The organism is Xenorhabdus eapokensis (assembly GCF_001908105.1).
Map to the genome: position 1 here is coordinate 230,130 of NZ_MKGQ01000001.1, position 54,760 is coordinate 284,889.

The window sequence follows — 54,760 nt, forward strand, 5'->3', positions numbered from 1 at the left end:
ATGATAAAATCTTGCTGTGACATAGCCTTTTGTTCCTTTATTTCTCTATTTTTGACGACTTAAAGTTATAAAGGAGCGGCTATGTCATTTCAACTCACCCTAAAAGTCGAGCATCGCGTTAAGTTATCATCTTTTCCATGCCAGAATGCATGTTGCCTGGATTAAAAAATAATCAAGCATTGTTCTGTTGGGGATGACAGGAAATAAAAACTCATGAGTCACATTGATCCTACTTTGTTTATTTTGCTCGTGCTTGCTGGGCTTGGCATCATCAGCCATAACATGACCGTAACGCTTGCCATGTTATTTCTATTGGTAGTTCGTATCACACCATTGAATCAGTTTTTCCCTTGGGTGGAAAAGTACGGCTTGACGATAGGTGTCCTGATCCTGACTGTGGGCGTCATGGCACCTATCGCAAGCGGGAAAATCTCCGCCCAGGAAATTTTTAGCTCGTTCTTAAATTGGAAATCACTGTTGGCTATTGTTGTTGGTGTCCTGGTGTCATGGCTGGGAAGCCGTGGTGTGACTTTAATGTCTGGCCAGCCTTCTACCGTGGCTGGATTATTGGTCGGCACTGTGTTGGGCGTGGCGCTATTTAAGGGCGTTCCGGTAGGCCCTCTGATTGCTGCTGGTATTTTATCGCTCATGATTGGTAAGTCGTGATGGTGCCTATCTCATGGGCAATGTTGCAGGCACAGATGCAACAGCAGGGACAACGCCGTTTAGTTGTTTTGAGTGGTGATCCGCAATGGAGTGAACTGATTGTTAATCAGCTAACAAAACAGTTTCAAGGGGATTGGTTAACGATTTCAGCCCATATATCCGGTGCTATTGATCCAACAAAAGCCGTCAGGTTGCTTGGTCGTGAATTCTTACATGGTGTTTTTGATGCCACACAAGGGCTTAATGCTGAGGCATTGGCGATACTGGTTGGTACATTAAAAGCGGGGAGCTGGCTGGTGATGCGTGTACCAGCCTGGTCACAATGGCCAGAACAGCCTGACGAAGATAGTTTGCGCTGGAATGAATCGGCAGGCATTATTGCAACGCCTAATTTTATTCGCCATATTCAGCAGCACATCCTTGCGTTTCCTGAAGTATTATTATGGCGTCAGGAAATACCTTTTCAGATATCTCAGATACCACCATTGCCTGCAACCGGAGCATGGCAGATGCCTGATGGTAACCCAACGGTAAGTCAGCAATCTATTCTTGAAGAATTGCTACAGGTTACGCGGGGCGTTTGGGTGATCACCGCACCACGGGGACGAGGAAAATCGGCTTTGGCAGGGATGTTGGTGCGATATTGGCGGGGAAAATGCTGGTTATGTGCCCCTGCAAAAATAACCACAGAAGTTATTCGGCGTTACTCCGGTATCTCAGATCCTGTTGAGCAGAAGCCTTTGGAACAAGAAACGCCTTTTTGGTCAGTAGACCATTTGTTGAAATATTGTCGAGCGAAAAAAGATAAGCAGGAAAATAAAAGCGATGCTGATTGGTTACTGATTGATGAAGCAGCCGCGATCCCAACACCACAATTAGCGGAATTGATCGGCTATTTTCCACGAGTATTGTTGACCTCAACAGTCCAGGGTTATGAGGGAACGGGACGCGGTTTTTTGTTGAAACTCTGTGCTGAATTGCCTGATTGCCATATTCGTGAGCTGAAAACTCCCATGCGCTGGGCTGAAAATGATCCATTGGAAACATGGCTGGATGGTGCCCTGTTATTCGACGATAAACCGCTCGTTGATGACACACGATTAAACACAGCAGAATTGCATTTTCATCCGATCTATCAGCCTGAATGGTTACAACACTCCTCATTATTGCGCCAATTTTATGGCTTATTAACCAGCGCGCATTACCGTACATCTCCCCTTGATCTGCGGCGATTAATGGATGGTAACGGAATGACATTTTTGTCTGCTATTTCCAGGTCTCCAGAGCGTAAACAACAATTAATTGGCGCGTTGTGGATGGTGAATGAAGGGGGGTTGTCACAAACATTAGCGCATGAGATCTGGGCAGGCCGTCGGCGGCCAAGAGGTAATTTGGTGGCTCAATCTCTGGCGGCACATGGCGGTTTTCCGCAAGCTGCCACTTTGCGATCACAGCGAATCAGCCGCATTGCTGTGCAAGCGCAATATCGCCGTCGGGGTATCGCACAACATTTGATCATTCAGCAATGTCGGCAGGCCAGTAAACAAAAGCTGGATTTCATCTCTGTCAGTTTTGGTTATACCGCTGAACTATGGGCTCTTTGGCAAAAATGTGGTTTTCGCCTGGTGAGAATGGGAACTCAGCGAGAAGCTAGTAGTGGTTGTTATACCGCGATGGCGATTTTGCCTTTGAGTGAGCAGGGCGAACGATTTGCCCAATCCGCACAACAGCGATTATCCAGAGATGCCAAAGGATTGGAATCGTTACTCGGCTTTGCCTTGCCCGTTGAGTATGATAGTGATGAACGGCTCAATAACAGTGATTGGCAGGAATTAGCGGGATTTGCATTTGCCCATCGTCCTCTGTCAGCATCTTATTTTGCATTACAGCGATTATTATTGAAGAGCAATCTGGCCTTGCCTGCATTGAGAAAACATCTTCAACAGCGGCTAAGTATCGAACGCTGTGTCAGTGATTTATCGCTGAATGGCCGTAAGGCTCTATTAACCTACTGGCGTGAAGAGGCTGCGGGGGCATTGGCAAGCATCGATAAAATACTTGCCAGGCACTGGAGAGATTGGGTTATTTCTTGCGATCCCGCTGTGGCCAATCATCCTCATCATCCCATTGATCATTAAGATCGCGGTGCGGGGGCAATTCGGGTTTGTTATCTAAGAAAGATTTTTTATCGACGCGACTGAGTGCTTTTACGGCATTAACAATAATGCCGATGAGCACTAACAGAACAACCCACCAATAATCTATCAACCAATTCATGGTATTTTCCTCAGAATGTTAAGAGCCTCTTCCATGAGGCTCGGAGCCTAATGTGTTATTTCCGCTGATCTGTATGTTTTTCTGATTTACCGTTTTCTTAATCCATTATCCTGATGTATTTTTCAAATATATAGGATAGATTGGTTTTTAACCAGTTTATGCCGGCAATATCACGATCTTCCCAGGCATTCAATAGCACTTGTTCATCGAATAAATTTTCAGCTTCATGGGATAATGGCCAATAGCTGATATGCCAGGGTTCATAAGCTACGCCAGCATCGTGGCGCGTGAAGGGACGGTAGAAATCATAGTGAGACATGTTTTCTGTCAGCCAGTGAGTTAATGGCTCAAAGTACCCGCCGTTTTCATACTCCCACGGCTCTAGTTGCAATTTCTTACCTGCTGGCAGCAAAAAGGGATCATAAATATCCAATTCGGTGCCCCAATGATGGCGACTTGCCCCCGGCAGAGTTGACCAGCGGAGAATAGCCTCACAAAGTTCAGCTTCACGCATTTTCGAGATGTCAAGAGGTTGGCTATGATCATCTAATACCGGACGTTGACCACGGAATTTCTCATTCCAGATAGTTTGTTGGCGTGTGAAATCGCGGAACGAACTGGCAGGTTGTAGCTTAAAACCTGCTTTGGCCGCCTCTTTCTGCATGGCAAGAAACGCTTTGGTGGCATTAAACTGCAAACGGTGACTGCCTGTAAGCGTGACCAGGTGATCCGTGGACAGGCCGCTCAGGGTTTCAGGTGTCATCATCGGATTAATTGCTCCATGGTACGTTGATAAATCAGGCTCAATGCTTGTAAATCAGACACCTTGACACATTCATTGATTTTATGGATTGTGGCATTGATTGGTCCCAATTCCACGATCTGCGCTCCCATTCTGGCAATAAAGCGTCCATCTGACGTACCACCACTGGTTGATAGCTCTGGCTTATACCCACAATAGTGCTCAATGGATTCAACCACTGCATCAACAAGCGCCCCCTTTTTGGTCAGGAAAGGTTGGCCTGATAGCCACCAGTCAATCTCATGTTTTAGATCATACTTTTTCAGCATATCTTCAACCCGTTGGCGAATTTCGGCATCAGTCAGTTCGGTACTGAAGCGGAAATTAAATTGAACCCACAGTTTACCAGGGATAACGTTATTGCTGCCGGTTCCCGCCTGAATATTGGCAATTTGCATCGTGGTGGCAGGGAAAAATTCATTACCATTATCCCATTGAGTATTAACGAGTTCTTGCAGAAAAGGGAGTGAATGATGAATAGGGTTGTCCGCTAACTGTGGGTAGGCAACATGCCCCTGGGTGCCAAAAATGGTCAAGCTGGCGGTCAGGGAACCCCGCCGTCCGTTTTTGATCATATCCCCAAGGCATTTCTGGCTGGATGGCTCTCCCACCAGGCAATAATCTAAACGTTCATGACGAGCCATTAACGTTTCAACAACCTTAACGGTGCCATTGATTGCATGAGCCTCTTCATCGGAAGTGATCAGAAAAGCCAGGCGGCCTTTGTGCTCAGGATTCTCTGCGACAAAACGTTCAGCCGCAACAACCATTGCCGCCAGAGAGCCTTTCATATCTGCGGCGCCGCGACCATATAGCATGCCATCACGAATAGCGGGTTCAAACGGAGGTGATTGCCACTGTGAGATATCACCGGCAGGAACGACATCGGTGTGTCCAGCAAGGGCAAAAGTGACGCCGGTTCCGCGATAAGCCCAAAAATTGAGGGTATCACCGAAAGGCATTCGCTCTATGGTAAAGCCAATGTTTTGCAGACGCTGGATAAGAAGTTCCTGACAACCTTGATCATCAGGGCTGACAGAAGGACGTTTGATTAATTGTTGGGCAAGATCAATGACTGGACAGGTCATAATTTTCTCTCCTTAGCGAGTTATACGAGAAAAACTGTTGATATTGTTCCGCGTTAAAACCAAGTAAATACTTCTCTGTTTCTGCCACTTTGTTGTTTGAATCTGCTGAGCGTGAGACTAACAGAGGGCGTTTTATGATTGAAGGATACTCCAGCATGAGAGCCATGGCAGTTTCTGCATTGTTAATGGTTGCTTTTTGCTCGTCGGGTAATTTGCGCCACGTTGTTCCACGGGTATTCAGGAGGGATTCCCAGCTAACATGCTCAATAAATGATTGGAGTAGCTCAGGGGATAGACCATCAACCCGATAATCATGAAATTGATAAGGTATTCCTTGATCTTCTAACCAACGACGTGCTTTTTTTATGGTATCGCAGTTTTTGATACCGTAAAGAGTGGATATTGTGTGAGAAGTCGTATCTGGGTAAAAAGTGGTATTTGACATGATGAGTGCCTTAGTTTTGTCTTATTCAACATATCCGACATAATGCGGGAAACTGGCTATTTTATCCAGATAACGCGTTCTTGCGCATATTTTCGGGCGACTTCTTCCTGACATTGATGTTGCAGGTGTTTAAATTATCAACAAAACAGATTGGCTGCATCTAAATAATTAGCTTATAAATAATATCATTATTTATTATGTGCGAAATTAATTTGTTCCTAATTAGTTTATAATTCTTGATAACTCACAATTTCCCCATCGGCAAAAATGAGGGAAATTGTGTTTCGTATTGGGGTGTTAAGCAACAATCCAATGTTAAATGAACTCTGTTTTTCTATGTTTTAGATAGATGATAGTGGCTTCGAGACGGGAACGTGATTTAAGTTTTTTCAATAAGTTACGAGTATGAACTTTCACGGTTTCTTCAGAAATAAAAAGGAAATCAGCAATTTCTTTATTTGTCATCCCTTCTGCAATTTCTTTTAAAACATCTAATTCACGTTTGGTTAATTTTGATAACGGATCAACATAAAGATGGCGAGTAGATAAATATTGGTGGACTTTTTCACTGAACACGGCATGACCATCTATGGCTTTTTTTATGTTATTTAGCAGGGAAGTGAGATCGATGTCTTTTAATAAATAACCATTTGCACCGGAGTCAACCGCATCATAAATATCACTTCTGTGATCTGAATCGGAAAGTACCAGGATGTAAGAATCAAGCCCTTTACGGCGGAGAGATTTAATCGTATCAATCCCTGAAAGGCCATGAATTTTCAAATCCATCAAAATAATGTCAGGCTTTATTTGGCAAGCGATATTAATTGCATCTTCACCATTGCCAGTTTCAGCAGTCACAATGAGTTCCCGTTCTAATTCAATCAACCCTTTTAAGCCGTGACGAATGATAGGATGATCATCAACTATCATAACTGAATGATTATGCATATTCTTTCTCCCATATAGAAATGCAGGTCTATGTTTAATAAAACATAAAAGACAGACTTCTGCTTTATGTTAAATTGCCGTGTGATTTTTATAGAATATATTGAATCATCGTTAATGAGATTCTGGAAATATATCCTGATATAAAAATAGAAATGTCGCAAACAGGTTTAACCACTCAGATTAAATTTACTTGCATAAGAAAGTGTGTTTCCTTAATTGTTAATAATTTTCCAAATAAATTTTGATGAATATTTTATAGATTAAGTTTTGTTTTTGTAAACTTATTTTAAAATTTAATTTAAAAATATATCTTTTATTAATTTATCAGGTTATTAATTAATGATGAAATACCTCCATATGGGTATCACCAGGAAATATCCATATAATATTCATTAACGTCAGTTTAATCGTCTGTTTGTTTTTTGTGCTTTTATTTTAAAGATTATGAACAAAATGCTGCTGACATCATGATTTAACCTTCCGTAACTATTATACTGAGACCATTTTTACTAAGACATGACGCGTAAAGGATCTGATGATGGATGAAAAATTAAAACAGAGTGCTCTTGATTTTCATGAGTTTCCCCAACCTGGAAAAATTACGGTTACACCAACCAAGCCACTAGCAACGCAACGTGATTTGGCGTTGGCATATTCACCGGGTGTTGCTGCGCCTTGTCTTGAAATAGCAGAAGATCCTTTGGCAGCTTACAAATATACAGCACGTGGTAACCTTGTTGCGGTTATCTCTAACGGCAGTGCTGTCTTAGGGTTGGGTAATATCGGTGCATTAGCCGGTAAACCTGTTATGGAAGGAAAGGGGGTTTTGTTCAAGAAATTCTCTGGTATTGATGTTTTTGACATCGAAGTGGAAGAATCTAATCCTGATAAATTAATCGATATTATCGCAGCTCTGGAGCCCACTTTTGGTGGTATTAACCTCGAAGATATTAAAGCGCCAGAGTGTTTCTACATTGAGCAAAAACTCCGTGAACGCATGAAAATTCCGGTATTTCACGATGATCAACATGGTACAGCAATTATTTGTACCGCAGCAGTGCTGAATGGATTGCGGGTTGTTAATAAAGACATTGGCAAGGTACGCATGGTTGTATCGGGGGCTGGTGCTGCCTCAATTGCTTGTATGAACCTGCTGGTAGCACTGGGTTTGCAACGTGAAAATATTGTCGTCTGTGACTCAAAAGGGGTTATCTATCGTGGCCGCGAAGAGAATATGGAAAAGACCAAGGCGGATTATGCCATTGAAGATAATGGCAGCCGTACATTGGCAGATGTGATCCCTGATGCTGATATTTTTCTCGGTTGTTCAGGGCCAGGGGTGCTGACCCAAGACATGGTGAAAACCATGGCAAAAAATCCGCTTATTATGGCGTTAGCCAATCCAGAGCCAGAAATTTTGCCGCCATTGGCAAAAGCAGTACGCCCTGATGCAATTATTTGTACTGGCCGTTCCGATTTCCCTAATCAGGTGAATAACGTTCTTTGCTTCCCGTTCATTTTCCGTGGCGCATTGGATGTTGGGGCGACAACCATTAATGAAGAAATGAAGCTTGCCTGTGTACACGCGATTGCTGATCTTGCATTGGCTGAACAAAGTCAGGAAGTTGCTTCCGCCTATGGCGATCAAGAGCTGTTCTTTGGCCCTGATTACATTATTCCAAAACCGTTTGATCCTCGCTTGATTGTAAAGATTGCGCCGGCGGTAGCGAAAGCCGCGATGGAATCAGGAGTGGCAACCCGTCCTATTACCGATTTCGGGGCATATATTGAGAAACTCAATGAGTTTGTCTATAAAACCAACTTATTCATGAAACCAATCTTTTCCCAAGCCAAAAAAGAGAAGAAACGGATTGTATTGGCAGAAGGGGAAGATGTTCGTGTACTGCATGCGACACAAGAGCTCGTCTCCCTTGGGCTGGCATTCCCTGTCCTGATTGGCCGCCCTAGCGTTATTGAAATGCGGATTAAAAAGCAGGGATTGCACATTGAAGCGGGTAAAGATTTTGAAGTGGTGAACAATGAAAATGATCCACGTTTCAAAGAATATTGGCAAGAATATTACCAAATGATGAAACGCCGTGGTGTCTCGCAAGAGCAAGCGCGTCGGGCAGTGATTGGTAATCCAACGCTGATAGGTGCAATCATGGTACACCGCGGTGAAGCGGATGGCCTGATTTGTGGTACTGTTGGCAGCTACAGTGAACATTATCAAGTTGTGAAAGATGTGTTTGGCTTCCGTCAGGGCGTGCATACCGCTGGTGCCATGAATGCTTTGATGTTACCGATGGGAAATACATTCATTGCCGATACTTATGTTAATGAAGATCCAAGCCCAGAAGAGTTGGCAGAAATCACACTGATGGCGGCTGAAACTGTTCGCCGCTTTGGCATTGAACCTAAAGTCGCTCTGTTATCATGCTCAAGTTTTGGCTCTTCTGATTGTGATTCTGCCCAAAAAATGCGTAAAACATTGGCATTGGTTCAGCAAATGGCACCATCACTTGAAATTGACGGTGAAATGCACGGTGATGCTGCGCTGGTGGAAAGTATCCGCCGCGATATCATGCCGGACAGCCCGTTGAAAGGTTCAGCAAATCTGTTAATTATGCCAAATATGGAAGCGGCTCGCATCAGCTATAACTTGCTGCGTGTCACCAGTTCAGAGGGGGTAACAGTTGGTCCAGTCTTGATGGGGGTTGCGAAGCCTGTTCATATCCTGACATCGATTGCTTCTGTACGTCGTATCGTGAATATGGTGGCGTTGGCGGCCGTTGAAGCACAAACAGATCCACTGTAAAAATCGAATTTATTTGTGTTCCCATTCCAACCATGAATGGGGGATAAAGGAGTGAACTACCCTGCTAGGCTTATGTTTAGCAGGGTATTTTTATTTGTAAATAATTCTCATTATCTATAGTATGCGGGCAATTTTTCTTTTTATAATTAATAATTATGCAAATATTTCCCCGTATAACATCCACTTTTCTAACCGGTTCTCTCCTGTTTGGCGGTTGTTTTCTCACCGGTTGTACCGCAACGCTGACCAGCCCCCAAAATAGCTCTCAGTCAGCGCTGCAAACTCTTCCTGGTGAGTTGATGAGAACGGGGGCAGTGCTGGATATGAAAACAGGCAAGGCGATCACACCAAATCAATTGCTGGAACAATTGGCGAATTACCCCCGTATTATTGTTGGTGAAAAACATGACAATCCTTACCATCACCAAATTGAGTTATGGTTAGTTCAGCAGCTTGCTCAGAAGCGTCCTCATGGTTCTGTATTACTGGAAATGATTAACCCAAACCAGCAAGAGAAAGTGAATAAGGTAAAAAGTTGGTTACAGGGCAATCCGATCGTCAGGGAAGAACGGATCCAGAATTTATTGGCCTGGCAACAGGGCTGGCCGTGGAAATGGTATGGCGACTTAGTTATGGCACTGATGAGGGCGCCTTATCCTCTGTTAGCAGCAAATCTGGATCGCAGTGAAATTGAACAATATAAGAATCAAAAAGTGGAAGATGAAAATTCACTTGTTTCTGAAGATGTCAAACAGCTTATTGAGATCACTATTAAAAACTCCCATGACGGAAATATAGAGCCACAACTTCTTTCTTATATGACCAGGATCCAGCAAATGCGGGATCAACGGATGGCAGAGCAGCTAATTAAGGCTCCACCGCCTGCTTTGCTATTTGCCGGAGGATATCACGCGGTAAAAACGATGGGGGTTCCTCAACATGTCAAAAAAATAGTGCCAAATGAAAAAGTAGTCGTCTTTGTTATTGCGGAAGAGGGGGTTTCGTTAAATAGCGAATATGCTGATTTTGTCTGGTTTACACCCAAGGTTAGCGAAGATATAACCAAATGATGGTAAGTATCACAAGGAAGTGATTAATTAACAAATAAAAATAGTTTTCATTTATATATTGAATTGATTATCATTCATCTCAATTTATCATTGACATAATGTGCTATAAGAGATGTTGACGTACACCACATATCAAAATGCTCACTCTGGTCATGTGACAAAATCCTTTCTCGCTGCGATCACACTTCATGCCTTGTTCGTAGGATGGCTGGTCTACAAACCAAAGGATGTGGATATTGAGGAGCTTCTTCCTCCACCAGCGGTGATGGTGGAACTGTCAACGCAGACAGAAGCGCTACAAAAAATACAAAAACAGCCAATTGGCATTGAGCAGCAACTATCTGTTGCCAGTCAGCAGCAGGAGAGCAAAGTTAACGAAATTAACATGCCAAAATTGGATGTAAATGAGAATGCCCTGCTTTTGGTGGATAAGCAGAAGAAAAAAAAGAAAGAACAAGATGCTCCGAAGAAAACTCAGCCTGTTAAGCGCGTGAAAGCAAAAGAGCAAGAAAGTGAAATATCCCAAAGTAGCGCCGCACCAACAACCAGTAATGCGATGGCCGATAATGTGACCGTTCGCACCGCTGCATCCTATGAAAGCAATTCTGATGTTATTGCCGATGCCAAAGCCGTTTGGCAGGCAGAGGTGGCCGGACATTTGAACCGCTATAAAAAATATCCAGAAGATGCCCAAAGAAGAAGGCGAACAGGGCGCCCGATGGTGAAATTTACGGTTAACCCATTGGGTGTCGTGATTAGCAGTGAACTAACTCGACGCTCAGGAACTCACTCACTAGACAGAGAAGCAAAAATGGTGTTGGAAAGGGCACAGCCTTTGCCTAAGCCACCTGAAGTTGTTTTAACTCATGGCAGTGTTACGGTTGAACTGCCGATAGATTTTTATTTATCACAATAAAAATACAGGATTGATGGCATGTCACAGCATAAGACAGCATTTTCATCAGAAACGAACAGGTTGAATAAACACAAGATCACTTGCAGTAAGGCCGTGTGCAGCAAAAGAGTAATGCTGGGTTTGTTGCTCAATGGTAGTTTATTGAGTCACAGTTTTGCTACTACTGCAATGGAGGAAAATATGATCCCACCTATGGCCGTAAAACAGCCGCATAAAATGGAACTCCACGGAGATGTGCGAGTTGATAATTATTATTGGCTGCGTGATGACAACCGTCAGGATAAAAACGTTCTTGATTACTTAAAGACTGAAAATCAATATACCGAGCAGATGCTGCAATCAGGTCAAGAATTGCGCGAAACCCTCTACCAAGAAATGGCTGATAGAATGAGCAAAGACGATCAGTCGGTTCCTTATACTTATAATGGGTATATTTATCGTACTGTTTATGAGGCAGGAAAAGATTTCCCGATCTATCAGCGCAAGCCAGTCGATAATTCAACCGATTGGCAGGTCATGGTTGATGGTAATGAGCGGGCAAAAGACCATAAGTTTTATCAACTTGGTGGCTTGGCAGTTTCATTGGATAATAAGCGCATCGCGGTGGCAGAGGATACCCAAGGGCGCCGGAACTACAAAATTTCATTTAAAAATTTCAGTGATGCCGATTGGCAGAATCATGCCATAGAAAATACTTCTGGTAACATTGTGTGGGCAAATGATGGCGAGACACTGTTTTATGTACGCAGGGATCCACAAACGCTGTTGCCTTATCAGTTATTCCGTCACCAATATGGTACTGATAGCCAGCAAGATCGAAAAATTTATCAAGAAGAAGATGAGCGCTTTTACCTGTCTATTTCGGAAAGTACTTCACTTGATTATATTTTGATTTCGAGTACCAGTTACACGAGTTCAGAATATCGACTGATTGATGCTAACAATCCACAATCAGAGCCGCAGGTTTTTTCTGCACGTCAAGCAGAGCGCGAATATGATCTAGACCATTTCCGTGGGCAATTTTATATCCGCTCTAATCATGAACACCCTCTGTTTGGCTTATACCGGACAGATGCTATCGATAAACCCTGGAAAACCGTCCTTGCTCCACAGGAAAATACCGATCTGGAAAATTTCGCCCTGTTTAACAATTGGTTGGTTGTACAGGAACGTACTAAAGGATTATCGTCGATCCGTCAGATTGATTGGCAAACTCAGCAGGAAAAACGAGTTCAATTCGATGATCCGGCATATATGGCATCGTTGGGTTATAACCCAGAACCCGATACGCATTTCTTGCGTTATAGCTATTCATCTATGACAACACCAAGTTCAGTATTCCAGTGGAATATGCAAACAGGTGAGAGTGAATTGTTGAAGCAACAGGCAGTTAAAGGGTTCAACAAAGAAAATTATGAAAGCCAGCGCATCTGGGTAAAAGCCCGTGATGGTGCGGAAGTGCCAGTTTCTCTGGTATATAACAAATCCTTGTTTAAAAAAGGTGAGAACCCGATCCTGATTTACGGTTATGGTTCTTACGGTATTAGCATGGATCCTTATTTTAGTTCTGCCTTGCTGAGTTTGCTGGATCGTGGCTTTGTCTATGCTTTGGTGCATGTCCGTGGTGGTGGCGATTTGGGCAAAAATTGGTACTTGCAAGGTAAACTCAAAAATAAGATAAACAGTTTCCACGATTTTATTGATGCGACCAAAATCTTGATTGCCGATGGATATGGTAATAGCAAGCGTGTTTATGCTGAAGGTGGCAGCGCGGGCGGTTTATTAATGGGCACGGTTATTAACCAAGCGCCGGAATTATATCGTGGTGTGATTGCTAAAGTGCCTTTTGTAGATGTTTTGACAACTATGCTTGATTCATCCATTCCGCTGACAACCGGTGAATATGAAGAGTGGGGTAATCCGAATAACAAAGAAGATTATTTGCGTATGAAATCTTATAGCCCTTATGACAATATTCAATATCAGCGCTATCCTCATTTGTTGGTCACGACAGGTTTACATGATTCCCAAGTGCAATATTGGGAGCCGGCAAAATGGGTAGCGAAATTAAGGGAAATGAAACAAGGTGACAGTCTGTTATTGTTAGAAACTAATATGGATACGGGGCATGGCGGAAAATCGGGGCGTTTTAATCGTCTGAATGATATTGCCTTCGATTATAGTTTTTTATTAATGTTAGATGACGCTAAAACCTATTTTCCAAAATTAGAAGATTAATAAAAAATATCTAATTTATTACTCAGGATGCTGATAATTTTATCAGTGTCTTGGGTATTTTATTGCACAAATTTGTGAAGCGATGTGAGCAGTAATAAATATACTTCAATTTAAGGTAATATATTAATGAAAACCGTGGCAAAAATAGCTGGAGCCAGCGCAATGCTGATTGGGCTTCAGGGTATCGCTTATGCTGAAAATGTCAATGAAGATAAAAAAGAGAAGATCATACGGTTCAGTAGCCTGAAAGTCTCAGGTTCTCAGGATAATCATAATTCTCCTCAGATTGAGGCCATGGAAAAACCGGGCGCTTATAGTTCTGTGGGGGAAGATCACAAATTAGAATCCGTAGATAGCGTGTTGCGTAGCTTACCAGGCACTTATACCCAGATGGATGCAAGCCAGGGGCAAGGGGTCGTCAGTGTTAATATCCGTGGCTTAAGTGGCTTCGGCCGCGTTAATATGATGGTGGATGGTATCAGCCAAACCTTCTATGGTACAGCGCCGAGTGAATTTGCACATGGAGGCCAACCTTACAATCAGTTTGGTGCCTTGGTTGATCCTAATTTCATTATTCGAGTTGACATTGCCCGAGGGCAAGCTGATGACGCTGATTCTATTAATGCCTTAGTTGGAAGTGCCAATTTCCGTACAATTGGTATTGATGATGTCATATTCGAAGGCAATAATCTGGGAGTCCGTACTAAGTGGACATATGGTAACAATGGTGTTGGTCGAAGTGGTATGATGGCTTTTGCAGGAAAGACACAGGCATTCACTCCAGAAGGCTCTTTAGGCGCCTTATTTGCTGTCAGTGGACACAGTATTGAAGCTCACTATCGAAATGCAGATGGTATGAGCAGTGAAGAATTTGGTACCAGCAACACATTTAAACAAAAGCCAAATTCTCAATTGATGAAAATCAATATTAAACCCAATGATTTTCATGATCTGGAATTAAGTGGTCGTTTCTACCATAATAAATTTAACAGTCGTCACGTTGATAATAATGATTATTATTTGAAATATCATTACACACCATTTAGTGAGTTGATTGATACCAGAATTTTTCTTAGTAAGACAAATGGAGAACAGCATTTCCAGGGTAATAACCTAAGTGGCTTGGGTAAAAGTGAATCGCATAATAAATCTAACTCTATTGATGTTAAAAATACGAGTAGGTTTAGTTATGCCGATACAGACTTTTCATTTACTCTTGGTAGTAAATTGATGCATACCAAATTTAATAAGAAAACAGGTATAGATTTATCTGAGGAATATCAATCTACAGAGGAAAGAAATCCCTTTGCTCCAAGTGGAGAGCAAGATATTTCCAGCATTTATAGTAGATTAAAAATAGAACGAGGAATTTATACCGCCAATCTGGGATTAAATTATTTGGATTATAGTGTCAAGGGACTAAAATCAGCCTGTGACGAACAAGTAAATTGTTTCCCACAGGGCGAGGCGCAACTAAACTTAGAAGAGCGTGGGTTTAATCCAAGTATCTTATTATCAGCAGAAATTATCCCTGAATTTGAACCATTTGTAAGCTATACGCATTCAATGCGAGCACCTAATACGCAGGAAATTTTTTATTCTAATGAAGGGGGAGCTTCTATTAATCCCTTCCTGAAAGGAGAAAAAGCAGATACCTATCAAATTGGATTTAATAGCTATCGTCCGAATCTCATCACGGAAGGAGATTCATTCCGCCTTAAGGCTACAATGTTTCATACTAAAATCAAAAATTATATCCTTAATGAATCTTATTTACTTTGTGCAGAAGGTAGAATTTGTAAAAATGATGGAACATTAACAGGTGAAGATTGGGCTGGAGTCAGTCCTGACTTTAATATGTATATCTATAGCAATAGCCTGACACCAGTAACTATGCGCGGTTATGAATTGTCGATGAATTATGATGCTGGCATATTCTATAGTGTACTGGCATATAGTCAGCAAAAAACACAGCAGCCAACTTCAATTTCATCAATTATTTTTGGTGCAAGCCCTGCGTCTCAATTACCGGAACGTTATGCTACGCTGGATATGGGAATACGCTTATTTGATGAAAAAATACGTATTGGCGCTATTGCAAAATATACAGGGAAATCTTATCGTCAGGAATCTTCAATGGAACTGAATGAAGACGGTGTTATGCTGGCACATATGATAAAAGATGATAAAATACCGACAATTATTGATTTGTATACCGATTATCAAATTAATAAAAATGTGTTAGTTAAATTTTCCGTTCAAAACTTAACTAACCGAAACTATTCTGATGCATTGAACCGTATGAATTCATCGGCGTTCTTAGGAGAGCAAGACACTAAAACACAAACTGCCCGTGGCAGAACCTACGTCATGGGAGCAGAAATTCGCTTCTAATTCCCTAATAGCGTTTAAATAACCATATAACAATAGCGGTGAAAATTCACCGCTATCTTATTAAATCTGTTTTAATTTTTTTCGTAGTTATTTTTTACCTGCGTTACCTGATTCTCAACCCAGCCATCCTGCAACTGTGTTTTCAGCATATCACCTGTTTTGAGTTTATTCATTGTTCAGACATTTCGTTGTGCAAATATTGGCGGAATAAGCTTAGTATTTTCGTTCCTTACCGAGCAAGGAGTGTGATTTCTTTCACGCTTTATGCTAGAACAAGGTAAAACTAGGAAATATTCTTGGTTCAACTAAGACCATAGCTCACGCCAACCTTCCTTTAGTTTTCTAAACTGACAAGATAATAATTATATCTGTGTAAATTATATTTACGAAAACTATAACTACGAAAACTTTTGCTTTCTTGTGATTTGCCTTTTTTATTTTCACCTGCTCAAAAAGGCGCTTTTTCTCGTGGTTATCTAAGGATTTCAAATGTTTAAAATTCTAGAACAAATTCGTAAGCCAACCCTGGATCTTCCAGTGGAAGTACGCCGTAGAATGTGGTTCAAACCCTTTATGCAGTCGTATTTGGTGGTTTTTATTGGCTATATGGCTATGTACTTGGTACGTAAAAACTTTAACATAGCCCAAAACGATATGATCTCGACTTATGGTCTGTCGATGACGCAGCTTGGGTTGATAGGGTTAGGTTTTTCTATTACTTATGGTATTGGTAAAACCGTTGTTGCTTATTATGCCGATGGCAAAAATACCAAACAATTCCTGCCATTTATGCTGATCCTATCTGGTATTGCCATGTTAGGGTTTAGCATGAGTATGGGGAATTCTGGCATCAGTATCTTCTTGATGGTGGCATTTTATGCGTTGAGTGGCTTTTTCCAGAGTATAGGTGGGCCTGCCAGCTATTCCACTATTACGAAATGGACTCCCCGTAACAAGCGCGGAACCTACCTGGGCTTGTGGAATATGTCACATAATGTAGGTGGTGCCGCTGCGGCTGGGGTGGCACTCTTTGGTGCCAATTATTTCTTTGATGGTCATGTAATAGGGATGTTTATTTTCCCGTCTATTATCGCCCTGATCATTGGTTTCATTGGATTGCGTTATGGTAGCGATTCCCCGGAAAGTTACGGTTTGGGTAAGGTAGAAGAGTTATTTAATGAGCCTGTCAGCGAAGAAGATATCGCAGCAGAAGAAAACCAGATGACCAAACGTGAGATCTTTGTTGAATATGTATTAAAAAACAAAGTGATCTGGCTGCTCTGTTTTGCCAACATCTTCCTTTACATCGTGCGTATTGGTATCGACCAATGGTCAACAGTGTATGCGTATCAGGAACTGGGACAATCAAAAGAAACCGCTATCACTGGTTTTACCCTATTTGAAATAGGGGCACTGGTGGGCACATTAATGTGGGGGTATTTGTCAGATTTGGCGAATGGCCGCCGTGCCCTGGTTGCCTGTGTCTCGTTAGGGTTGATTATTGTCTGCCTTGAATTTTATCAACATGCAACCAGTGAATACATGTACTTAGGCTCTCTGTTTGTGCTTGGTTTCCTGGTATTTGGCCCTCAATTGTTGATTGGTGTGGCTGCTGTTGGGTTTGTACCGAAAAAAGCGATCAGTGTGGCTGATGGTGTTAAAGGAACATTTGCTTATTTAATCGGTGATAGCTTTGCTAAGCTCGGTTTGGGAATGATTGCTGATGGTGTGCCGGTCTTTGGTTTGACGGGTTGGAAAGGGACATTTGTTGCTCTTGATGCCTCAGCATTCGTATGCCTCGGCTTACTTGCTTTAGTCGCTATTGCGGAAGAGAGAAAGATTCGAAAAGCGAAGAAAGTACATTAAGCTACACTAAAAATTTACTGATGCTGCTGTTATCCACAGTAGCATCTTTTCATCATTTTTTACCCTGATATCCCCTATTTTCTATCTATTACGTACTATTGCGAAACTATATCAATAAGAGTAGTTTAGCCCGATACTTAATTCGATAATAAATGATGATGATTAAAGTAGCATTGGTTGATGATCATGTTGTTGTGCGTTCAGGATTCGCTCAGTTGCTGAATTTAGAGTCTGATATTGAAGTTGTGGGGGAGTTCAGTTCATGTGCTGAAGCCCGACAAGGATTACCGGGATCGGGTGCAACGGTTTGTATTCTTGATATTTCAATGAAAGATGAAAGCGGGCTTTCACTACTGAAAGATCTTCCTTCAGGCATGACCTGTATTATGCTGAGTGTTCATGATTCTGCCACGATGGTGGAGAATGCCTTGAAAGCGGGTGCGCGCAGTTATCTCAGTAAACGTTGCAGTCCGGATGAGCTGATCCAGGCGGTGCGAACCACAGCCAATAATGGTTGTTATCTTACACCGGATATTGTACTTAATTTAACGTCATCAAAGAGCAATCCGTCTTCATTGGAATACCTGACTAAACGAGAACGACAAGTTGGAGAGATGTTGGCTAGTGGTATGGATGTAAAAGCTATAGCGGCTGAATTAGGATTAAGCCATAAAACCGTACATGTCCATCGAGCCAATGCGATGAGTAAATTAGGGGTAACCAATAACGTTGGTTTGGCGAATTATTTTGCCACTAGTGATCTTTAATGTGTATTGATAGGTTTGCTATTTATAAAAATCAATGGATTACAGTTTTCAGGGGGTGCTATTGGGGTGCCGTAATGCCAGCCTTCAGCTTCCGCCCTGGCTTTGTGGTACTTCTCTTGGCATATAGATACCATCTTTTGGGCGCCTGCGCTCTTCAAAATGGATAGCTAATGATAGGTAAATTATTGAGTTTCGAGCTAAGCCAATGAGTTGCATAATTCTTGATTCAAATTGGCTTATTGGTATTAAAAGAGAGTGAGAAGATAGTTTTTCTTTTTCACAGATCTTTGATTTTAGGTCTGTAAGTCTTGAGTTTAGCTTATTAATTTGTTCTTTAAGTTGCTTGGATAAATGAGAATCATTATCTTCCTTGGTTTTTTTAAGCGTTAATTCAATTTCTCTAATTTCATCTGGTATCGTATTAACCTCTTCTTGCAACTTTCTAAACTTTTCATCATTGTAAGTATTATGTGATGTTGCGAGTTCATAGCCAAAATCATCAACTATTTTTAATGAACGATGTTCCATCGCATTTCTAATTTCTGCAAATGCTACTGCATTTGGATCTAACCATTTTGATACTGAATCGGAGCTACCAACTTTGCGGATATCTTTTAATATATAGAATAAAGCATGAATAAAATGATTATCGCTATCCTTCAGTTTTTTATGGGGTTTCCATTCATTATTCTTACCTGTGAAATCACGAAATAAATTATCTATATTTATTTTCGTGTCATATTTTAGATCATTTAAATCAAAAAAATGACTAATTAAATATGCTATTTTATCAAAAAGTGAATATACTATTCTAAATGCTGATTTATACTGAGCAACCTTTAAATTATTAATTGAGTAAGTCATATCTTCAACGTGTTGATAGGTTGAATTGAACATATGAGGAGCATCATCCGGTATATCTTTTGAAGAATATATTAAATACCGAGCATAGCAGTAATCATTTTTTAATTCATCATAATTACCGTGATAGGATAGTTCTTCATGCATGGTAAGAGAACTATTAAGTGATTGAATGAATGATGGTAATGAAAAAACATCCTGATAAGTGATTTGGTACTCACAAGCATCATTCAAGTCATTAAGAAAGAGTCTGTTTTTGGCACACCATTCTAAATAGTTTTTCTGTTTTTTTGATGTGAACTTTTCAGTATGTTCTTTGAAGTAATCGAAAGCTGATGTTTCAAAATAACCCTCAAACCATTTTTTAAAATTTAATAATCGACCTCCTTCCTCAAGTGGCGTTCTTTGTTCAGGATATAGCCTCTTGATATTCTCAATTCCTTTTCTTACAAGTTCATAAGCAATAAAGTAATGATATTCTGAATGCCCGTTGTCATAAAGTGAATAACCAAGGAATAATTCATTATTAGCTTTTGATATAATAGCTACGGGATTATTATCTATAGAAATAGCTTTATCATAGTGCGGGATGCAACATAGTGCTCTTCCCTGTGATGAAAGGCGATTAGCTAAATTTGTCTCAATCATAGATCTAAGAACATTATATGCATGAATATTATTTTCGTGTTCTCTCCAATCTACTTTAGGGAGAGCATGTAAAGCTTTTCTGTAGAAGATGACAGATTTCATCAAATCATCTGAATACCACTCTGTTTTACAAGTTTCATAGAGTTCAGAATAGCAATTTCCTAAGCAGTAAAGATAATGTGCTTCGTATAAGGGGTGAGAAAAGGTGAAATCCCGTTCTGTAAAACTCTCGACTAACGTAGCTAAAGAAGCGTGATCACCCGTAATGATGTATTGATCCGCAAGTTTACTGAACTCGTCAAGTTCATCTTTTACCCTTAACAAGGGGACTCCTTAACTATTCATACTAACTGAATGACAAACTTCGATATCAGAAGTGAGTATACATTACACCATTTTATCAATTATTTGCTGCGCAAGATCTATGTTTTTTTAAACGATATTGCTAATCTAACATTTAAGTTAAGGATGATAAAAGGTGACTTATTCACATTAAATTAACATAGCATAATGCTATAATGTCCGTTTCTGGCACAGAGGTGATTGCTATATATGGACGTCCCATAATATGAGAGTTAACCCTTTGATTTCCTTAATTTCCGGCACAGTGACAGAAATAAGAAAAATCAACAAGCTACAATAAATATTTTATAACCAATTGATTTAATTGAATTCCTGTTCCATGCGGGAAATAAGTAAAAGCAACAGGTTAGATAAAGGTGAGATTTCCCGTCTTTTGGGCTTCTGCCGTTTCAAACAGAGGCATGAAATTAACTACAGGAATTCCTTTAGTTTAAGGAGTCCTGTTACAGTGGTCCTCACTTTGGTAATAGCTCTTAATGATAGGCACTATTTAATGGTATTGAATAAATGCAATATTAAAATTAAACGCAATATTTAGTGTAGAACTTTCTTACTTTGGGTTTCACATGAGGGGAAGTATTAAATCCGTTCAGTATTCTATCAAACACCTCATTACGGCAAGGTTCTGATACTCTGATATCACCAGCAATGACTTGACTTATCACTGTATCAACTCCCAGTATTTCAGCTTTTTTATACAGAATATAACTATCATGCTTTACAAAAGGATGATCGCCAACACTTAAAATACAGGTTTTGTCATATTCAATATCGGGATAAATGGTGGTTAAATTAACAGCAAGAAAACATTCTTTGGTAAGTTGAGGGTAAAGCACAGGATCGCTGCAAATAAAGAACAAATGTTCCTTCGCACCTGTAAATAACATTATGGTTCCCTTTTTAACAGGTGCAAAGTTAATTGTCATACTAATTCGCCAATAACTCGATCTAGTTCGTTTTGTTCTCGCATTCTGTTTGCAAGCTGTATCGCAACCTCATTTGATTTTCCAAGGGCAAGGAAAACGTTTTTTGGGTCGATCGGGTATGAACCACCGTGAGGATCGAACCACTCAGTGCAATGCGAATGTGTGTAGTCCCTTATCTGCCATTTTGTCATATAACCGTATTCTGAATAAACGCCATCCAGAACAGCAAGCTCAGCATCTGTTAACTCGTCATATTCATCGCGTTTAACTGATGGTAGCTTTGTCTCCAGTTCATAATCACTAGCGCCAGCAATCCACTTTCCCCAGCCCTCATCTGAACCTTGGCTAGAGCCATTCATTAAATCGAGTGAATATGAAAGTACAGGTCCGTGAGGCATAGATACCATACGGTCACCGCTGATTGACTCCCCGTATTTCCTCATATGCTCCCTGTCAGATAGATACATGAGCTTCATGAGTTTCAGGTATGCCATGCGCCCGCCACCTTTCGATAGCAGGTACGCAGCCATTTGGGCTACTTTTATTTCGCAAAACATAGAAACCTCCAATGAATCCGTGCTATCAAATTGCTAACTCTCACGGAGGAGTATATCTTAAGGCGTGAATATTCTCTATTATTTCTGTCTTTTTTTGAGACATTTCACAACTAATTTTCTTGACTAAAATGCATATAACAAATTGATTTGTAATGTAAAAATAAATATGTTGCAAATGTCATTTTTTTGTGATTTTTAGGGTGTTATTCACACCACATCCTAATCTACCCCTGCCACCCGGTATCATTTGCTCTGAGGCGATGATGCGTTCCCCAATTTCAACTCAGCCAAATTTTGACTGATTACGCTAATGGGATTTAACAGCCCATTTACGTAAGGGGCGGATTTCTCTGTAAATATATTTACCACCAGATTTAACACCAACGGTGCAACGATAGCGGGGGGGGGGCCGTCTGCGCGTGGGGGCGCTTTTCTATGCTATAGTAGGCCATCTTTGATACTTTCCTATTCAGGCTCCTATATTAGTGGGGTGCTAATAATCCAAAAATAGCCCAAAACAATCTGAAATACACGAAAATCAGCAAAAACAGAAATCCAAAAGATTCAGCATAATAGCAAGGAATGGCAGGGAGTTAGCGTGTTATCTGGTAAATCTTTCTTTATATTTAATCAATATCTGATCAATTCATTTTGCGGCGGGTTACTGTTTTCTTGTTGGTGGTTCTGCTTATGGGTCATCGCCTACTATTTCGTCAACGACTCTGAATTGGCTATCCTCTTTTTTCCTTTTGCTTTGCGCCTCGGCATTACTCTCCATACGCCCAAGCGTTATTGGGCGACTATTTACGGCGCAGAATGGGGGCTTACCATCTGTTTGACGCTCCTAATGGGGCAGTTACAATGGCTGACGGTATTAACTGCTAGCGTGACCAGTTTTCCTCTTGTTTGGTTTGCCAGTCGCTACTATTGTGGCAGCCAATGGCAGCGATTTGCCGTTATGGCGGGTGTCATTTTGGCAACTTCCATGATTAATGTGGCGGCGATCAGCAACCATAATTCTGCTCTGAGTATTGCTTTTTTGGTGAGTTTAACTGGTGGTGTCATGTTAGTTCCTTTGTGCTATTTGGTATGGCACTACCTGTTCCAAAATATTTGGTTTCCCCTGACGGCTAATCTTGTATCACATCATATTCAGTTTCACCTGAGACATATTATTTTTCATAGTTTATTGTTTATACTAAATATTTTCCTTCAAGTTGGTCTTCCGAATGAGTTGCGTTACTTTGCCCCATTTTGTCTGGCGATCCCTATTATCTTGTTGGCTTTTCGTTACGGCTGGCAAGGTGCTATAGTCGGCACTTTGCTAAACAGTATTGCTTTGATTGCCGCTCGCAATGGTGTCTCGAATAATAGTGTTTCAAATATGGAGATCACGGATCTCTTGCTATCACTGTTAACTCAAACGGTAACGGGGATCATGCTGGGAATGGCGGTGCAGCGTCAGCGTGACCTTAATGCGCAGTTAAAGCGTCAACTTCATTGTAATCACAGCTTGTCCCGTCAATTGGTGAAAGCCGAAGAGTCGGTAAGGCGAGAGATTGCACGTGAATTGCATGATGAAATTGGTCAGAACATTACCGCTATTCGTACGCAGGCTAATATTATCCAGCGGGTAGAAGTGGCACCGATTAGTGCAAATTGCGCTAAAACTATCGAATCGTTATCCCTAAATGTTTATGATACAACTAAAGCGTTACTTAGCCGACTGCGGCCTAAAATTCTTGATGATCTCGGTTTGAAAGAGGCGATTGAGCAATTATTGCGGGATATGGAGTTTGAATCTCATGGCATATTAGTAAAAATTCATTGGGCAACAGATTCAGTTATGGCAATTGAGCAATTAAGTGATACAACCAAAATCACGTTATACCGTCTTTGTCAGGAAGCGCTGAATAATGCCATGAAATATTCCCAGGCAGATCGTATTGAATTATATTTTTCCATCAACGGGATGATCCATTTATTGATCAGGGATAATGGTATTGGCTGTAAGTCTGAGGATCATATGAAAGGATTTGGCTTACGTGGTATGCGAGAGCGTGTGCAAGCTTTGGGTGGAACATTCTCAATTCACAGTGAAAAACGACAAGGTGATTCGACATATTCGGGAACGGATTTGTCTATTATCTTGCCTAAACTTTAAAATAGGTTCATGACAGCTTCTTCTCAATCTAAGCCAGTACATTACAAGCAGTTATCTGGTGAAGAAATCCGGCAACAATACCGCTACTGGCGCTTGCATATCATGCTGAGTCTCTATGTGGGATATGCGCTATTTTACTTTACCCGTAAAAGTTTTAACTATGCGATGCCCGCCATGATAATCGATCTGGGCCTTGATAAAGGAGACATTGGTCTTATTGGAACCCTGTTTTATATCACTTATGGTTGTTCCAAATTTCTTTCCGGTATTATCTCTGATCGCTCCAACCCGCGTTATTTCATGGGAATCGGATTAATTGCCACAGGCATCATCAATATCTTTTTTGGTTTGTCCAGCTCAATTGTGATGTTTACCTTTTTGTGGATATTAAACGCGTGGTTTCAGGGATGGGGGTCGCCGCCCTGTGCCAAATTGCTTACCAGTTGGTATTCTCGCTCAGAGCGTGGTTTTTGGTGGTCGCTATGGAATACGTCACACCATATAGGTAGTGCGTTGGTTGCATTGTTCGTCAGTTTTTTGACACTACATTTTAGCTGGCGAGAAGGATTTATTGTGCCGGGCTGTTTGGGTATTTTGGCCGGGATATTTTTATGTTGGCGATTACGTGATAAGCCTACCACAATGGGGTTACCGACCATTGGCCAATTTCGTAATGATCATTTAGAAAAGATACAAGAAAATCAAGGACAAGGGCTAACCACCAGAGAAATACTGAAAACCTATGTTTTTTGCAATAAATATATTTGGTTGCTTTCGTTGAGTTACGTTTTGGTTTATCTCGTTCGTACGGTGATTAACGATTGGGGAAACCTCTATCTGACAGAATATCATCATTATGATTTAGTGAGTGCGAACGCAGTATTATCACTTTTTGAAGTAGGTGGTTTTATAGGCTCGCTGGTGGCGGGCTGGGGATCGGATAGAGTATTTGGCGGTAATCGTGGGCCGATGAACTTGATATTTGCAATGGGTATTTTCTTATCTGTGGCTGCCTTATGGTTGATGCCTATGACTGGTGTCATTTTTCAGTCAATTGGTTTTTTTGTCATTGGTTTTTTTGTTTTTGGCCCACAATTATTGATTGGGATGGCGGCTGCGGAATGTTCCCATAAAGATTCTGCGGGGGCTGCAACGGGGTTTGTTGGCCTCTTTGCTTATACGGGAGCTGCACTTGCGGGTTATCCTTTTGCCATTATTTTAAAATGTTATCATTGGAAGGGATTATTTATTACCATTTCTGTCTGCGCAGTAATGATAGGCTTATTATTACTGCCATTCCTGCAAGCCCAGTTTCCCCGACAGAGAATGTAGGATTTAGCCTTTCCCCTTGAGTGTCAGGCTTAAATTTTAAAAAGATGGGGTTCAAAAACGTATACATCAAAAATATGGTATAGTACGCCCCTGATTTTTCCCTATCTGCCGGAATGTTATGTCTTATCAATGTCCTTTGTGTCACTCACCGCTACTGTTTGCTAACCACCAATGGCGTTGCGAAAGCAATCACCAGTTTGATTGTGCAAAAGAAGGGTACGTCAATTTACTGCCTGTTCAGCATAAACGCTCAAAAGAGCCTGGGGATAGCATAGAAATGATGCAAGCGAGAAGGGCGTTTTTGCATTCCGGCCATTATCAAGCTCTGCAACAAAAAACGATTGAATTGCTTGGCGAATATTTGCCAGAAGGCGCTGACACTGTGTTGGATATTGGTTGTGGTGAAGGTTATTACACAGCGGCGGTTCAGGAACAGCTTAATTTTCAGCGGAAATTAGCCGTGTATGGATTAGATGTGGCGAAAGTCGCAATTCGTTATGGTGCCAAACGTTATCCTGACGTTAATTTCTGTGTAGCCTCTAGCCATCGGTTGCCATTTGCGGACAGTTCGCTCGATGGTATTTTACGGATCTACGCCCCTTGCAAGGCAGCAGAATTGGCCAGAGTGGTGAAAACAGAGGGTATTGTCCTGACGGTAACGCCAGGGCCTCGTCACTTGTATCAATTGAAAGAGCTGATTTATCAGGAAGTACATTTACATCCTGAAAATCAGGAACAATGGGAAGGGTTTGAATTAATTTCAACTGAAACACTGGCTTATGCAATGTCATTAAATGGTGAACAAGCGCATCATTTATTGCAGATGACCCCTTTTGCCTGGCGGGCATCAGAAGAAATTAAAACGCATTTGATAGCGAGAGAGCAGTTTAATTGTGAAGCAGATTTCACATTAAAAGTATATCGACGTATTTGATATAACCCTATCCCGCATACCAAAATAATTTAAGGTGTTCGAATAATATATTGAAGCCAATGGCAATTAGGACTAATCCTCCAACTAACTCGGCTCTTTTACCCAATAGTGGACCAATATAACGACCAATTAACATGCCTAGCGTAGCCATCATCATGGTCATAAGGCCAATTGTCATGGCTGTGTGGAGGATATCAACTTGTAAGAAGGCAAGGCCGACACCAATTGCCATCGCGTCTAAACTGGTTGCAATTGCAGTGAGAACTAATGCCGCTGAACTATGGCGCTTAGGCGTGGTTTGGCAGGAAATTTCAGGTTCATGCTTGAAACTATCGACGATCATTCGGCAGCCAAGGATCAACAGCAAGAAAAAGGCAATCCAATGATCCCACTCCATAATATATTGGCTGGCATACAGACCCAATGACCAACCGATTAAAGGTGTACAGGCTTCAACCAGGCCGAAGATGATACCTGTGCGGATAGCTTCGCGAAAATGAGGTCGCTGGAGGGCGGCTCCTTTTCCTACGGCAGCGGCAAACGCATCCATGGAAAGGGCGAGGGCGAGAATAAGTGTTGCATAGAGATTCATTAAAATAGCCTCGGTTGGGTGATTCCATACACACACAACACACCCCCAACCCATGGTGTTGTTATGTGTCTATGGTCTTGCCAACCGATTGATCCCCGTAATCTTTCAAGTTACCACTTTGTTAATTGTCGCTTGAAATATAACGGAGCATAAAAACCCTGATGCTATTAGGTTCTTTAGGTATTCGTACCACGTTTTACTTTAAACGAGTATGTTGATACGAATTTTCCAGAGGTTTTCTGGAACAGGCTACTCCCCAATGACTGCGATGGACAATATCATATTAAGCATAAAAGGCAAAAAATATTTTGCCATATTTAAAATATGAAAATGATAATGCTTATCGTTATCCATTTTGGGAGGGGAATAAGATCAATATGAATTATTGATCTTATTTAATTTATCTGGAGCTAAATAAGTGGAATTATCTGTTATTGACAAGAAATTGATAAATTTTTTCTAAGTCATCCAGTTTCGTTACTGACAGGTAGATTTTATGCTGTCCCAAATCCATCATAAGAATGCCATCTTCAGATAAATTCATTGCGTTAATGCTTTCATAAGAAAAAAAACGGTTGGCATAATAAAAGCCCTGTTTTTTGAATATTAATTTTGGTGAGCGAATATAACCCAGATATAATGTCACCAGGATGATAAATAATAATAAATAGGTCGTGAACTGACTGCCATGTGATGTGACATTATTGTAAATAACAATGGCAATCAAAATGATAAATATTAGGGCATCAATTCGCTGTTTTCTTTTAAGTTTGATATTTAACAGCGTTTTTCCTTTGAGCTGATTGATAATAAATTCATCATAGATCGCAAAGGCGAGCATCAAGATAATTAAAACTATTAGAACAATATCATTCAGACTCATTGTTAATCCCTGGTTTCATATTACGTGGAAAATTTATAGTATATTTGCTGTTGAATAACGAAAGGGGGAGGTAAAACCTCCCCTAAACATTCCAATCAGGCAGGAATATCGGATCTAGCCAAGGAAACCAAAACGGAAACCGACGATCCCCAGCACGAAAAAGCCGATGATAATCCATAACGGATTGACTTTCTTCCGCAGTAGCCACATACAGCCAAATGTTAACAACAATGGCATCAGGCCGGGCATTAATTGGTCAAGGATAGTTTGAACCGTCGTCACTTTCATCTCACCTGTGACTGGATCAGGAACTTCAGAAACCACAAGCGGAATATTCACTTTGGTCCATTTATTGACCAGTGCGCCCATGACAAACAAGCCAAGAATTGACGCTCCTTCCGTCATTTTCTGCAAGAAGCCACCACCCATATCTTTAACGATATCCAATCCTTTTTTGTAGCCATAAGCCACACCCAAGTAACGGGTAAGTAATCGCACTAAATTAAACAGGAGGAAAAACAGAATAGGGCCTAACAGACTGCCACTCATGGCAATACCTGCACCCAGAGCAGCGAATACCGGACGAACAGTGCCCCAGAAAATAGGATCACCTACACCCGCCAAAGGTCCCATCAAACCCACTTTGATACCGTTGATAGCCCCGTCATCAATTTCAGCCCCATTGGCCCGTTGCTCCTCCATTGCCATGGTGACACCAAGAATAGGCGCTGCAACATAAGGATGGGTATTAAAAAATTCCATATGTCGTTTAAGCGCTTGCCTCCTTTCTTCGGTATTCTCCGGATACAGACGACGAATGGCAGGTATCATTGAGAAGCAGAAGCCGAGTGCCTGCATACGCTCAAAATTCCATGATCCTTGAAAGAGGTTAGAACGGAGGAATACACCACGAATATCGCTTTGTGTCAGCTTTTTCTGACCCATATTTGTTGCCTCTGACATGTTGTTTATCCTCTTAATCTAATTCGTTATCAAGGTCGTTTGGGGTATTACCAGCATGGGCGGCGGCCTGTGATTGATTGTATTTTGGACTAAGCTGGATATACAGGATTGCCATGACAATACCAATCACACCTAATGCAACAAGGTTGAAGTTAGTAAAGGCCGCCGTTACGAAACCAAGGTAGAAGAATGGCATCAGATAGCCTGCGCGCATCATGTTAATCACCATTGCATAACCGACAACCACGATCATACCGCCGGCGATATTCAGGCCACTGGTGACCACTTGTGGAATAGAATTCAACATATGCTGAACTTCAGAAGTCCCTACTGATAAAGCAACAACCAGGGCAGGGATGGCGATTCGCATAGCCTGAAGCAGCAACGCTAAAACGTGAAGGACACTAATTGCACGAAGATTGCCGTTTTCTGCGGCTTTGTCTGCTGCGTGTTGGAAACCAACAGTTAAAGTACGAACGATAATAGTCAGAACCTGGCCTGCTGCTGCCAGTGGAATAGCCAGTGCGATACCGGCACCGACATCTTGCCCACCTGCGATAACCAGGATGGTTGAAATGATGGAAGCCAATGCGGCATCGGGGGCGACTGCTGCACCGATATTCATCCAGCCAAGGGCAATCATTTCCAGTGTACCACCGATGATAATGCCGGTTTTCATATCGCCAAGCACTAAGCCGATTAATGTACAAGCAACTAATGGCCGGTGAAATTGAAATTCATCAAGAATTGAATCCATACCTGCGATACAGGCAACGATGAATATCAACCCAAGTTGAACAACGGTAATTTCCATTGTTTTTCTCCTGTAACCAAATGTAATTTGGTAAGAATTTTGTTATTGAGTAATGGTTAATAAAATGACATCGGTTTTTATGGTTAAGCTTTTTTCAGCAGATCCATCATGTTCAAACGGCTATCACTGGCAACCTTACGAGCTTCCAGCTCTATGCCACGAGAGTTCAGTTTTTCAAAGGCTTCAATGTCAGTTTTATCAACAGAAATTGCGTTGTTAATCTGGGTTTTTCCTTGACGGAAAGCCATACCACCGATATTTACGGATTCGATAGCGACACCACCTTCGACAATACGCAGGACATCTGTTGGGTTGGTGAAGAGCAACATGACGCGTTCGTTAGCGTATTTGGGGTTGTTATAAACCCGAACGCATTTAGCAACGTCTATGACATGAGCGCTAACGCCAGGAGGTGCGACTTGTTTCAACAAGGTAGAACGCACCGTATCCTGGGCAACTTCATCACTGACGACAATGATACGCTTGACGTTCGTTTCTTTCGTCCAGCGGGTCGCTACCTGGCCGTGGATAAGGCGGTCATCAATACGTGCGAGCGCTATTTTCATATGGCCGCCCGCAGACGTTGTTGAAGTTGCTGGAACAGGTATAGCGGTAGGGGCTGGTTTAACCGGTTCAGGTTTGGCAGGCTCTTCATCTTGTTTTGCTTTAAGGGCTCGAATGCCTTCTTTGCCGGTTTCCAGTGCGACAGCAACCAGCTCTTCCATGGTTGGATCATCATCCCGACACATGAAAGCTTCAACCAGCATCGGAACATTGACACCAGTGACGATTTCGTAGTTGTCTTTATCAACCACGATGCGGTTTGCAGCATTGAATGGACTACCACCCCAGGTATCGACAAAAAACAGCACGCCTTGTTCTGTATCAAGCGATTTCAGCTTTTGGTTGTATTTCTCGAATAACGTATCAGCATTTTCACCGGGCACAAAGTCGATATAAGAAACATTTTCCTGCTCCCCAATCAACATCTCTGTGGTATGAAGCAACTGTTCTGCCGCCGCCCCGTGTGTGCCAATCATAATGGCTATACTCACTTGTTTACCCCTTTCTATAACAATTGAATTCAGAACCACTGCAAGTTCACACTCAAGATTTCTAATGTATTGAATCTCCTATCAATCAATAGGATAGTCGTGAACATAAAACGGTCATGGTTTTATCTTCTGTTACATAAGAAAATATGTCATTAGATTATCATTAGCAGCCTTCAAGAAAATTGCTATCAGTCAGAAAAATTAAGACAGACTGTTTTGATAGGTTAAAACAATATTTTATTCCTAAAAATAAAAATAACTCATTTTAAAATTCTAATTATTTCTTATAATTTGGCGTTTATTTTTGTTTCCGGTAACATTTTCTTAATTTTCTTATAAAAAAATTGTGATGTTTTTACCGTAAAATGGGAAATAATGTGCTTTAGTCACTCGTTTCAGCCAAAAAAATATCCCTACCAAATGGCAGGGATACTATTTCAGCTAAAATTTAAATGTAGAAAAAACAGGCAGAACCATCGCTCACTGTATAATAAGTGAACAATTCATTGTGTTAGTCACATTGAACTTTTATCGCCAAACCACCGCGTGAAGTTTCACGGTATTTTGCGTTCATATCTTTGCCCGTTTCGTACATGGTCTCAATTACTTTATCGAGAGAAACACGAGGTTCACTGGTACGGCGGAGTGCCATACGGGCAGCATTGATCGCTTTAACTGATGCAATAGCATTACGTTCAATACAAGGAACTTGCACCTGGCCGGCTACAGGGTCACAAGTCAAGCCGAGGTTATGTTCCATGCCAATTTCTGCTGCGATACAAACCTGCTCAGGGCTTGCGCCGAGTAGCTCGGCAATGCCGGCTGCCGCCATAGAACAGGCAACCCCAACTTCCCCCTGACAACCAACTTCAGCACCCGAAATAGAGGCATTCATCTTATATAAGATGCCGATTGCACCGGAAGCCAGAAAATAACGGGTGTACAGTTCTGGTGTCACAGGTTCAATGCAATGGTTGTAATAAGCCAAAACGGCAGGGACGATACCACATGCGCCATTGGTTGGTGCTGTAACAACACGGCCACCGGCAGCATTTTCTTCATTGACGGCCAACGCAAACATATTGATTAAATCAACGACATTCATTGGGTCATTAGATAATTTGTTTGACGATGTCAGCATACGGTGTAACGCTGCTGCACGGCGAGGAACGCGTAGTGGGCCTGGTAAAACCCCTTCTGTGTTCAGGCCACGCTCAATGCAGGCTTGCATGGTTGCCCAGACATCTGCGAAATACTCAGCAATTTCTTCTTGGCTGTGTAAATCCAATTCATTTTTCATCATCAGGCCAGAAACCGATAAGCCTGTTTTATTACAGTTCATCAGCAGTTCAGCCGCAGAGCTGTAAGGATAAGAAACAGGTTTGGAATCCTGGGATGGCTTGCCAAAATGCTCTTCATCAACAATAAAACCACCACCGATAGAGTAGTAGGTTTTGCTGTAAACTTTTTCGTCACCGGCGAACGCATGAATTTGCATGCCATTTTCGTGCAGTGAGAGGTTATCGCTACGGAAGTTCATACCGCCATCGCGAGGAAAATCGACTTCGTGTAAACCATTTGCCAGCGGCAAACGCTCAGTTTGCTCAACATCACGAATAAAACCAGGGATTGAATCAATATCAACGGTTGCCGGCATATTACCTGCCAGCCCCATGATGATAGCAATATCCGTATGGTGACCTTTCCCGGTTAATGAAAGTGAGCCGTATACATCAACAGCTACACGCGTGATAGAGGACATTACCCCCTGGTTTACAAGATCATCGACAAATTGTTTGCCTGCTTTCATAGGACCAACAGTATGAGAGCTGGATGGGCCAATACCCACCTTAAACATGTCGAAAACGCTAATCACGCCAGACTCCTTTAAAGAAGAGAGATATAGTTATTTATATAAAGCGCGCTACTTTACTGTTATTTGGTAGTGTTGATAAAGGAGTTTACAGTTTTTTTTTAATTATAATAGCAATTGATATGATTATGGATAAGTAATGCACAGTTTTGTGGCGTTTTGTGTTCAATTTAGGGCGTTTTTTGCACTTGCTGTGCTAAACGATAAATAATGGCTGCGGTTAATCCCCAAATCATGTGCTCTTGGTGCCAATAAAAATAGACTCGGCGCGGTTGATTGCGGCGTTTTATATCCAGATACCGATAATGGGGGAGGGAAAGTGTATCAATCAGCGGAATTTCAAAAATGCTTGCTACTTCTGCTGGATTAGTTCGAAAGGAGACGGGGTTGGCAACTAACCCAATAACTGGAGTGACGCGGTAACCGCCAATGCTATCCAAGGGGGCTAATTGCCCCAGTATTTGCACTTTATCTTGCGGTAGGCTGACTTCTTCTTCTGCCTCCCGCAAGGCGGTGGCAATGAGAGAAGCGTCTTCAGGATCTGCCACTCCGCCCGGAAAAGCAATTTGCCCTGAGTGGGAACGGAGGCTTGCGGCGCGTTGGGTGAATAACAGCGTTGGTTCTGGCTTACATATAATCGGCAATAATACCGCCGCATTCCGTTGATTGCTGGCTAAATGTGCTGGTCGTGCAGGAAGCTGCAATTGAAACCGATGAATGAAGTCAGAGAGCGATGTCATGGTATAGATAGTTCCCCTAATTGAGGTAAGATCCGTCCGAGTTTATCAAATGTTTCCTGGTATTCTTTTTCAGCGATGCTATCTGCGACGATACCACCCCCTGCCCAACAGTAAATTTTTCCTTTTTCTGTCAGTAAGGTACGAATAGTAATATTGCTATCCATTGTACCGCAGAAACTAATATAGCCAACCGCACCACAATATCCATGCCTGCGATGAGGCTCTAATTCTTCAATGATTTCCATAGCCCGGATTTTAGGGGCACCTGTAATTGATCCACCTGGAAAACAGGCACGCAGTAAATCTGTGGCGTGATATGTGTCGGGCAAGGTTGCCGTGATGGTACTAACCAAATGGTGTACGGCCGGAAAAGGTTCAACAACAAATAACTCAGGTACTTTAACCGAGCCTGGTGTGGCCACTCGCCCAATGTCATTTCTCAGCAGGTCAACAATCATCAGGTTTTCCGCGCGATCTTTGCGTGAATTGGCTAATTTCTCTGCTTGCAATTGATCCTCTGCGGGATCTTGCAATCGGGGCAACGTTCCCTTTATTGGGCGCGTTTGAATGTGATGATCTTGCAAAAGAATAAAGCGTTCAGGTGAAACGCTGATAATACAGTGCTCAGGCAAGCGGATAAAAGCAGAAAAGGGAGCCTGGTTACTTTCATTGAGCTGGATAAATGCCTGCCATTCATCTCCTGCATAATTGGCATGGAACCGTTGTGATAAATTGACCTGATAGCAATCTCCTTCTCGTAGGTAGCGATGGATTTGAGCAATTTTTTCGTGATATTGCTGGGCTGTCATATTGGATTGCCACGGACTGGTCAGGGAAAAACCTTCTTTCCGGTTTGCTCGCTGAGACTCTAACCATGTCAGCCGTTCGTCAATATTGTGGTAGCTCAGTAACGTCGCTTTTTGTAGCTGGTGGTCAATAATCAATCCCCAATCGTAAATCCCCATAGCCATATCAGGAAAATTCAGTTCATTGGTGGCTAATTCAGGTAACTTTTCGATACGTCGTCCGAGATCGTATCCCCATATACCTAATGCTCCCCCTTGAAAAGGGAGATCTGGATCAAACTGAGCCTCAATACCGCTGGTGTGAAGGTGCTCTTTTAATAGCAGGAAGGGATCTTTCTGAGAAAGAGAAACCTTCCCATTACGATTAATTTTGGTAGATGCGCCTTGGGTAACAAGAGTGGTCACAGGTTCAGCGACGATAATATCAAATCGATTATGCGGATGTTTGGCGGTTCCAGAATGTAACAGCATGGCCCAAGGTAATGCTGAGAGGGGGGCGAAATAGTGAATGGCGAGATCAGGGGAATAGGGTAATTGTCGTTTTTGTAATGCAATTTTCATGACGGCATCAATATTGGTGTTTGGCAATCCACAAGGAATAACATATTAATCCACGGAGATTATCACACAATCTCGCTCCTGACTTGAGATAAAACAGGCTATAATCGCTGTTTGCCAATAATTGTTATGTTTTGTCTGAGGTTATAACGATGTTTTCAGGTATGCCAGTATTATCCCATGAAGAGCAGCAAGTTGCTGTAGAAAGGATCCATCAGCTCATTTCCGAAGGAATGGGCAGTGGAGAAGCCATTGCTATGGTTGCTCAGGAATTGCGTGAAAAGCACCAGAATAATGAGCAGATCCATGTTTTATTTGAAGATGGTGAAAATTAGTCGCAACGTATTTTTAACAAAACTCACATAATTACTTTCTACTACATGTTAATTTATCACAACTTTTAATCCATACTATTTGGATGGTAATAGGAGGTAATATGAAGGCAAGTCAGTTTATTCGTCGTATTGGTTTATTGAGTGCAGGTATCCTGTTTTCTGTTGCGTTTACTGCAAACGCTGCTGAGAACGAGCATGTGGCGAAGTTTATTTCTTGTAAAAATTTAACCAAAGATCAAGTAGCAGCACAGATTAAGCAAGATTTCTTACAAAATCGAATTAATCACTGGGATAAGGACAGAAAGCAATTAGGCACTGCAAAACCGATTGCGTGGGTAAATGTCAATGATATTACTGGGGATACGGACGCATTGCAGGTTCCACTTATCGTCCGAGGTACGAAAAAAGATAAAAGTTACAATGTAACAATTGATTGTCAAAAAGAGACCATTAGTTATAGTGAAGTAAAGTGAATAAAAGTAAATAATTTGTCACGCTATCTTTTCTTTAAATATGTACGGGATACTGGGAAAGTATCCCGTTTTGTTTAAACAGTGAGGGGGCTTTATGACGGAACAACGGAAACTCTATCCCGCCTATGATGCGTATCAAACAGGGTATCTGGATACGGGAGATGGGCATCAGGTTTATTGGGAATTGTGCGGCAACCCAAAGGGTAAACCCGCCGTATTCATTCATGGTGGCCCTGGCGGTGGGATAGCAAACTATCATCGTCAGTTATTTGATCCCGAACGTTATCATATTATGTTATTTGATCAGCGTGGCTGTGGGCGTTCTAAGCCCCATGCCAGTCTGGAAAATAATACAACATGGCATTTGATAGAAGATCTTGAACGGCTGCGTAATCTTATGGGTGTTGAGAAGTGGCTGGTTTTTGGTGGCTCATGGGGATCAACACTGTCTTTGGCTTATGCTGAAAAACATCCAAATAGTGTGTCAGAATTAGTGCTCAGAGGGATTTTCTTGCTCCGTCCACAAGAGTTGCATTGGTATTATCAAGAAGGCGCTTCCCGTTTTTTTCCAGAAAAATGGGCGCGTACATTATCTATCCTGTCGGAAGAAGAGCGCAAAGATGTCATAGCCGCCTATAACAAACGGCTGACCAGTGAAGATTTACAAGTACAGTTGGAAGCTGCACGTTTATGGAGTCTTTGGGAAGGAGAAACAGTCACATTGCTGCCTTCTGCAAACTCAGCCTCTTTTTCAGAAGATAATTTTGCCTTGGCGTTTGCACGTATTGAAAACCATTACTTTATCAATAATGGTTTTATGGATGAAACCCAGCAATTACTGGATCATATTGATGTGATTAGGCATATCCCCGCTGTGATTATACATGGCCGCTATGATATGGCATGTCAGATACAGAATGCGTGGGATTTGGCAAAAGTGTGGCCGGAAGCTGAATTGCACATTGTGGAAGGTGCTGGCCATTCTTTTGATGAAGCCGGCATTTTACACCAGCTTATCAAAGCCACTGATAAATTTGTTGGAAAATAGATTTATTGGAAATAGTTAAGATGTAACCACCCGCAAAGGGTGGTTATCCTTTTTTAGCATTCCTTCAACGACTTTTCGGTTCATAAGGCAGACGCGACAGTAATCTTGACTGCTGACGGTAGTGCTGTAAGCGTTGTTGGAAATAATCTCGCAAATGTGCAGGTTGTGATTGCTCAACAGTGTCAGGTATGACAGGCATGTTATAACGCTCTTTAAAAGCAACACCGGATGCTGCTAAATCAACATTGACCTTATCCATCTCATCTTTAGATAATTTGGCTAAGTTATATTCCATTTTGACCTCTCTGAAAGCGCATTTTTAATTTCTCTAAAAGAAAATTAATAGACTCTTTTTTGTTTAGCAAGTTGTTTTAAAAAGAGCAAAAATACATCTAATAAATATAAATAATATCAATTCTCATTTTTATTAAAAATGTTTTTTTGAATGCAATATTTAATTAAATAAAACTGATTCTTATTTTCTTGTAATTAATGAGATTTATTCTTGTTGAATATTGTAAATAAATCATTATTTATCAATAAATTATATATTTTTATTTTGTTTTTGTATTATGTGGTTTTAATTGGCATAATACGCAAAGTTTAATAATTTATTAGAAGGATTGGCCGATGTTAAAACAAGAAATGATCAAAAAATTAAATGAGCAATTAAATCTGGAATTTTATTCTGCGAATTTATACCTGCAAATGAGTGCATGGTGTAGTGATAAGGGATATGAAGGTGCAGCCGCGTTTTTAAAGACGCATTCACAGGAAGAAATGCAACATATGCAACGCTTGTTTGATTATTTGGGTGACACTGGTTCAATGCCTGTGTTGGGCGCTATTCAGGCTCCTCCTGTAGAATTCAAGTCTATCTCTGATGTGTTTAACCAGACTTATGAGCATGAAAAACTGATCACAGAAGAAATCAATAAACTTGCCCATGTAGCGATGACGACACAAGACTACTCCACTTTTAATTTCTTGCAGTGGTATGTTGCGGAGCAGCATGAAGAAGAAAAACTGTTCAAATCTATTTTGGACAAACTAGAGATGGTGGGTGAAAGTGGAAAAGCCCTGTTCTTGTTGGATAAAGATCTTAAGGGATTATCTGCGGCACCTGCACACGCCTGATACTTGCATTTTTCAACTTGAGCTTTGCCGGCTATTCGGCCAGTTAAAATCTACTGAGTAGAGAAAATAACCGGATAAATCAATTTGATCTGTTTTTCTATCGTAACTCCGTTTCTTTGTGTTTTTTCATACCTTGTGAAACTGGGGTTACGGTTCTCCCTCATTTATCCCCATTTTTGCGTAGTGCCTCACAGGTCAGGACATTACTCGTCTATTATCGCAGATTAAACAGATTTTTTAGTATAGAATCTCCCCTCAAGCATAAAAAATTCATCTACATATTAAAGGGTTATCTATATGTTTATTTTTAACATCCGTTCATTCTGGACCAAATTATCTGCTCTTGTGGTTCTGTTTGTCGGTATGTCTTGTCAGCAGGCTTTAGCCCATGCTCATTTGAAAGATCAGACTCCCGCAGAAAATACAACGGTTGAAGCAGCCCCACAAACTATCACCTTGAACTTTTCAGAACGTATTGAACTTGGATTCAGTAAGGTAAAATTGATTGGCCCTGAAAAGAGTGTCGTTAAAACAGGTAAATTAGAACTCGATTCTGAAACCAAAACCAGGTTAATCCTGCCAGTTGAAGGCAAACTTGCTACAGGAAAATACAGTGTTGATTGGAGTGTACTCTCTGTCGATGGTCATAAAACAAAAGGCGTTTATAGTTTTACCGTAAAATAATGATCTCTCTAGAGGCGCTATACGTATTCTGCCGTTTCTCTCATTTTGTGGTCGTCACATTAATGTTTGGCTTTAGCTTATTCACTGTAATGCTTGTTTCTGGTCATTTTTCACTCCTAATGAGAGAACGGTTAAAAGTTGGTGTTTTAATCTGCACTGTTCTGGCTTTGATAACCTCAATCATCTGGTTTTTTGTACAGGCTGGATTAATGGGGGATGGCTGGCACGATGTTTATGCTCTGGGTATCTGGCTAGCTGTTTTGGGAACCTCTTTTGGACAAGTATGGAAATGGCAGTTATTAGTTGCTGTACTTGCTGTTGGCGGACTGTTTCTTTCTAATATTAAGGTCAGAAATTTCCTGTTATTAGGTTGCTCGATCATTTTACTCTCAAGCCATGCTTTCATTGGGCATGCAGCCATGTATGAAGGCAGCATAGGGCTATTGCTCCAGGCCAATCAGATTATTCATTTACTTAGTGCAGGTTACTGGTTTGGTGGATTGTGGCCATTCTTACTGTGTCTGCAATTCTTGCGATTACGGCAATCAGCAGAAGCAAACTTATCGCCGAATGCGACTAACCTATATGCAGATAGCGTAACAGCCATGAGGAAATTCTCTCTTTATGGGCATTTTGCCGTGTTTCTGGTGATTGTGACTGGAATTATGAGTAGTGTGATTCTCATTCCAGGTTGGCCCATTTTCAGTCTGGCTCTGTCTGAATACCAATCCATGCTATGGTTAAAAATAGTTCTGGTTATAGGAATGGTTCTTTTGGCGTTGATTAACCGCTATATTTTAGTTCCCAAATTAAAGCAGAAAAGGTGCTATCAGCAATTGATAATCAATAGCTGGCTGGAAATTATTCTGGGTACAACCGCATTGTTATGTGTAGCAATTTTTGCAACGCAACCTCCTGCGTGATTATTGAATGGTTGGTGGAAATCTGGGTACATAAACAGGAAAATTAGCGATAAAATCACGGTATGTATCTATCAGGGGAAAGATAATGAAACGACTATTTTGGGCTTTGCCTCTTTTGCTTCTCTCTTTTCAAGGAGTTGCTGCACCAATAAAAACGATTAGTAAGTTACAGTTTGGCAAACAATGGGCATTTACTCGTGAAGAAGTTATGCTTGATTGTCGAGCAAATGGCGCGTTGTTTGTGATAAATCCCAGCACATTGATGCAGTATCCATTGAATGATCGAGCGACACAACTGATGCAAGCCAATAAAGTGATTGCATCATCATTAGATACAATCCTCTTAAATGATCCGGATCATCCTAATCAAAAAATGAGTATTAAGCCATTTCAGGAAGCGGCATTGGCTTTATGTGACTATTCATCCAACTGATAACGGTTAAAATTTGGTAAATAATTGTATATAAACTACGCTTTAGGCTGTAAGTTGTTCTACGTCTCAATGGCAACTTTTAGCGCAAGGCTCTTTGATAGAGCTATTTTCCCTGGGCCGAGTAGAGGAGTAAACTCGGCCTTTTTTTATTTCTTAGATGTATAATAAGTAAGTGAAAATAAAACAACCACTTAAAGTAACGATAAGGTGTTTTATCATAAAAATATGAACACAGGCACGTTTCTGGGTGTAAGTCAGGCGATCTTTTAAATAAGCTGTGATATATCCCTAAATTTTATAAGTGAATACTGGTAAAAATAATTAAAGAAAATTTAAATTCAGGCAGAGAGGCGGTATTCTGAAAGAAAATTTAAATCATAGTGACAGATTATGCTGAGAAATAGTCTGTTAAACATGGTAAGAATTTAGTGTAAAATCATTGTTTTTATTTTGTTAAATATTTGTCTATTGCGTAGGAGCTTATGGATAAGAATAAATTTTATCAAGAGTTAGCAGATGGTCTGATAGCACTGCTATCAGGGGAGTACGATCTTATCGCTTCTCTTGCTAATACAAGCGCATTGTTATATGAACGTTTGGAGCATGTTAATTGGGTTGGCTTTTATTTAGTCGATGCTGATACCCTGGTATTAGGGCCATTTCAGGGTAAGATCGCTTGCGTTCGTATTCCGGTAGGAAAAGGTGTATGTGGAACGGCTGTTGCAAATAAGTGTATACAGCGTATTTCTGATGTGCATGCTTTCCCTGGTCATATAGCCTGCGATGCCACCAGTAATGCTGAAATTGTACTTCCTTTAGAAATAAATGGGCAAGTTATTGGCGTTTTGGATATTGATAGCACGGTTTTTGATCGGTTTGACGAGAATGATGAAAATGGGCTGAAAGCGCTAGTTATCAGGCTTTGTAACCATTTAGAACAATGTGTTATGTCAAAATATCTACAACAGAACGTAACTTAACATACGTATAACGTGGCATTTATCAGCAACGCTATTATAATGTCGCCTGTTCATGCCTGCGCTGGTTGGCAAAACCGTTGTAATCAGGAAATTTCATGGAAAATCAACCTAAGTTGAACAGTAGTAAAGAAGTCATTGCTTTCTTGGCTGAGCGCTTCCCGCTTTGCTTTGTAGCAGAAGGTGAAGCACGTCCTTTGAAGATTGGGATCTTTCAGGACATCGTTGAACGTATTCAGGGCGAAGAGTGTTTGAGTAAAACACAGCTCCGTTCTGCTTTACGCTTGTATACCTCCAGTTGGCGCTATCTCTATGGTGTAAAAGAAGGAGCCCAGCGTGTCGACCTTGACGGGAACATGTGTGGTGAGCTGGAAATTGAACATATTGAACATGCGCGTCAGCAACTGGCAGAAGCGAAAGCGCGGGTACAGGCTCAACGATCTGAACAGAATGCTAAGAAACGTGAAACTGAAAACGTATCTGACAAGAAAAATGCACGCCCTGTGAATAAGAAACCGGTTCCTCGTCGTCAAAAGAGATCAGGTGATGGTGAAAAACGTCCAGTGCGTTCACAAAACCGCCCACAACAATCGCGTAAACCAGAAGATAAAACCATAAGAAAAATTGCACAACCTGAGTTAAACTCAGTCACTGACGTATCCTCTTTGAAAGTCGGTCAGACAATCAAAGTCAATGTAGGAAAAAGCTTAATGGATGCATCTGTGCTTGAAATTGCAAAAGATGGTGTCAGAGTGCAGTTACCTACTGGTTTAGCAATGATTGTACGCGCAGAACACTTAAAGTTCTGATACGGAGGCCAACTTGGGCATGAACAAACTCATTACATTGGCTTTCGTTTTAGGTCTATCATTTTCTAGTACAAGTTATGCTGATACTATTAATGGCAATGTTGCGAATGGTAGCCACGCTACTAACGCCAATGTTATTAATGGTCACAATACGGCTGTTATCAGCCTGAGCCAGTTACCAGATTTAAAACCGGAACCACAGCACCCCACAGTAAGTAAGCGGATTGTTTCCCGCTTTCTGCGTTCTCATTATCGCCAGTTTTATCTGGATGCCGATTTTTCAGGAAAAATTTTTGATCGTTACCTGAATCAACTGGATTATGGACACAATGTTTTTTTAGCATCTGATGTCGCGCAATTCGCGGTACAAAAGGGAAAATTAGGAAAAGAGCTTGAAAATGGCGATCTAAAACTTCCGTATGATCTATTTAATCTGATGCAAAAGCGTCGCTTTGAACGCTATCAATATGTGCTCACTCGCTTAGAGCAACCCGTTGATTTAAACGATCATGACACCATTGAAACCGACCGTATCAAAGCATCATGGCCAAAAAATGTTGAAGAGTTGAATAGGCTTTGGGATGCTAAAATCAAATTTGATTGGATAAGCCTCAAGTTATCCGGCAAAGACGATAAAGAAATCAAAGAAACTCTGACTAAACGCTATCGAACGTTATTAAAACGTCTCACACAAACCAAGAGTGAGGATGTTTTTCAAAGCATTATGATGGCTTTTGCCCGTGAAATAGATCCCCATACCAGTTATCTCTCACCTCGTGATACAGAACAGTTTAATTCAGAGATGAGCTTGTCTCTTGAAGGCATCGGTGCTGTTTTACAATATGATGATGAGTATGTTTCCATTCGTTCATTGCTTGCAGGTGGTCCAGCGGCTAAAAGCAACCTACTGAAAGTTGACGATAAAATTATTGGTGTTGGACAGGTAGGCAAGCCAATTGTTGATGTTGTTGGATGGCGTTTAGAAGATGTCGTGGCGCTTATCAAAGGGCCGAAGGGGAGTAAAGTCCGCCTTGAAATCATTCCAAGTACGAAAGGGGCAAAAAACCACATAGTTACCTTAACCCGTGAGAATATCCGCCTTGAAGATAACGCTGTTAAGATGTCGGTGAAAACGGTAGGGAAGGAGAAGGTCGGTGTCCTGGATATACCAAGTTTCTATGTCGGTTTGACTAACGATGTAAAAGTGCAGTTACAGAAACTCACTAAACAGGGGGTTGCCTCGGTTGTTATCGATTTGCGTGGCAATGGTGGTGGAGCACTAACAGAAGCTGTATCGTTATCTGGCTTATTTATTCCTACTGGTCCCATTGTTCAGGTTCGGGACAATACCGGCAGAGTGAAAGTGGAGGCCGATACAGATGAAGCAATATACTATAAAGGTCCTCTGGTTGTCCTGATTGACAATAGAAGTGCTTCTGCATCTGAAATCTTTGCGGCTGCGATGCAAGATTATGGTCGTGGATTAATTGTGGGAGAGCCTTCTTTCGGTAAAGGTACAGTTCAGCAATACCGCCCTTTGAATCGCATTTATGATCAAATGCTAGGACCTGAGTGGCCTGAAATTGGTTCTGTACAATACACGATCCAGAAATTCTATCGGATAAATGGTGGTAGTACCCAGCTTAAGGGGGTAACGCCTGATATAATAATGCCGACAGGGGAAGGGCCTTCTGAAATAGGGGAAAGCCAAGAGGATAATGCGTTACCTTGGGACAGCATTCAACCTGCACATTATACTTCTTCGAAAGTGATTTCAGAGTTAGCACCGCTACTGATTAAGCAGCATAATCAACGGATTGTTAATGATCCTGAGTTTAAATATATCAAGCAGGATATTGCTTACTATAAAGTCATCAAAGAACGTAAGGGTGTTTACTCCTTGAACTATGCTCAAAGAGAGAAAGAAAACAAGGAATACGAAACAATTAAATTGAATAGTCTTAATGAACGTTTTAAACGAGAAGGTAAAAAAACGCTCAAGTCGCTTGATGATTTGTCAAAAGATTATAAAGGGCCAGATCCTTACTTAGAGGAATCTGTAAAAATCGCTCTGGATTTGGCGCATCAGCCTGCTGAAATGGCTGTAACGAGATAGTCTTAAAATTCGTTATAGATAAAAGGCCGGCTTGGTAGTCGGCCTTTTTTGTATATTGTAAAGTTATGTTGTTTCTATCACTTAACGTCTTAAAAAACTTGAATAATATGGGAGTAGCCCCCATTTTATGGCTTAACTCTTAGTTGAACTGTTTGATAATTAAAGGAAGCAAATTTATATGATGAGAATCGCCTTATTCCTTCTCACAAACCTTGCTGTCATGGTGGTGTTTGGAATAATACTTTCACTTACAGGAGTTCAGCGGGGCAGTGTTGCTGGTCTCATGATTATGGCCGGTTTGTTTGGTTTTGGTGGTGCATTCATTTCTTTGTTAATGTCGAAATGGATGGCTTTGCGTTCTGTTGGTGGTCAGGTTATTGAAAAACCTGCCAATGAAACTGAAGCCTGGTTGATGGAAACTGTACGTCGTCAGGCGGATCAAGTTGGAATTACTATGCCACAAGTGGCTATCTATGATGCCTTGGATATTAACGCATTTGCTACCGGGGCACGCCGTAATGCGTCTCTGGTTGCTGTTAGTACAGGGCTACTGAATAATATGAGCCGTGATGAAGCTGAAGCCGTTATTGCCCATGAAATTAGCCATATTGCTAATGGTGATATGGTGACGATGACATTGTTACAGGGTATTGTGAATACATTCGTTATCTTTATTTCACGTATCATTGCACAGGCCGCTGCAAGTTTCCTATCCAGCAGCGATGATGAAAGTGAAAGCAGCAGCAATGGTAATCCAATCGTCTACATGGTGATTTCCATGGTGTTGGAGATCGTATTTGGTATTCTGGCAAGTATTATTACCATGTGGTTCTCCCGTTACCGTGAATTTCATGCAGATGCAGGATCAGCGAAATTAGTTGGCCGCGAAAAGATGATTGCAGCATTGCAACGTCTTAAGACCAGTTATGAACCTCAGGAAGAGGGGAGAATGATGGCATTCTGTATTAATGGCAAAGCTAAGAGTTTCAGTGAGTTGTTCTTATCTCATCCGCCATTGGATAAGCGTATTGAAGCCCTTCGTAGCGGTGAATATATAAAGTAATGCCATTAGTTTCTAATAACCAATACTAATAGATAAAAAGCCAAGATTCATTATGATTCTTGGCTTTATTTAATCTCCAGAGAAAATGCAGGTTAGTGGCAGTATGTTTTCTCTGGTTTATTTCGTCAGCTTTTGAATTAAGATTGGTTTAATACTACTTTTCGTCTTGTTCAAACACCTCTTTATTGGTTTTTTTCATCAATTGACTGGTGATTGTGCCTGCCGCCATAGCGCCATTAACATTTAATGCTGTACGTCCCATGTCGATCAAAGGCTCAACAGAAATAAGCAGTGCCACTAAGGTAACAGGTAAACCCATGGCAGGTAAAACAATCAATGCTGCAAATGTTGCGCCACCACCAACACCAGCCACCCCCGCAGAACTGATAGTCACAATTCCTATAAGGGTTGCAATCCATAAAGGATCAAAGGGGTTAATACCTACGGTTGGCGCCACCATCACTGCTAACATCGCGGGATAAATGCCAGCACAGCCATTTTGCCCTATAGTTGCGCCGAAAGAAGCGGAGAAACTGGCAATAGACTCAGGTACACCGAGGCGACGAGTTTGTGTTTCAACATTCAGGGGAATACTTGCAGCGCTTGAACGGCTGGTAAATGCAAATGTCAGTACGGGACCGGCTTTTTTAAAGAACTTCAGAGGATTGATACCCGTAAATGCCAGAAGAGCGCCATGTACTACAAACATCAGACCAAGGGCGATGTAGGAAGCAACAACAAAACTACCTAATTGAGTAATATCATTGATATTAGAACTGGCAACAACTTTGGTCATTAAAGCCATCACACCGTATGGAGTGAGACCCATAACTAACCTAACCAGCTTCATTGCCCATGCTTGCAGAGTATCAATAGCAACGAGCGCTCGTTTACCGTGCTCCTGATCATCTTTATTCATTTGTAGTGCAGCGATGCCTAAAAATGCTGCAAAAATTACCACACTAATAATGGAAGTAGGGCGTGCTCCTGTTAGGTCAGCAAAGGGATTTTTAGGGATAAAGGAAAGAATGATCTGAGGCACACTCATATCTGCAACTTTGCCAATATAGTTGCTTTCAATTGCTAATAAACGAGCAGTTTCTTGAGAGCCCTGAATAAGTCCTGCTGCACTTAGCCCAAACAAATTGGCGATTGCAATGCCGATTAAAGCGGAAATCGCGGTAGTAAACAGTAATGTACCAATGGTAAAAAAGCTAATCTTTCCTAAGGAAGAGGCTTTATGTAAACGGGCAACGGCACTTAGGATAGAAGCAAAAACCAACGGCATAATAACCATTTGTAGCAATTGTACATAACCATTACCGACAATATTGAACCATTTAATTGATTCTTTTACGGTAAGATTATCTGTTCCATAAATGACGTTTAATGCTAGTCCAAAAATGACACCTACGACTAGAGCCACAAGAACTTTTTTGGACAAGCTCCACTTATTTGAGCTCGTTTTTGCTAATAGAATAAGCAGTGCTACAAAAACCAGCACGTTGATGATGAGTGGTAAATTCATCCCCAGTCTCCCCAAATGATATACCCTTTATATTTCGAGTTGCGGTATGCAGCTTGGAATATATAGATACCAGTGTATTTATGTATGAAATATATTTTTTGCATGATATGCAATCGATCTCGGTGATGAAAAATATACTTTTTCTCTCAGTTTACTGATTTTAAAGTGTATTTAAATTTAAAATTGATCGAAGACATCCATGAAATGCTTAAGAGGGAATATTATCAGTATAAGAAGACTCTTTCTTATAATTAAAAGGAATTTAATATAATTATTTTTTACTAGCTAATTCAATTGGTTATATATTAATGCATTTGCGTTTGTTTTTTGTTCAGACACGGTTATTGATGTTATATATTGGCATGTTAAAAAGATTTTTTGAAGGCGGCGAGAAGTGACTAAAAATTGTTTATATTTTTCGGGTAACCCCATCTGCAAATGGGGTTACGATATTGGTTATATGTGAATTGAACAGCTATTTGTAGAAATTCTGTAGCTTATCAGCAAGTAATTTATCAAGCTGTATTTTGTCCAATTGTAATTTGTCGAACTGTAATTTGTCCAAATAGTCAGCAAATGAGAAATTTGAGAAATTAATGTGTTGTGGAAGAATAATAGCGATCACCACGATCAGTACGGCAATAAAACGTTCGGCTTTTTTACGTTCCTTACCTCTAAGAATAGGCAAACAAAAACGTATTCTTAGCGGCCATAATAGTGGAATACCGGCGGGAGTAAGCATGTCAGCAATAAGATGGCTGATATAACCGATAACCATTGCATGGACAAAATCAGTTGGAATGAGCCAATTGGCAGGTATTTCAGTCTGGAATAAAGTAACCCCCACGAGCAGAGCCAATAAACTATGTGTAAATCCACGATGTCCACACAATCGTGCGATGGGAATGGATATAAAGCGGAACAATCTGCCTAAGGTTGAACTTGGATGGTCGATATCTGGTAACAATGAAGCCAGAAGTACGCCGGGAAGCATATGTAACCAGTCTCCCTGTGCTATTTCTGGTGTGATTTCTAGCTGGTGAGCCAATACAAGGCTGGCAACGGAAAAAAGAAGATGCCCTTCTGCTGTCATAACGATTTATACTAATTATTTATGCTGATTGCTGTTTATACATACAGTGAGGCAGTATAGAGGGTTTTGCCTGAGGAAGATAGAGGTAACCAGGAAAATTTTTCAAACTGTGGTTTGATTGAAGGGGAAGGTTGATATTTGCGCTGCCATATACAGAAAAATAAGTATTAAAGAATGGCAGCGTGGGGACTATTAAGTAATATTTTCTGGTGTTAATTTTTCCAGAGAATTCAGTTTGATGTCAGCCAGTGACCAACGGGGATCATCGAAATGGTGAGCGGCAGGGACGACAATAGAGCGCATTCTTGCTGCCTTGGTTGCTATCATACCGTTAAATGAATCTTCCAACGTAAGACAGTTAATTGGATTGACTCCAAGTTGACTGGCTGCCAGCAAATAAACTTCGGGATGTGGTTTGCTGTAAGGTAAGTGTGCAGCAGAAACGACAACATCGAAGTAATGTCGTAAATTAAACAATTCGAGCACTTTTTCGATCATTTCATCGGGTGAGGCGGAGGCCAGACCGATTCTTAACCCACGTTCGCTACAGAGATTTAAAGCATGTTCCACTCCAGGTAGCAAAGGGCGGTTTTTTTCAACTGATTGAACGACATAATTGATGACACGTTGCTCAACTTCATGTTTGGAGGTGCCTTGCCAAGGTGATGCTTGATACCATAGTTCAACAACTTGATCGATTCGTAACCCCAATGTGTCAGGTAGGTTTTTTGCTAAATTTAAATCTAGCCCTAATTCACTGAATACACTTTTTTCTCCCTGTTTCCAATAAGGTTCAGAATCAATCAGTAAACCATCCATATCAAAAATGGCGGCTTCCATAGATAAACAAAATGACATCTCAAATCTCTCCGCGATGATAACAGTGATTAAAGGGGTTTAATTGTAACAATTCCAATAAATTAAATCTCGTTATGTTGGATAGCAAAGAAAGAGATAGTTTCATCGGTAACGTAAAATAATGACTCCGTAAATAGGATTAAAGTTGGTGCTTTATGAGCTATCATTGAGTAAAAATAAAATTATTTATGTCAATGGAGAATGTCATGACGTATCGACAAGCCAGATATGTAGCTATCGTTAAGCGAATCTTGGGCTGGATTATTTTTGTACCCTCCCTGTTGTCGACTTTTGTTTCAGTGATTAACTTAGCCGCATGGCAGCATGGTGCTAAAGATGGCATTAACGCGGTATTGAATGATTTTTTTCAGATGATGACAGAAGTGATTAAATTTAACACACCATTTTTAGATTTTTTCTGGAAGCATTCTCCAACGCCTGATCGTATTGCCGGAATTACTGGGGAAAATGTCAGTTTTCTCGTCATTTATATTCTGATGTTTGTGGGCTTGGCAATGAGTGCATCTGGCTTGAGAATATATCGTCAATTTAAATTCATCAAAGAACGTGTTGAAGATCAAATGATTTTTGAACACGCGAGGGAAAGTGGGATAACCAAGGAACAATTGGTGGCTAAAATTGAGTTCCCCCGCCATTCTTTATTTAGCCAGATTTTTATCCTTTACATATCACCAATTATTATCGGTGCAATTGCTTACTTCTTATTTAGATTTTTAGGGTGGTAATGTAACTAAATGATAGTTAATAACAGCGCAAGGATGCTCTATACAGTATTTGATCTAAAATAAATTTATATTTTTAATATAATGAATTTTGTTTTTGGGTGATTAGTTATCAATCATTAAATATGATACTAATCAGGTTTTTCCATACTTATTTAGATAAAAGCTTATCAATAATCTTTTGTATTAAAATGACATTCTCTCCGCCAAAAATGTTACATCTATTTAACAAATAGTAAAGTTGGTAAATAGGTTGACGCTCAAGGAAATCTTTAGGTAATGGCCAGACACTCTGGTATCCATCAAATATTTGTAAAGGAAGATCTGGGTAAAGTGGCAGCATCGCCAGATCACATTCACGATCCCCCCAATAGCAGGCAGGATCAAAAGTGACAGCACAATTATCATTCAACGATGCACAGTTCATAGGCCATAAATCGCCATGCAAGAGAGAGGGTTGGGGGTGATGATGGTGTAGTTTGTCACTGATTACTTGAACAATTTGGTTAATATTGCCAAATACCATTCCCTTATCAGCAGCAAGTTGCAACTGCCATCCGATGCGTTTTTCGGCATAGAAATGATCCCAGCGCTTTTGCCATCCGTTAGGTTGTATGGTGGTTGCTAGCATGTTATCAAAATCAAAACCAAATTTAGGTTGTTCACTCCATTGATGTAGCTTCGCAAGATGTTGACCAAAAAGATACGCACTGTGCGCGTTAAATGGTTTTACAGGCAGATGCTCCAGTAACAGGAAGCTATAGTTGCGGTCGTGGCCTACACCATAAACATCAGGAACACGGGTTGTTTTGCTACGAGCCAGTAATTCCAGTTGTTCTGCTTCTGCTTTAAAAATTGGCAGCATTTCTTTTACATTGGATTTGATAAAGATATGTTGTTCACCATATTTAATGTGCCAGGCACGGTGAATATCGCCTCCTGCCAGTTCCTCTTTATCGTGAATTTCAGCGTCACCAAAATGCTCACTTAATAGACGGATCACTGTTTGCCACATGCTTCACCTCATTAAGCTGACAGTTGCTTTGTTTATATTACAGACAGATGTAACATTTGAACAGGATAAAAGGAATTTTAATAGGAATTAATGAGGCCATATCTTAAATCTGATATGGCACTCTATTATTTTTTAATTTGATTTTTCTGGAATTGATGCCTCTTGGGAAGAGATTTTTTCAAATGTTTCTTTGTTTGCTTTCTTGTAAGCTAATTTTATTTGGTCATAAATAAGAGCAATAGTAAAGAAAATTGCCTGAATGATGACGATACAGGGGCCTGTTTCACCATCAATATGGAAGCTAATGATTGTGCCAAGTACGCTGGATGATATAGAAGCAACCATTGCCACAATCAGCATACGATCAAAGCTCCGGCAAAGCATAAAAGCGATAATACCGGGAGAGATTAACATCGCAATGACCAGGATAATACCGACGGCCTGCAACGATGCGACAATTGTTAGTGCCAACAGCGATAATAATCCGTAATGGAGCAGTTTTACGGGAAGACCAACCACTCGTGCCTGATTGGGGTCGAAGCAATAGAGCATAAAATCTTTTCTCTTTAGCAACATAATGGCCAGTGTGATCCCTGCAATACACAGTGTTTGGAGCAATTCATACCGGGTAATGCCGAGTATGCTGCCGAATAAAATGTGTGTCAGGTGTTGATCCGTATCTATACGAGTAAACAGGACTAACCCAAATGCAAACATACCTGAAAAAACAATCCCCATGACGGTATCTTCTTTGATTCGGCTATGTTCTTTTAGATATCCTGTAGCGAATGCACAAGATATACCAGAAAGGAAAGCACCTATTGCAAGTGGTATGCCCGCTACAAAAGCGAGCACGATACCTGGCAAAACAGCATGGGAAATAGCATCTCCCATCAATGACCAACCTTTTAAGACCAGATAACAAGAAAGTACAGCACAAACAGCGCCTACCATCATGGCAGCATAGATGGCTCGTCGCATAAACTCATGCATGAAAGGTTCAGTAATTAATTCAATAAATGTGTTCATGGGCGCTGTTCCTGAATCAATGCCAGAGATTCCTTTCTGGCGCGTCTGCGAGAGGCCAACATGCCATGTTTAGGGGCAAAAAAGAACGCAAGTAAGAAAATTACTGTTTGCATGGTGACAATGACTCCCCCAGTTGCACCATTGAGGAAATAGCTCACATATGCACCGATACCACTTGTGAGTGAACCGATGGCGACGGCAATAATCAACAAATGTTTAAATCTATCTGTTAATAAATAGGCAGTTGCACCAGGCGTTACAACCATTGCGATAACCAAGATAGCGCCTACTGTCTGTAATGCAGCAACAGTACAAGCACTTAATAAAGTGAAGAAAATGATTTTCAATCGTAACGGTGATAACCCAATAGAGCGAGCGTGGGTTTCATCAAAGAAGACAACCAATAGATCTTTCCAAAGTACCATTAAGGTAATGAAGGAAACTGCAATAATGATTTCAACTTGTAAAACATCTTCATCGGCAATTCCCAGAATATTGCCTAAAATAATGGTTTGTACATTCACGGATGTAGGGTTTAAAGAAACGATCAATAATCCGACAGCAAAAAAAGTGGAGAATATAAAACCGATCACCGCATCTTCACGTAGCCGAGTAATATGACGTACCAATGTCATTGATAATGCAGCGAGCATCCCTGTAAAAAAAGCACCACCAGCGTAAGGTAAACCGAGAGCATATGCACCTGCCACACCGGGCACAACAGAGTGGGAGAGGGCATCCCCCATCAGCGACCAACCTTTTAGCATCAAATAAGCAGATAAGAAAGCACACACAGCCCCAACAATGGTACTTACCCACATGGCTTTCACCATGTAGTTGTAACTGAATGGTTGTAAAAGCAGTTCCATCATGGTTGATTTTCCTTTTATTTGGGGTTTTGTCGCGGTGGAATATGATGATTATGCCCATAAAAGACGGCAGCACGCTCATCATCGGTGATGACTGTCAGCGAACGTGGATCATCATCTTTATGCAGTTCAGGAGCGGAAAGATTAATATGACGCAAGACGCCACCGAAGGTAATTTCCAGATTTTTTTGAGTAAATGTGTTTTCAGTTCGGCCACTTGCAAGCACTGTGCGGTTGATCAAAATAACGTGATCGCAAAATTCAGGTACACTGCCAAGGTTATGCGTTGATACTAAGACCAAATGCCCTTCGTCACGTAAATCACGCAGTAAGTCAATAATGGCATTTTCTGTTTTAACATCCACTCCGGTAAAAGGCTCATCCAGTAGCAAAACTTTCCCTTCCTGAGCTAATGCACGGGCTAAAAATGCGCGTTTTTTCTGACCACCGGAAAGCTCACCAATTTGCCGATCGCGTAACTCTGCCAGTCCGACACGTTCAAGGGCTTTATTGACAATTTCATGATCACGCTTGCTAGGGCGGCGTAAAAATCCCATTTTTCCATAGCGTCCCATCATTACAACATCGGAAACCAGAACCGGAAAATTCCAATCTACATCCTCAGTTTGAGGAACGTATGCGATGATATTTTGTTTTAATGCCGCTTTGATAGGTTGATCGTTGAGGGTAACCTTTCCTTGTGAAGGTGTTATTAATCCCATAATTGTTTTAAATAATGTGGATTTGCCGCTGCCATTCATGCCTACCAGCGCACAAATTGTGCCGCCGGTAATGTCAAAACTGGCATCATAGATAGCGGTATGCCCATTGTTGTAAGTGACAGTGGCGTTATCCACAATTAAATGAGGATGCTCAAATAACAGTTGGGGGTTTAATGATAAGCGATTCATTGATTAAATCCTTTTGCGATAGTGTCTACAGTCGTGTTAAGTAGATCAATATAAGTTGGAACCGGTCCTTTTTGAGTGGAAAGGGAATCTACATAAAGTACCCCGCCGTAATTTGCTCCTGTTTCTTTGCTGACCTGTCTTGCTGGTTTATCTGAAACAGTGCTTTCACTGAAGACAACTGGGATCTTATTGGCTCTGACTGTATCAATGACGCGGCGAACCTGTTGTGGGGAACCTTGTTCCTCAGCATTAATTGGCCATAAGTAGACTTCTTTGAAATCATAGTCTTGTGTGAGATAGCTGAAAGCTCCTTCACTGGTTACCAGCCAGCGTTGTTCTTCAGGAATACGAGAAAGACGCTCTCTAAGAGGTGCATCCAATAGAGCTATTTTTTCTGCATAAACTTTGGCATTACGATTATAAATTTCGGCATTCTCAGGATCGTATTTGACAAAAGCTTTGCGGATATTTTCGATATAGATCAGCGCATTCTTTGGTGACATCCAGGCATGAGGGTTAGGATTTTTATTGTAAGGACCTTCACGAATCGGTAAAGGAGTAATACCTTCGGTTATAACCGCAGCAGGTATGTCTTGCATGTTTTCAAAGAAGCGTTCGAACCAGCGTTCTAAATTTAAGCCATTCCAGAGGATAAGGTCTGCACGCTGTGCTTTGATGATATCTTTGGGGGTGGGCTGATAATCATGGATTTCTGCACCAGGTTTAGTGATTGACTCAACAATTGCTGCGTCTCCTGCGACATTTTGAGCCATATCTTGAATAATAGTAAATGTTGTAACCACCCTGAATTTTTTATCTGCATGAGCTTGCTGGCTGAATAGCACCGTTGTGAATAGAACAAGGATCAGATTAACTATCGGAAAAGCAGAGAGAGAACGCTTTTTATTCATTATGGTAAACCTTACTTGTTGTACATATAATTGTTGATAATGATTATCAGTATCGTTTGTGTAAAGTCAAGGTGATAGCGAACGAAATTGATGATAAATGCGATAAATACTCCTTAAATTTCTACTAATTGATATAGCAACGACGCATTTCATACGAACAAAAAAACAGTATGTTGTCTACAGTTAGGCGTGAGTATTAAAGGAATTCATTTTGATAAACGATAGAAAAATATTTTTGGTTTATCAGTAAAATTATATATGCTTTATAAGGCTAATTTTATTTGGGGGAAACAGCGTGAAATTAAAACTCCGTTACATTGCGGTGGCACTGTTATTGTCAGGATGTGCAAGCCAGCAAGTATACCAATCAGACAGTAATAAACAAACAACAGTAAAACGTATGCTTGATGGCAATAAGGCTGCGTTTGGTACTCGTAAATTGACAAATAGGTTTAAATCCACTCCATTTGATGGTTTTATTGCGCAAGCTGCAAAACGTTATAGTGTTGATGAAACGCTTATCAAGGCAATTATTCAGGTGGAATCAGATTTTCGCCCAGAGGTTGTTAGTAAATCGAATGCCGTTGGGCTAATGCAGATTAAGGCGTCTACGGCTGGGCGAGATGCTTACCGAGTGAAAGGAAAATCAGGGCAACCAACCATGCGTGAATTGAAAGATCCTGAAACTAACATCGACCTTGGTACAGCCTATATCAGCATCTTGAAAAAACAGCATTTGGACGGTATCTCCAATCCAGAAACACTGTACTATGCAACGATAGTTGCCTATGTAAATGGTGCAGGAGCATTGCTGCGAACGTTTGATGCAAACCGGACTTTGGCAATTAATAAAATTAATAGAATGACACCGAATGAGTTTTATCAATATATCCAAAATAATCACCCTGCACCACAGGCTCCACGTTATTTATGGAAAGTTAAAAATGCTTATCGTGCTTTAGGTGTAGCTTATTAATTGCAATCTGTAATTTTTCATTAGAAGAAACCTGATAGTCTATTTTTTGAATAAAATTGTCTGTTCAATAAAAATAATTATTAGACGATAAAAAAGTAAATTGAATTAATTGGATGTAAGAGGCATTTTATATGGTGGTTAACATTCAGGTATTATTCAAGAAATAAACATAAAAATGCTCTCCATGCTCCAGATAAACCAGAAGAAAGATTGCCAATGGTAATTATTAGAAAAATAAAATCATAAAAACTGATTGATATTTATAATTATATTAGGTTGTCTTTATATAAAAATATTTAGTAATAGGTAGATACGGATTTTACTTAATTAATTATTGCAATCTTAAATTTCTGTTAAGTAGTGTAAATAAGATTTCATAATAGCGCTACACTCCTTTTTTTCATGCCCGGTTTTTGATGTGATGAATATGATCCCAAAAATTCATCGACATCTTTGAGCAAC

General features: G+C 40.9%; 50 protein-coding genes and 1 riboswitch. Of the genes, 25 read left to right on the plus strand and 25 right to left on the minus strand.

The window, feature by feature from the left end; genetic code table 11:
* Window positions 1–213 precede the first annotated feature (213 nt).
* Complete coding sequence (locus tag Xedl_RS00965; protein WP_074022200.1) at window positions 214–666, plus strand: DUF441 domain-containing protein; 453 nt, start codon at window positions 214–216, stop codon at window positions 664–666.
* On the plus strand, window positions 666–2,804 hold the full coding sequence (locus Xedl_RS00970; protein WP_074022201.1) for a tRNA(Met) cytidine acetyltransferase TmcA: 2,139 nt from the start codon (window positions 666–668) through the stop codon (window positions 2,802–2,804). Before Xedl_RS00965 ends, Xedl_RS00970 begins: the two co-directional genes overlap by 1 nt.
* Here Xedl_RS00970 and Xedl_RS00975 read toward each other — a convergent pair.
* The 5 genes from Xedl_RS00975 to Xedl_RS00995 form a co-directional block, all read right to left on the minus strand.
* Window positions 2,749–2,943 (minus strand): YpfN family protein, encoded by a 195-nt coding sequence (locus tag Xedl_RS00975; protein WP_074022202.1) that lies wholly within the window; start codon window positions 2,941–2,943, stop codon window positions 2,749–2,751. The genes Xedl_RS00970 and Xedl_RS00975 overlap by 56 nt on opposite strands.
* A 97-nt stretch (window positions 2,944–3,040) precedes the next feature.
* Complete coding sequence (locus Xedl_RS00980) at window positions 3,041–3,709, minus strand: M15 family metallopeptidase (protein WP_074022203.1); 669 nt, start codon at window positions 3,707–3,709, stop codon at window positions 3,041–3,043.
* Window positions 3,706–4,833 carry a succinyl-diaminopimelate desuccinylase gene (gene dapE / locus Xedl_RS00985; RefSeq protein WP_074022204.1) on the minus strand — a complete coding sequence of 376 codons (1,128 nt, stop codon included), beginning with the start codon at window positions 4,831–4,833 and terminating at the stop codon, window positions 3,706–3,708. The genes Xedl_RS00980 and dapE overlap by 4 nt, the downstream gene beginning before the upstream one ends.
* Entirely contained in the window at window positions 4,814–5,278 is a 465-nt protein-coding gene (locus tag Xedl_RS00990; protein WP_074022205.1) for an ArsC family reductase, read from the minus strand. Before Xedl_RS00990 ends, dapE begins: the two co-directional genes overlap by 20 nt.
* 315 nt (window positions 5,279–5,593) lie before the next feature.
* A complete protein-coding gene (locus tag Xedl_RS00995; protein ID WP_074022206.1) occupies window positions 5,594–6,229 on the minus strand; it encodes a response regulator in 636 nt (211 codons plus the stop codon).
* A gap of 538 nt (window positions 6,230–6,767) precedes the next feature.
* Between Xedl_RS00995 and maeB the strand changes: the two genes are divergently transcribed.
* From maeB to uhpA, 7 genes are all read left to right on the plus strand, one after another.
* On the plus strand, window positions 6,768–9,047 hold the full coding sequence (gene maeB, locus Xedl_RS01000; protein ID WP_074022207.1) for an NADP-dependent oxaloacetate-decarboxylating malate dehydrogenase: 2,280 nt from the start codon (window positions 6,768–6,770) through the stop codon (window positions 9,045–9,047).
* 155 nt (window positions 9,048–9,202) lie between these two features.
* Entirely contained in the window at window positions 9,203–10,117 is a 915-nt protein-coding gene (locus Xedl_RS01005) for a ChaN family lipoprotein (protein ID WP_074022208.1), read from the plus strand.
* A gap of 112 nt (window positions 10,118–10,229) precedes the next feature.
* Entirely contained in the window at window positions 10,230–11,033 is an 804-nt protein-coding gene (locus Xedl_RS01010; protein WP_074022209.1) for an energy transducer TonB family protein, read from the plus strand.
* Window positions 11,034–11,201: 168 nt separating this feature from the next.
* Window positions 11,202–13,271 (plus strand): S9 family peptidase, encoded by a 2,070-nt coding sequence (locus Xedl_RS01015; protein WP_244149654.1) that lies wholly within the window; start codon window positions 11,202–11,204, stop codon window positions 13,269–13,271.
* Window positions 13,272–13,397: 126 nt separating this feature from the next.
* The gene (locus Xedl_RS01020) at window positions 13,398–15,665 is read left to right on the plus strand and encodes a TonB-dependent receptor domain-containing protein (protein WP_074022210.1); all 2,268 of its coding nucleotides are present in this window, start codon (window positions 13,398–13,400) and stop codon (window positions 15,663–15,665) included.
* A gap of 489 nt (window positions 15,666–16,154) precedes the next feature.
* The gene (gene uhpT, locus Xedl_RS01025) at window positions 16,155–17,531 is read left to right on the plus strand and encodes a hexose-6-phosphate:phosphate antiporter (protein WP_074022211.1); all 1,377 of its coding nucleotides are present in this window, start codon (window positions 16,155–16,157) and stop codon (window positions 17,529–17,531) included.
* 158 nt (window positions 17,532–17,689) lie between these two features.
* Window positions 17,690–18,298, plus strand: coding sequence for a response regulator transcription factor UhpA (gene uhpA / locus Xedl_RS01030; RefSeq protein WP_074022315.1), 609 nt, complete (start codon window positions 17,690–17,692; stop codon window positions 18,296–18,298).
* 84 nt (window positions 18,299–18,382) lie between these two features.
* Here the strand turns inward: uhpA and Xedl_RS01035 are convergent, their stop codons facing one another.
* The 3 genes from Xedl_RS01035 to Xedl_RS01045 all read right to left on the minus strand — a co-directional run bounded on the left by Xedl_RS01035 (window position 18,383) and on the right by Xedl_RS01045 (window position 21,590).
* Window positions 18,383–20,131, minus strand: coding sequence for an LA2681 family HEPN domain-containing protein (locus Xedl_RS01035; RefSeq protein ID WP_074022212.1), 1,749 nt, complete (start codon window positions 20,129–20,131; stop codon window positions 18,383–18,385).
* Between the two features lie 560 nt (window positions 20,132–20,691).
* A complete protein-coding gene (locus Xedl_RS23890) occupies window positions 20,692–21,096 on the minus strand; it encodes a hypothetical protein (protein WP_143187359.1) in 405 nt (134 codons plus the stop codon).
* Window positions 21,093–21,590: a Panacea domain-containing protein gene (locus Xedl_RS01045; RefSeq protein WP_244149649.1), complete on the minus strand. Its 498-nt coding sequence runs from the start codon at window positions 21,588–21,590 to the stop codon at window positions 21,093–21,095. The genes Xedl_RS23890 and Xedl_RS01045 overlap by 4 nt, the downstream gene beginning before the upstream one ends.
* A 661-nt stretch (window positions 21,591–22,251) precedes the next feature.
* Here Xedl_RS01045 and uhpB point away from each other — a divergent pair.
* The 3 genes from uhpB to rlmA all read left to right on the plus strand — a co-directional run bounded on the left by uhpB (window position 22,252) and on the right by rlmA (window position 26,083).
* A complete protein-coding gene (gene uhpB / locus Xedl_RS01050) occupies window positions 22,252–23,817 on the plus strand; it encodes a signal transduction histidine-protein kinase/phosphatase UhpB (RefSeq protein WP_244149650.1) in 1,566 nt (521 codons plus the stop codon).
* A gap of 9 nt (window positions 23,818–23,826) precedes the next feature.
* Window positions 23,827–25,149, plus strand: coding sequence for an MFS transporter (uhpC, locus tag Xedl_RS01055; RefSeq protein ID WP_074022214.1), 1,323 nt, complete (start codon window positions 23,827–23,829; stop codon window positions 25,147–25,149).
* 118 nt (window positions 25,150–25,267) lie between these two features.
* Window positions 25,268–26,083, plus strand: a complete 816-nt coding sequence (rlmA, locus tag Xedl_RS01060; RefSeq protein ID WP_074022215.1) for a 23S rRNA (guanine(745)-N(1))-methyltransferase — start codon at window positions 25,268–25,270, stop codon at window positions 26,081–26,083.
* 7 nt (window positions 26,084–26,090) lie between these two features.
* Here the strand turns inward: rlmA and mntP are convergent, their stop codons facing one another.
* From mntP to pabB, 8 genes are all read right to left on the minus strand, one after another.
* Window positions 26,091–26,675: a manganese efflux pump MntP gene (gene mntP / locus Xedl_RS01065; RefSeq protein WP_143187360.1), complete on the minus strand. Its 585-nt coding sequence runs from the start codon at window positions 26,673–26,675 to the stop codon at window positions 26,091–26,093.
* A gap of 146 nt (window positions 26,676–26,821) precedes the next feature.
* Window positions 26,822–26,945, minus strand: a riboswitch (yybP-ykoY riboswitch).
* 154 nt (window positions 26,946–27,099) lie between these two features.
* Window positions 27,100–27,558 carry a DUF986 family protein gene (locus Xedl_RS01070; RefSeq protein WP_074022217.1) on the minus strand — a complete coding sequence of 153 codons (459 nt, stop codon included), beginning with the start codon at window positions 27,556–27,558 and terminating at the stop codon, window positions 27,100–27,102.
* 114 nt (window positions 27,559–27,672) lie between these two features.
* Entirely contained in the window at window positions 27,673–28,521 is an 849-nt protein-coding gene (locus tag Xedl_RS01075) for a PTS mannose transporter subunit IID (RefSeq protein ID WP_074022218.1), read from the minus strand.
* A 13-nt stretch (window positions 28,522–28,534) separates the two neighbouring features.
* Window positions 28,535–29,335 carry a PTS mannose/fructose/sorbose transporter subunit IIC gene (locus Xedl_RS01080; RefSeq protein ID WP_074022219.1) on the minus strand — a complete coding sequence of 267 codons (801 nt, stop codon included), beginning with the start codon at window positions 29,333–29,335 and terminating at the stop codon, window positions 28,535–28,537.
* A gap of 83 nt (window positions 29,336–29,418) precedes the next feature.
* On the minus strand, window positions 29,419–30,390 hold the full coding sequence (gene manX / locus Xedl_RS01085; RefSeq protein WP_074022220.1) for a PTS mannose transporter subunit IIAB: 972 nt from the start codon (window positions 30,388–30,390) through the stop codon (window positions 29,419–29,421).
* Between the two features lie 511 nt (window positions 30,391–30,901).
* The gene (locus Xedl_RS01090) at window positions 30,902–32,266 is read right to left on the minus strand and encodes an L-serine ammonia-lyase (protein WP_074022221.1); all 1,365 of its coding nucleotides are present in this window, start codon (window positions 32,264–32,266) and stop codon (window positions 30,902–30,904) included.
* 167 nt (window positions 32,267–32,433) lie between these two features.
* Window positions 32,434–33,003, minus strand: coding sequence for a CoA pyrophosphatase (locus tag Xedl_RS01095; RefSeq protein ID WP_074022222.1), 570 nt, complete (start codon window positions 33,001–33,003; stop codon window positions 32,434–32,436).
* Window positions 33,000–34,370 carry an aminodeoxychorismate synthase component 1 gene (pabB, locus tag Xedl_RS01100; RefSeq protein ID WP_074022223.1) on the minus strand — a complete coding sequence of 457 codons (1,371 nt, stop codon included), beginning with the start codon at window positions 34,368–34,370 and terminating at the stop codon, window positions 33,000–33,002. The genes Xedl_RS01095 and pabB overlap by 4 nt, the downstream gene beginning before the upstream one ends.
* A 149-nt stretch (window positions 34,371–34,519) precedes the next feature.
* Here pabB and Xedl_RS01105 point away from each other — a divergent pair, with 149 nt between their 5' ends.
* The 3 genes from Xedl_RS01105 to pip all read left to right on the plus strand — a co-directional run bounded on the left by Xedl_RS01105 (window position 34,520) and on the right by pip (window position 36,223).
* Window positions 34,520–34,702, plus strand: a complete 183-nt coding sequence (locus tag Xedl_RS01105) for a YoaH family protein (protein WP_074022224.1) — start codon at window positions 34,520–34,522, stop codon at window positions 34,700–34,702.
* Window positions 34,703–34,803: 101 nt separating this feature from the next.
* The gene (gene yebF, locus Xedl_RS01110) at window positions 34,804–35,175 is read left to right on the plus strand and encodes a protein YebF (RefSeq protein ID WP_074022225.1); all 372 of its coding nucleotides are present in this window, start codon (window positions 34,804–34,806) and stop codon (window positions 35,173–35,175) included.
* 94 nt (window positions 35,176–35,269) lie between these two features.
* Entirely contained in the window at window positions 35,270–36,223 is a 954-nt protein-coding gene (gene pip, locus Xedl_RS01115) for a prolyl aminopeptidase (protein ID WP_074022226.1), read from the plus strand.
* Between the two features lie 64 nt (window positions 36,224–36,287).
* On the opposite strand, the gene Xedl_RS01120 is transcribed toward pip, so the two are convergent.
* The gene (locus Xedl_RS01120) at window positions 36,288–36,518 is read right to left on the minus strand and encodes a DNA polymerase III subunit theta (RefSeq protein ID WP_074022227.1); all 231 of its coding nucleotides are present in this window, start codon (window positions 36,516–36,518) and stop codon (window positions 36,288–36,290) included.
* A 335-nt stretch (window positions 36,519–36,853) separates the two neighbouring features.
* Between Xedl_RS01120 and ftnA the strand changes: the two genes are divergently transcribed.
* The 8 genes from ftnA to htpX all read left to right on the plus strand — a co-directional run bounded on the left by ftnA (window position 36,854) and on the right by htpX (window position 44,365).
* Window positions 36,854–37,360: a non-heme ferritin gene (ftnA, locus tag Xedl_RS01125; RefSeq protein ID WP_074022228.1), complete on the plus strand. Its 507-nt coding sequence runs from the start codon at window positions 36,854–36,856 to the stop codon at window positions 37,358–37,360.
* Window positions 37,361–37,657: 297 nt separating this feature from the next.
* On the plus strand, window positions 37,658–38,044 hold the full coding sequence (gene copC, locus Xedl_RS01130) for a copper homeostasis periplasmic binding protein CopC (RefSeq protein WP_074022229.1): 387 nt from the start codon (window positions 37,658–37,660) through the stop codon (window positions 38,042–38,044).
* Complete coding sequence (copD, locus tag Xedl_RS01135) at window positions 38,044–38,967, plus strand: copper homeostasis membrane protein CopD (protein WP_074022230.1); 924 nt, start codon at window positions 38,044–38,046, stop codon at window positions 38,965–38,967. Before copC ends, copD begins: the two co-directional genes overlap by 1 nt.
* A gap of 85 nt (window positions 38,968–39,052) precedes the next feature.
* Window positions 39,053–39,400: a YebY family protein gene (locus Xedl_RS01140; protein ID WP_074022231.1), complete on the plus strand. Its 348-nt coding sequence runs from the start codon at window positions 39,053–39,055 to the stop codon at window positions 39,398–39,400.
* Between the two features lie 482 nt (window positions 39,401–39,882).
* Window positions 39,883–40,380 (plus strand): GAF domain-containing protein, encoded by a 498-nt coding sequence (locus Xedl_RS01145; protein ID WP_074022232.1) that lies wholly within the window; start codon window positions 39,883–39,885, stop codon window positions 40,378–40,380.
* 95 nt (window positions 40,381–40,475) lie between these two features.
* Complete coding sequence (gene proQ, locus Xedl_RS01150) at window positions 40,476–41,186, plus strand: RNA chaperone ProQ (protein WP_074022233.1); 711 nt, start codon at window positions 40,476–40,478, stop codon at window positions 41,184–41,186.
* A 19-nt stretch (window positions 41,187–41,205) separates the two neighbouring features.
* A complete protein-coding gene (gene prc / locus Xedl_RS01155) occupies window positions 41,206–43,302 on the plus strand; it encodes a carboxy terminal-processing peptidase (protein ID WP_074022234.1) in 2,097 nt (698 codons plus the stop codon).
* Window positions 43,303–43,480: 178 nt separating this feature from the next.
* The gene (htpX, locus tag Xedl_RS01160) at window positions 43,481–44,365 is read left to right on the plus strand and encodes a protease HtpX (protein WP_074022235.1); all 885 of its coding nucleotides are present in this window, start codon (window positions 43,481–43,483) and stop codon (window positions 44,363–44,365) included.
* A gap of 154 nt (window positions 44,366–44,519) precedes the next feature.
* Here htpX and Xedl_RS01165 read toward each other — a convergent pair whose 3' ends face one another.
* The 3 genes from Xedl_RS01165 to hxpB form a co-directional block, all read right to left on the minus strand.
* Window positions 44,520–45,893, minus strand: coding sequence for an L-cystine transporter (locus Xedl_RS01165; protein ID WP_074022236.1), 1,374 nt, complete (start codon window positions 45,891–45,893; stop codon window positions 44,520–44,522).
* A gap of 475 nt (window positions 45,894–46,368) precedes the next feature.
* On the minus strand, window positions 46,369–46,986 hold the full coding sequence (locus Xedl_RS01170; RefSeq protein WP_074022237.1) for a metal-dependent hydrolase: 618 nt from the start codon (window positions 46,984–46,986) through the stop codon (window positions 46,369–46,371).
* A gap of 192 nt (window positions 46,987–47,178) precedes the next feature.
* Window positions 47,179–47,844 carry a hexitol phosphatase HxpB gene (gene hxpB, locus Xedl_RS01175; protein WP_074022238.1) on the minus strand — a complete coding sequence of 222 codons (666 nt, stop codon included), beginning with the start codon at window positions 47,842–47,844 and terminating at the stop codon, window positions 47,179–47,181.
* 206 nt (window positions 47,845–48,050) lie between these two features.
* On the opposite strand from hxpB, the gene Xedl_RS01180 reads away from it, so the two are divergent.
* A complete protein-coding gene (locus Xedl_RS01180) occupies window positions 48,051–48,590 on the plus strand; it encodes a YniB family protein (RefSeq protein ID WP_074022239.1) in 540 nt (179 codons plus the stop codon).
* A 148-nt stretch (window positions 48,591–48,738) separates the two neighbouring features.
* Here the strand turns inward: Xedl_RS01180 and Xedl_RS01185 are convergent, their stop codons facing one another.
* The 5 genes from Xedl_RS01185 to Xedl_RS01205 all read right to left on the minus strand — a co-directional run bounded on the left by Xedl_RS01185 (window position 48,739) and on the right by Xedl_RS01205 (window position 53,322).
* On the minus strand, window positions 48,739–49,602 hold the full coding sequence (locus Xedl_RS01185) for a fructosamine kinase family protein (protein ID WP_074022240.1): 864 nt from the start codon (window positions 49,600–49,602) through the stop codon (window positions 48,739–48,741).
* A 132-nt stretch (window positions 49,603–49,734) separates the two neighbouring features.
* On the minus strand, window positions 49,735–50,631 hold the full coding sequence (locus Xedl_RS01190) for a metal ABC transporter permease (RefSeq protein WP_074022241.1): 897 nt from the start codon (window positions 50,629–50,631) through the stop codon (window positions 49,735–49,737).
* Window positions 50,628–51,503 carry a metal ABC transporter permease gene (locus tag Xedl_RS01195; protein WP_074022242.1) on the minus strand — a complete coding sequence of 292 codons (876 nt, stop codon included), beginning with the start codon at window positions 51,501–51,503 and terminating at the stop codon, window positions 50,628–50,630. The genes Xedl_RS01190 and Xedl_RS01195 overlap by 4 nt, the downstream gene beginning before the upstream one ends.
* 14 nt (window positions 51,504–51,517) lie before the next feature.
* On the minus strand, window positions 51,518–52,411 hold the full coding sequence (locus Xedl_RS01200; protein ID WP_074022243.1) for a manganese/iron ABC transporter ATP-binding protein: 894 nt from the start codon (window positions 52,409–52,411) through the stop codon (window positions 51,518–51,520).
* Window positions 52,408–53,322 (minus strand): metal ABC transporter substrate-binding protein, encoded by a 915-nt coding sequence (locus Xedl_RS01205; protein WP_074022244.1) that lies wholly within the window; start codon window positions 53,320–53,322, stop codon window positions 52,408–52,410. The genes Xedl_RS01200 and Xedl_RS01205 overlap by 4 nt, the downstream gene beginning before the upstream one ends.
* A 295-nt stretch (window positions 53,323–53,617) precedes the next feature.
* Here Xedl_RS01205 and Xedl_RS01210 point away from each other — a divergent pair, with 295 nt between their 5' ends.
* Window positions 53,618–54,298 (plus strand): transglycosylase SLT domain-containing protein, encoded by a 681-nt coding sequence (locus tag Xedl_RS01210; RefSeq protein WP_074022245.1) that lies wholly within the window; start codon window positions 53,618–53,620, stop codon window positions 54,296–54,298.
* Window positions 54,299–54,760: the final 462 nt, after the last annotated feature.

Excerpts from the sequence above, each read along its gene's own strand:
- Xedl_RS00965 (WP_074022200.1), top strand. The coding sequence starts at position 214 with ATGAGTCACATTGATCCTACTTTGTTTATTTTGCTCGTGCTTGCTGGG.
- Xedl_RS00970 (WP_074022201.1), top strand. The coding sequence starts at position 666 with ATGGTGCCTATCTCATGGGCAATGTTGCAGGCACAGATGCAACAGCAG.
- Xedl_RS00975 (WP_074022202.1), bottom strand. The coding sequence starts at position 2,943 with ATGAATTGGTTGATAGATTATTGGTGGGTTGTTCTGTTAGTGCTCATC.
- Xedl_RS00980 (WP_074022203.1), bottom strand. The coding sequence starts at position 3,709 with ATGATGACACCTGAAACCCTGAGCGGCCTGTCCACGGATCACCTGGTC.
- dapE (WP_074022204.1), bottom strand. The coding sequence starts at position 4,833 with ATGACCTGTCCAGTCATTGATCTTGCCCAACAATTAATCAAACGTCCT.
- Xedl_RS00990 (WP_074022205.1), bottom strand. The coding sequence starts at position 5,278 with ATGTCAAATACCACTTTTTACCCAGATACGACTTCTCACACAATATCC.
- Xedl_RS00995 (WP_074022206.1), bottom strand. The coding sequence starts at position 6,229 with ATGCATAATCATTCAGTTATGATAGTTGATGATCATCCTATCATTCGT.
- maeB (WP_074022207.1), top strand. The coding sequence starts at position 6,768 with ATGGATGAAAAATTAAAACAGAGTGCTCTTGATTTTCATGAGTTTCCC.
- Xedl_RS01005 (WP_074022208.1), top strand. The coding sequence starts at position 9,203 with ATGCAAATATTTCCCCGTATAACATCCACTTTTCTAACCGGTTCTCTC.
- Xedl_RS01010 (WP_074022209.1), top strand. The coding sequence starts at position 10,230 with ATGTTGACGTACACCACATATCAAAATGCTCACTCTGGTCATGTGACA.
- Xedl_RS01015 (WP_244149654.1), top strand. The coding sequence starts at position 11,202 with ATGGAGGAAAATATGATCCCACCTATGGCCGTAAAACAGCCGCATAAA.
- Xedl_RS01020 (WP_074022210.1), top strand. The coding sequence starts at position 13,398 with ATGAAAACCGTGGCAAAAATAGCTGGAGCCAGCGCAATGCTGATTGGG.
- uhpT (WP_074022211.1), top strand. The coding sequence starts at position 16,155 with ATGTTTAAAATTCTAGAACAAATTCGTAAGCCAACCCTGGATCTTCCA.
- uhpA (WP_074022315.1), top strand. The coding sequence starts at position 17,690 with ATGATTAAAGTAGCATTGGTTGATGATCATGTTGTTGTGCGTTCAGGA.
- Xedl_RS23890 (WP_143187359.1), bottom strand. The coding sequence starts at position 21,096 with ATGACAATTAACTTTGCACCTGTTAAAAAGGGAACCATAATGTTATTT.
- Xedl_RS01045 (WP_244149649.1), bottom strand. The coding sequence starts at position 21,590 with ATGGCATACCTGAAACTCATGAAGCTCATGTATCTATCTGACAGGGAG.
- uhpC (WP_074022214.1), top strand. The coding sequence starts at position 23,827 with ATGACAGCTTCTTCTCAATCTAAGCCAGTACATTACAAGCAGTTATCT.
- rlmA (WP_074022215.1), top strand. The coding sequence starts at position 25,268 with ATGTCTTATCAATGTCCTTTGTGTCACTCACCGCTACTGTTTGCTAAC.
- mntP (WP_143187360.1), bottom strand. The coding sequence starts at position 26,675 with ATGAATCTCTATGCAACACTTATTCTCGCCCTCGCCCTTTCCATGGAT.
- Xedl_RS01070 (WP_074022217.1), bottom strand. The coding sequence starts at position 27,558 with ATGAGTCTGAATGATATTGTTCTAATAGTTTTAATTATCTTGATGCTC.
- Xedl_RS01075 (WP_074022218.1), bottom strand. The coding sequence starts at position 28,521 with ATGTCAGAGGCAACAAATATGGGTCAGAAAAAGCTGACACAAAGCGAT.
- Xedl_RS01080 (WP_074022219.1), bottom strand. The coding sequence starts at position 29,335 with ATGGAAATTACCGTTGTTCAACTTGGGTTGATATTCATCGTTGCCTGT.
- Xedl_RS01095 (WP_074022222.1), bottom strand. The coding sequence starts at position 33,003 with ATGACATCGCTCTCTGACTTCATTCATCGGTTTCAATTGCAGCTTCCT.
- pabB (WP_074022223.1), bottom strand. The coding sequence starts at position 34,370 with ATGAAAATTGCATTACAAAAACGACAATTACCCTATTCCCCTGATCTC.
- Xedl_RS01105 (WP_074022224.1), top strand. The coding sequence starts at position 34,520 with ATGTTTTCAGGTATGCCAGTATTATCCCATGAAGAGCAGCAAGTTGCT.
- yebF (WP_074022225.1), top strand. The coding sequence starts at position 34,804 with ATGAAGGCAAGTCAGTTTATTCGTCGTATTGGTTTATTGAGTGCAGGT.
- pip (WP_074022226.1), top strand. The coding sequence starts at position 35,270 with ATGACGGAACAACGGAAACTCTATCCCGCCTATGATGCGTATCAAACA.
- Xedl_RS01120 (WP_074022227.1), bottom strand. The coding sequence starts at position 36,518 with ATGGAATATAACTTAGCCAAATTATCTAAAGATGAGATGGATAAGGTC.
- ftnA (WP_074022228.1), top strand. The coding sequence starts at position 36,854 with ATGTTAAAACAAGAAATGATCAAAAAATTAAATGAGCAATTAAATCTG.
- copC (WP_074022229.1), top strand. The coding sequence starts at position 37,658 with ATGTTTATTTTTAACATCCGTTCATTCTGGACCAAATTATCTGCTCTT.
- copD (WP_074022230.1), top strand. The coding sequence starts at position 38,044 with ATGATCTCTCTAGAGGCGCTATACGTATTCTGCCGTTTCTCTCATTTT.
- Xedl_RS01140 (WP_074022231.1), top strand. The coding sequence starts at position 39,053 with ATGAAACGACTATTTTGGGCTTTGCCTCTTTTGCTTCTCTCTTTTCAA.
- Xedl_RS01145 (WP_074022232.1), top strand. The coding sequence starts at position 39,883 with ATGGATAAGAATAAATTTTATCAAGAGTTAGCAGATGGTCTGATAGCA.
- proQ (WP_074022233.1), top strand. The coding sequence starts at position 40,476 with ATGGAAAATCAACCTAAGTTGAACAGTAGTAAAGAAGTCATTGCTTTC.
- prc (WP_074022234.1), top strand. The coding sequence starts at position 41,206 with ATGAACAAACTCATTACATTGGCTTTCGTTTTAGGTCTATCATTTTCT.
- htpX (WP_074022235.1), top strand. The coding sequence starts at position 43,481 with ATGATGAGAATCGCCTTATTCCTTCTCACAAACCTTGCTGTCATGGTG.
- Xedl_RS01165 (WP_074022236.1), bottom strand. The coding sequence starts at position 45,893 with ATGAATTTACCACTCATCATCAACGTGCTGGTTTTTGTAGCACTGCTT.
- Xedl_RS01170 (WP_074022237.1), bottom strand. The coding sequence starts at position 46,986 with ATGACAGCAGAAGGGCATCTTCTTTTTTCCGTTGCCAGCCTTGTATTG.
- hxpB (WP_074022238.1), bottom strand. The coding sequence starts at position 47,844 with ATGTCATTTTGTTTATCTATGGAAGCCGCCATTTTTGATATGGATGGT.
- Xedl_RS01180 (WP_074022239.1), top strand. The coding sequence starts at position 48,051 with ATGACGTATCGACAAGCCAGATATGTAGCTATCGTTAAGCGAATCTTG.
- Xedl_RS01185 (WP_074022240.1), bottom strand. The coding sequence starts at position 49,602 with ATGTGGCAAACAGTGATCCGTCTATTAAGTGAGCATTTTGGTGACGCT.
- Xedl_RS01190 (WP_074022241.1), bottom strand. The coding sequence starts at position 50,631 with ATGAACACATTTATTGAATTAATTACTGAACCTTTCATGCATGAGTTT.
- Xedl_RS01195 (WP_074022242.1), bottom strand. The coding sequence starts at position 51,503 with ATGATGGAACTGCTTTTACAACCATTCAGTTACAACTACATGGTGAAA.
- Xedl_RS01200 (WP_074022243.1), bottom strand. The coding sequence starts at position 52,411 with ATGAATCGCTTATCATTAAACCCCCAACTGTTATTTGAGCATCCTCAT.
- Xedl_RS01205 (WP_074022244.1), bottom strand. The coding sequence starts at position 53,322 with ATGAATAAAAAGCGTTCTCTCTCTGCTTTTCCGATAGTTAATCTGATC.